This is a genomic window from Moorella mulderi DSM 14980, assembly GCF_001594015.1.
Classification (GTDB): domain Bacteria; phylum Bacillota; class DSM-521; order Neomoorellales; family Neomoorellaceae; genus Neomoorella; species Neomoorella mulderi.
In genome coordinates this window covers 1-57,671 of record NZ_LTBC01000002.1, presented here as the reverse complement: position 1 = coordinate 57,671, position 57,671 = coordinate 1, and the positions used below count along the sequence as shown (strand labels likewise).

Here is a 57,671-nt window from a genome sequence, read left to right as displayed (position 1 = left end):
CGCGAAGCAAAAAACTTATAAAAAGTACGTTTCAGGACAATCATTTCCCGCCAGAAGACAGTATAAAATTCCATCTCAATCACTCACCTTCCGCCCGGTTAACTCAATAAAAACGTCTTCCAGGTTAGTAGCGCGAATTAAAACATTGCCTGTTACTTTGCGGGCATAATCCAGGGCCTCCTCCCGGCAGGAGAAGAGTTTATACCCTGTTTCCGTACCCGCAAAGGACTCTACAGCCACTTCCCCTACTTTTTGCTTCAGCTCGCCGGGCGTACCCAGGGCAATGAGTTGCCCCCGGTCCATAATGCCTACCCGGTGGCAGAGCATCTCGGCTTCTTCAATGTAATGGGTGGTCAAAAGTACGGTCATGCCCTCGCTGTTCATCCGCCGGATTAAATCCCAGATTTTACGGCGGGTCTGGGGGTCCAGACCCACCGTAGGCTCGTCCAGAAAAAGGACGCGCGGCCGGTGCATCAGCGCCCGGGCGATCATCAGCCGGCGCTTCATCCCGCCGGAGAATTTACTCACCAGGTCATCCGCCCGCTCCTCCAGTTCCACATAAGCTAAGAGTTCATTAATCCTTTCTTGCCGCTCTTTAGCGGGCATCTTATGCAGGCGGCCATGCAGTTCCAGGTTTTCCCGGGCAGTAAGTTCCTGGTCCAGGTTCATCTGCTGGGGCACTACGCCAATTGCTTGTTTCACCTTACCTAAATCCCGCGTTACGTCGTAGCCGTTGATCAGTGCCCTGCCGCTGCTGGGCCTGGTTAGCATAGTCAGCATCCTCACAGTGGTAGTTTTGCCGGCACCATTGGGGCCGAGTAAACCAAAGATTTCCCCGCTTTTGATCTGGAGGTTCAGTCCGGCTACGGCCACAATACTGCCATAATGCTTGGCAAGTCCCTGGAGTTCAATCACTGCGCAAGTACCTCCCGGAGTTTCGCCTGATCGACATGCATCTCCTGGAACGGCTGGCGGCGCATGCGGTGGAGCAGGGCGAGGTTTACTATGGCGTAGACATCGCCGGGTATTACCTCGGTACGCCCGTCCAGGGCAGCCATAGTTCTGGCCGCCTTCATCATCACCAGGTCGGCCCGGTGGCCGTCTACTCCCATTTCAATGGCGATCTTCGCAATGAGATAAAGGATTTCCTCCGGCATTTCTACTTGCGGTAAAATCTCTATAGCCGTCAAAATTTGCCGGCGTAGCTTTTCCTGCTCCCCTTCCCACCGGGCAATAAACCCTTCCGGATCTTCTTCAAAGGCAACCCGGCGTTTAATGATTTCTACCCTTTCCCCGGGATCCAGGATGCCGGTGATATTTACGCAAAGGCCAAAGCGGTCTAAAAGCTGGGGTCTTAGTTCCCCTTCCTCCGGGTTCATGGTACCGACCAGGATGAAATTGGCCGGGTGGGTGAAGGATACGCCTTCCCGCTCGACAGTATTTACACCCATGGCTGCGGAATCCAGTAGCACATCCACCACATGGTCATCGAGAAGGTTTACTTCGTCTACATAAAGAATGCCCCGGTTGGCCTGGGCCAGGACACCGGGTTCAAAATGCTTTTCACCCTTTTTAATAGCCCTTTCAATGTCCAGCGTACCCACCACCCGGTCTTCGGTGGCGGAAACGGGCAAGTCTACTACCCGCATTCTCCGCCGGGTCCGCGGTAGTTCTTCACCGGCCTCTAGCCGGTGGCGACAACTTGAACACATGGTGGTAATATCCGCGGGATCACAGCTAAATGGACAATCAGCCACCACCTCTATCTCCGGTAGCAAAGCCGCCAGGGCCCGCACGGCGGTTGACTTGGCCGTTCCTTTTTCCCCGCGAATGAGAATCCCGGAAAGTTTAGGGTTGACGGCGTTTAAAAGCAAGCCTTTTTTCATTTCTTCCTGCCCTACAAGGGCGGCAAAGGGGTAAATAATAGTTTCGGGTTGCACGCACCTCATCTCCTGTCGTGAAAAATTTTTGTTTAAGGAACCCCCGGTTAGCAGATTTCTTTTAATTTCGCCACAGCGCCGGAACCTTGCATCTCCCGCACTACCTGGACCAGGGTGCCGGCTTTTAGCTCGTCTATCCGGTAATATTCTGCTCCTAAAGCAGCGGCCAGTTCCCGGGCCAGGCCAAAGGTAACCAGGCCGTCCTTTTCTACATCTACCACCAGAGTTTTGATTCTGGCATCGTTATGGATTATCTCCGCCACCCGTCGTGCCTCCAGGAGGGGCTTATCCTCCCCTATGCTCACATTGGCGCGGCCATCTGAAATAAGGATTAAAAGAGGGTCAAGGTTAGGGTCTTTATAAAAATGAGTTTTGATGATGTCATATGCCTTGAGCAGGCCGGCCGCAAGGGGAGTCCGCCCGCCGGTAGGTAGTTCCTGGAGCAGTTTGTATCCCATTTCCACGCTGTTGGTAGGCGGCAGCAGTACTTCGGCTGTCTTTCCTTTGAAGGCTACCAGGCCGATTTTATCCCGTTTCTGATAGGCATCCAGCAAGAGGGAAAGAATCGCCCCTTTAGTCTCTACCATCCGCTGCTGGGCTCCCATGGAACCGCTGGCATCCACCACAAAAAGCAGGAAATTGCCGATGCGTTTTTCCCGTACTTTGGAACGAAAATCTTCTTTTTCGATGGCTATGGCCATACCATTCTTTTCCCGGTAAACCTGATGAGGGGCCGCCGCCCTTAAGGTAGCGTCAAAGGCCAGGTCGTTATTTTGTAGCCAGGCAGTCGCCCGGACATACCTGCCTGCCCTGGTAGCCGTCCTGGTGCGCGAGCGACGGCCGGAGCCTTTGCGTAAAATGCGGTCCCGCCCGTGGGTAATACGCCGGACGGCAAAAGGCTGGCCCACAGCGAAAACCACGTCCTGGCCTTGAGGGGGCGCAGGAGAATTCTCTCCTTCTTCAGGCTCCCCCTTATGTTCCTCACCATGAGGTTCTTCCCCTGATTCCTGGCCGTCGTTTTCCCGGGGCTGTTCAGGTGGGGCTTCCGCCTGCTCCGGCGTTGATTCAGGATTTTCTTCTTGCTGTGGCGGTTCCTCCCGGGTTTCAGGCGGCTGGGATTGTTCTGGAGGCGGCGCCGGGGCTTCCCGCACCCGGTGGGGCAGGACCAGTTCTGCTGCCTCCTGTACGTCAGCCTCGGTCACTTCTTCCCGCCCTGCGAGGGCGGCGATGGTGCGCGCTGTTACCGTCATTATGATGTCAGCCCGGTGGCCGGCGGTACAAGTTTCTACGCATAACCGGGCTATTAATGCCAACAATTCTTCCCTGATAGTTACCCGGGGTAAGATTTGCCGGGCGGTAAGGATTTTTTCGCGTAAACGCTCTTCTTCTCCTGCCCACTGGGTGAGAAATCTTAAGGGGTCGGCTTCAAAGGCTCCCCGGCGTTTAATTATTTCTACCCGCTGGCCGGGGTCGTGTACACCTTCAATCTGCACGCAGAGGCCAAAACGGTCTAAAAGCTGGGGCCTTAACTCCCCTTCTTCCGGGTTCATAGTACCGACAAGGATGAATTCTGCCGGGTGGGTATAGGAAATTCCTTCCCTTTCGACGATGTTTACCCCCATGGCGGCTGCATCCAGGAGGACATCTACCAGGTGATCGTCCAGCAGGTTTACTTCGTCCACATAGATGATGCCCCGGTTGGCGCGGGCCAGTATTCCCGGTTCGAAGCGGGGCCGCCCGTGTTTGATGGCGTATTCGAAATCCAGGCTCCCCACCAGGCGGTCTTCGGTGGCAGATATGGGTAGATCAATGACCGGCACCCGTCGCCTGGCTCTGGGCAACCTTTCTCCCCGTCCCAGTTTTTCCCTGCAGTTAAGACATAGGCGGTTATAATCTTCAGGGTCACAATTATAAGGACAACCGGCGACTACTTCTATTTCCGGCAAAAGGGCTGCGAGGGCCCGCACAGCCGTAGATTTGGCCGTGCCCTTTTCTCCCCGGATGAGGATCCCGCCCAGGCGAGGATTAATGGCATTCAAGATTAACCCTTTCTGCATTTTCTCCTGGCCGATAATGGCGGTAAAGGGGTAGATAAATCTTTTATAAGTAAGCAATCAAAGCCCCCCTATCACCTTAAGGCTCGGGATAAGCCCATTTACCTTTATAAGGTGTTCCCACCCATTTCTCGAAATACTCTTTTAGCACTTGCTCGGGATTTAGATCCTGGAAAAGTTGAGGATAGAACCATTTAGCCATATAAAGGTTCTCCACAAACCTGCCGAGCCCGGAAATGTTCAAAAAGTAAACTTTTCCCTTTGAGACTGCTGCGGTTTTTCCAAGTACAGGGTTTTTTCCTATTTCATCTTTAAGTCGTATGGCATCTTGCAGATCATTTGTCGTATAACCCAGGATATCGCTGCTGTATACCATTACGATAGCTCCCGGATCCTTGCTTATTACCCATTCACTACTAACTTCTGGAGACTCTGGTAAATTGTTCAATTCTCCCGCAAGATTAATTCCTCCTGCCAATTTGATAATCTGGTCATAGGAAGAGCCTGGAGCGAAGGTCTTGTATATACCTTTTTTGAAATAATACGTCCACAAGCATAAAACCTTTATTTTTTCTTCGGGTTTTACTTTGGCCAGGCGTTCCGTAAGAAGAGACATATTCTTGTTCTTCCATTGCAAAAATTCCTCTGCCCGTTCTTTTTTGGAGAAAATTTGAGCCACTATCTGTAAATCTTGATCATATTTCTCTGCATAATAAAAATCTATGCCAATAACTTTAATCCCCAATGATTCTATTTTATCCCTTGTTTCTTTCGAGGGATATTTCCCGTAGGTAAGCACTGCTTCAGGTTTTAACTCAGCTATTTTTTCCACATTGGGTTCCGTCCATTTACCTACGCACGGTTTTTCTTTAAGTCCTAAAAAAGGGACGTTTTGTGCTGTATCGCTTACACCTACAATAACTTCATCAGGAACCTGCAGCAGGTGCATAGCCTCTGCAATAGTTGGCGTTAAAACGACTACTTTTTTAAGGGCTGGTCAAGATTGATAGTTCTCCCTGCGCTATCAGTGATCGTAATTTTTGTTTTTGTTGATGAGGTTATCTGGTACTTTGACCCGCATCCGGTAAAAAAAATAATCAAGAACAAACTTACTCCGAAAATTGCAATGAACTTCTTCATTATTATTTTCTTCCTCTCCTTTTCCAAAGTTGAGGTACCAGGTATTTACCACATTAAAGCTAGCCTGGCAGCCGGGCCCCTCTATACTGAACTTATTGTCCATCTTCTACAGGGTACCGGCCGCCAGGGTGGCTTCTCTGCCGGCCACCGGCCGCAGGGGAAAAACTTGCAAGCCGTATTTTCCATTGTTTACTACAGCCTCCACCCCGTAGACCGCAGCAACATTTTCCGCGGTTAGTACCTTCTGGGGTTTGCCGGCAGCAAAAATACAACCATCTTTGAGGAGAATAAGCTTTTCCGAAAACCTGGCTGCAAGATTGAGATCGTGCATTACTATCAGTATGGTGCGTCTGTACTGGTGGGCCAGGTTCTTAATTAACCCCAGTACCTCTAACTGGTGTCTGATGTCCAGGCTGGAAGTGGGCTCATCGAGGAGCAATATGTCTGGCTCCTGGGCCAGAGCCCGCGCCAGGAAAACCTTCTGCTTCTGCCCGCCGCTGAGCTGGTCGAGACAACGGCCGGCCATCGATTCGAGGCCCATATACCGGAGTATATCTCCCACAACGGCCAGATCCCTCTTGCTTACTCCCCACTTAAGGTGGGGTTTCCGGCCCATGAGCACCGTTTCCAGCACCGTGAACGGGAATACCTCTGCCGCGGCCTGCGGGACATATCCCAGCCTTTTCGCCAGTTCACTTCCATTTAAAGCCGCGATTTCCTTACCGTCCAGATAGATTACGCCCTGCCGGGGTTTCAGGATACGGGCGGCGCAGCGCAAAAGCGTAGACTTGCCCGACCCGTTGGGGCCGACAATGCTCACTACCTCACCATCCCCTACCTCCATGGTCAAACCATGGAGTACGGGGAAACTACCGTAAGAAAACGAAACATCTTTAACTACCAGCCGCATCTTCCTTTATACACCCCCTTGCGTGTCATTGTTTTTAACTTCACTGTTATACCCCCGGATACAAATTTTTAGGACCACCATTGTCTTTTCTTTTTAATTAGCAGGTAAATAAAGAACGGCGCGCCGATAAGGGAAGTAACAATCCCCACAGGGATCTCAGCCGGGGCCATAACAGTCCGGGCCAGGGTATCGGCCAGCAAGAGGATTATCCCCCCCGTCAGACAGGAACAGGGGATTAGGAACCGGTGATCATTACCAATAACAAGGCGACAAATATGGGGGGATACCAGGCCCACGAAACCGATAATCCCGGTAAAAGCGATGGTAGCCGAGGCGGCAAGGGTGGCCAGCATCAGGAGGACCAACCGCAGCCGGTTTACATTCACACCCAGGCTGGTGGCCACGTCTTCCCCTGCCACCAGGGCGTTGAGGTCCCAGGCGTAACGCAGGAAGGCGGCCGTACAGGCAAGCACCAGGGGCACAAGCAGGGCTACAGTGCTCCAGCTGGCGCCCCACAGGCCGCCCATCAGCCAGACTACCAGCTCCTTTAAGGCTTCATGTTGCGAGACGTACTTCAGAGCTGATACGCCGGCCGAAAAGAGATAGCCGATAGCCACGCCGCCCAGGAGCAGGGTTTCCGGGACGGCCCCTTTTAACCGGGCAATGGCATAGACGCAAAGCATGGTCAGGCAACCGAAGAAGAAGGCGTTGGTGATAATCAGATACCGGCCAACGATATTAAACGCTGTTCCCAGGATACCCGTCCCCAGGACAATAGCCATGGCTGCACCAAAAGCGGCGCCGCTGGAAAGTCCCAGGGTGTAAGGGCAGACCAGAGGATTGCGTAAGATACCCTGCATAACCACACCAGCACCGGCCAGGCTGATCCCGGTCAGAACCGCCAGGCAAATCCGGGGCAACCGCAGCTGCCATACCACCGTTGCGGCCAGTTCGTTGGCAGGAGCCAAATGCAGGCCGGGGATAATCTTAGCAAGTATAACCCGCCAGACATCCCCTACGCTTATCGCCGCCGCCCCCGTGACAGCGGCAACCATCCCTGTTACCACAAGGAAGAATGCCAGACCAACCAGCAAGGCTACCTTGCGGGCCGTGTGGTGCGAGTATATTGACTGGATTTCATCAAGGTCAGTGATACCACCCGCCAGTCTGGTTGCAGATAGACTCATATCCATGTAGCTCCTAACTTAGATATTGATACCCCCGGTGTTGATATCTCTTACAAGTTAAATTTCAACCCCCCAGCTTTGCCTTGATCTCCCGCATCTTGGCACCCCAGTCGGCTACCTCCTCGGCGGTGAGGATGTCGATGGCGCCGCCCTGGAAGTCGCCCCTGACGTCACCCATGCGTTCTTCCAGCCAGCCCTCGACCTCCAGGTAGTGCTCTTTTAATCCTGCCAGCACTTCAGGATCCGCATTCCAGAAGCCGCGCTGGTGGGCCTCCAGGAGGCGGCGGGCAATTTCTTCCAGGGCCCAGGGGTTGTGTTCCTCGAAAAACTTGCGATTTTCCTCGTCAAGCACAAAAGTCCTCGTAATATCGTCAAAGATCCAGTCATCTACCTCCCGGGTGGAGGCCTCCCAGCCATATACGCGCCCGATGCGCTTCGAGATGTCGCCGGCCCCCTTGTACCCGTGCCGTTTTTGCCCCTCGATCCACCTGGGGTTAAGAAGTTTGGTCCTGACCACCCGCCGGATCTCGTCGGCCAGGGTGCGCACCTCCACGTGCTCCGGTTCCCTGGTGTCGCCGTAGTAGGTCCGTACGTCCTTGCCGGAAGCCACCCGGGCGGCGGCGGTCATGCCGCCGTGGGTGCCGAATTAACAGCAGCAGCCAAAGAGGTCATACTCATCGCTTACCACTTTGTTGTAAGTAACATCTACTGTTTTCAGGTTTAACTGCAGTTGCTTGAAGGCTTCCTTACCATATATCCCTTTGCCGTAGGCGTAGCCATTCCAGTAAACGAAGACGTCGGCCAGGTCCTTTTCTTCCTTCCAGGCCGAAGCGTAAACGGCCAGGTTGACCCCCGCCTGGTAGGTTCCAGGTTTAGAAGCAAAGATTCTTAAAGTTGCATCGCGCCATGCCCCAGGATCAGAATGGTTATCCAGTTGCGCCAGGGTATGTTTGCGAATGAAGTTCATTTCCACCGGCTCATCAAGGGCTGCCACTGTTTGGATGGCCTCGTCTAAAAGTTCGATGCAGTTGGGGAAATTATCCCGCGTAATTCCCGAAACGCGTACCGTGAGATCGATGCGGGGGCGTTTGAGTTCTTCCAGCGGGATAACCTCGATACCCCCGACGCGACCGTTGGGGAGCCACCTGGGGCGGCAGCCTAAGAGGTAAAGCATCTGCCCCAGGCCCTCGCCGTCGGCCCACATGATGTCGTTACACATCCAGTAAATGGCGATATTCTCCGGGTAGCGCCCCTCTTCAGTGAGGTGTTTCTCCAGCACCTTTTCTGCCAGGCGTTTCCCTACTTCCCAGGCCGCCCTTGTCGGGACACGGTGGGGGTCCAGAGAGTAGAAATTGCGCCCGGTTGGTAACACGTCATCCCGGCCGCGGGTGATGAGCCCGGACGGGCCGGCGGGGATATAGCGGCCACTAAAACCGTCCAGGAGCGCTTCAATTTCGCGCGAGGCTTCCACGCGTTTATTGAGGTCCAGTACCCGGGGCAAGAGACTGTTCACTTCCTCAAGATATTCCGGGGCCAGGAGAGCCTCGCCAAGAATTGCCGCCGCATCGTCCGCCGTAACAGCCCGCCCCTGGAGGAAGATGCTGATAAAGGCTTTAGAAACCTTGTCAACCTTCTCCAGGAGCGCCCCGTAGGACTTGCCGTGTTTAATGGATACCCTTTCCTGATTATCAAGGAGTTCGGCCAGTTCAAGGCCCATCAGTTTGGCCACCGTCCGCCGGAGCGAAATGTCCTCCCCCGCGTCATGCCGCAGGATGGCGTTTAGGAACTCTACCCGGCGCTCGCCTTCCGGGATCTCGCCAAAGATGTGCTGGCCGTCCTGGATTTGGGTGTTGCGGATGACGGAAAGCACGGCATGCGCCTTTTCAATGATGAAGTCAAAGTTTTCGTGCCCTCCCTCAAGGGGGACCTGCTTATCCAGGTTGGTCTTTTTTATCTCCTCAATAATTAAGTGTTGTAAGGTATGCGCCCTGGCGGGGTCGGCGATCCTGGCCTTCTCGTATTCCTCCAGGTAACGGTCCAGTTCGGCCAGTTCGTCGTAGAGCCCGCCCTGGGTGAGTACAGTCTGCATGTGATCCACCAGCGCGGCATAGCTGCGCCGCTTGGCGATGGTACCCTCAGGTGGGTTGTCGGCGTTATAGATATACAGGTGAGGTAAGGTGCCAATGGCCAGGTCGGGATAACATTCCCCGGAGAGACCCACTCCCTTGCCGGGCAAGAATTCCAGGTTCCCGTGGGTACCCACGTGCACAATCATGTCCGCGCCGAATTCCCGCTCCAACCAGCGGTAAGTAGCCAGGTACTGGTGCGGGGGCGGGACGTCCGGGTCATGCAAGATCTTGCAAACCTGCCCGTCACAACGTGCCCCGGCACACCCGCGCTTGGGCTGGACGCAGACCACCGCATTGCCGTATTGCACACCGGTAATGACGATCTGACCCTGGTAAACCATGGCTGCCGGGATACCGTTTTTGGCCTCCCCCGGTGGGTTTCCCCAGGCCTCGGTCAGCCTCTCCTTAACGTGGGAAGAAAGGGTATCGAACCATTGCCGGTACTCTTCCACCGGCATCAGCTTCAACGCCCCGCCTTTAGAAACAATTTCGTCGGAAGTAGTCCAGCGGAACTCCGATATGGCTTTGCGCTCCATTATGGTGTCAATAAGCTCTTTCCCGCTGGCTGGAAACTCGACAGCATAACCTGCCTCGTGCATCTTTTTTAAGATACGAGCAACGCTTTCCAGGGTGTCCAGGTGCGCCCCGCTGCCTACCGTGGCTTCTACAGAAGCGCAAGGGTTATTGTGCAGGATGAAGGCCACGCGCCGCTCGCCCACTGGCTTTTGCTGCAGACGCACCCATTTTGCCACTCGGTCAGCGATGCGCTCAACGCGTTCTGGCACCGGCTGCCTGACCTCTAGCTCCCCCTCTTTGCGTGAGGCGCCTAAAAAGACCGGCTCGATAACACCTTCAAACTCCGGTAAAGCAACCGACCAGGCAATGTCCTGTCCCAGCCCCTGGGGATCGGCTACCCACTCTTCTACCGTTTTGTAGAAGGAAATGGCCGGCTGGAAGACCGGCACCCCGAGTTGCTTTAATAACTCCACACCGGAGGCGGCTACTCCCTCCCGGAGAAAGTCGTCTGTTTGCGCCCGGGCCGCCAAAAAGAATGAAAGAAGCTTTACTATGGCCGCAATCCGCGACCGCCCATCCGGGTCAAGGTAAAACTCCTGGACTACTTCACCTGAACCCTTAGTGCCCAACCCCTCGTCCTTAAGGGAATAACAGAAGGCCGGGATGACGCCGAGCCCCCTGACCTCCAGCGCCCGGATGAGGGCTTCCTCTACGGCCAGGGTCTTATTCACCCACTGGTTGCGGGCGAAAAGAAGCCCGATCAGCGGAACCTCGCGCCTGTACCAATTAAGATAATCTTCTACCCTGGTGAAGTAGGTAGGGGCGTCCGGATGGTAAATCCCTTCCCAGGGGTAAACCTCGGGTTCTTCCACTGCAAAGGGGGCGCCAAGGGCTACCGCCGCCACGTAGCGGAGCATGCGGGCAAAGTTCTCCTCCCCGCCCTGCACTATGTAGGAGTAGCTCCTGGCCACTACTTCCGCTGGTACGGTAGAAAGGGTCCATAGAGCCGGGTCGTGGGCCACGCAGACTACAGGCCGGTAAAGCTCGCGCACAGCCCCTTCCAGCTCATCCCAGATCGTCTCACCCGTAGAACGGTATAAAAAGACGAGATCGGCATTTGCCAGATCCGCCCGGGCGCTGTCCAGGTCTTCCTTGCCTTCCTGTAAATTGCGTGCGGAATATACCTTAACCGCAAGTTGTCCTGCTACCTTTGCCGCTGCTTTGCGCAGCGTTGTCGCGTGACTGTGCCACACTATCGCGGTAATCCTGTACACAATTCTCTCCCCCCAATAAATTGCCATCTGGCAAAAGAAAAAACCATGGAAAAAGCTCCACGCTTGCGCAGAACCTCCATGGTTCTCTTATGGCTTCATGCCAGGTTTTATATAAGATATACGTCTTAACATTTAAAATTCCTCCTCCTTCACCCATAACATGAATATTTTTCTCAACTCGCAGTCCCCCGGAAAGGCTATATCCACCCGGCCGCTATAAGCATAGGCACGGGCTAGACACCCCCCGCCGCAGAGGAGCCTCTCCGGGCAGTCCCGGCAGCCCTGCATCTTCTCAACATTGCGTCTCCACCACGCTCTCCTCACCATGGCCTCCTGGTGAGAAAAATCAGGGTCCAGGATGGAACCCAGATAAAAATCCGGCAACCCCCCCAGGGAGGCACAGGGGTAAACAGAGCCGTCGGGTAGCACCGCCAGGGATTGGCCGGTGGTGGCGTAACAGTAATACCGCCGTTCCCCGCTATGGGTCAGCAGGTATTTCAGCCTCTCCACCTCCCGGAATCTTATCAACGGCCCACCCTGGCGGGCTATTTCCCGCGCCCGTTCCAGGGCCGTCCTGACCTGACGGCGGAGCAAGTCCGGATCCGGACCTGTGCACTCACCTTCCGCACCCCTGCCCAGGGGACGAAACAAGTCCAGGGACAGGCCGTGAACGCTACCTAAATAAGCAGCCAGCTCAACCAGCCTGGGAAGCTGTTCTGTACTCGCGGCCGTTAAAACTACCGTCAGGCCTGCTTTGACCCGCTCTGCCGCCAGGTTTTGTAATCCCTGGATAGTCGCCAGGGTCGATCCCTTGCCGTCAGGAAAAGGACGCAAGGCATCGTTAACTTCAGGCATACCGTCAAGGCTTACACCCAGGGCCAGGCCCAGTTTTTTTATCTCCCGAACCATAGCTGGAGTAAGCAAAGTACCATTGGTTTGCAACTGGAAGGTCGCAGCCAGGTTACGTTCCTGCACATAGGCGACTACTTTTTTGATCAGGGGTAGGTTTAATAGCGGTTCACCGCCGGAGAACTGGATTTTAAAATGGCCGCTGCGGGCGGCTACATAGTCCACTGCCCGCCGGGCCACCTCCCAGGGCATATCTCTCTTGCTTTCGCCCCCGCGGGCATAACAGTAACGGCAATAAAGGTTACAGGCATCAGTTACGCGTAAAACAAGCAATTTAAGAGAATTTTCTCTATGTGCCGTCATGTTAAGACAACCTTCACTCCGTCCGGGCCTCTAATTCCCCTTCAATATCCAGGTACAGTTCCTTTAAGGCAGCAGCAGTTTCCGGCCGGGCCTGCCACATTCCCCTTTCGATGGCTTCTAAAAGCTGGGCCGTGATAGTCTGCAATGCCCAGGGGTTGACCTCCTTAAACCATTCCTGCATCCCCGGATCCAGAGCATACTTTTGCGCCAGGGCTTCATAGAGCCAGTCTTCCAGCACTTCCGCCGTAGCGTCCCAGCCAAAAGAATGCTCCACCAAAGCCGCCAGATCTCCAGCGCCCTTGTACCCATGGCGCTTCATGCTTTCAATCCACCTGGGGTTAAGCACCCGCGCCCGGAAGATATGCTGGGTCTCCTCCTCCAGGGTACGTACCCGTACCCGCCTCGGGTCGCTGCTGTCGCCGCTGAAGGAAAGGGGTAGTTCTCCTTTGATGGCCTTAACGGCCGCCACCATGCCGCCATGGTAGGAGTAAAAGTCATCACTGTCAAACATGTCTACTTCCCGGCTGTCCTCGTTCTTTACCGTTGCGGCCACCGTAGCGAGGCGGCGCCGGAAGGTGTCCTGTGCCTCCCTGCCATAAGTACGGCGGCTGTAGGCATAGCCACCCCAGGTAACGTAGACTTCCCCCAGGTCCTTAGCATCCTGCCAGTTCTTTGCCGTGATTAAATTGCTTACACCGGCGCCATAGGTACCAGGCCGGTCGCTAAAAATACGCCACCTGGCTTCCTCCCGGGCTTGTTCCTCCTCTACGCCGGCTGCTATCCGCGCAGTTACTTCGGCTTTTACATGGGCCGCCACAAAATTCATTGTCTCCGGTTCGTCCAGCCCGGCTACCATTTCCACCGCCCGGTCAAGCAGGTGGATGACATTCAGGAAGGCATCGCGAAACATCCCGGAAGCCCGGATAGTTACATCAACCCGCGGCCGCCCCAGCTCCTCAAGGGGTATCACCGCCAGTCCTTTAACGCGCCCGCTTTTTTCTTCCCATACCGGTCGTACCCCCAGCAGATACAAGGCCTGGGCGATATCCTCGCCCCCGGTACGCATATTGGTGGTGGCCCAGATCACCATCCCGACGTTTTCCGGATAGTCCCCTTTTTCCTGCTGATAGCGCTCAAGGAGAGCCCCTGTCAGTTTCTTGCCCACTTCCCAGGCCGCGCGGGTAGGTATGGCCTGGGGATCAATAGAGTAAAAGTTGTGACCTGTAGGCAGGATATCAGCCATACCCCGTGTAGGCGCACCCGAAGGACCGGGTGGAATGAAACCACCCGCCAGGGCCTTAATAGAGTTTCCGATTTCTTCTACCGTGGCTTCCAGGGCCGGTACCAGGTTGCCGGTAATATATTTACCCAGCCGGATAATTTCTTCATCCCGGCACCCCAGGATCTCTCCTGCAACTACGGGTATGGCTTCCTCGCTGAAGCCAGAGGCCGCCAGGGCTTGGATAAAGTCCCTGCTTAATTGTTCGATTTCGTCCATGATTTCAGCGTTAGTACGCCCCTGCACCGGGTCGAAGAACCCCGGCTCAGCCAGTAACTGGTCGTAATTGTATCCCTTCACCAGAGCCAGCCGTTCCCGCAAGGAGGGGAGATCATTATTGGGCAGGCGGGTTAAAGCCAGGAGCATTTCTACCAGGGCTTCCTCTCGAGGTGCCTGGCCCAGGATGTGGAGGCCATCCCGGATGAGGGTATCTTTTACCTCATACAGGTAAGAATGCAGCCGTTCCAGGAAGCCTTCCCAGTCTTTCTCAGCCTCCTCTTTCTCCAGGCCCAGGTCACGGTCCAGCTGGCTGGCCGCTGTTTTTTCCCAGATCAACTCGCGCAAAGCCGGCAGTTTCGTCTCATCCAGGGTCTTTGCCATGTGGTACTCTTTGACCAGGACTTCTATCCCGGCCAGCTCATCATAAGTATCGGCCCTGGTCATAACCGGAGGCAGGTGGGCAATGATCCCGGCATGGGTCCGCCTCTTGGCCTGGGTACCTTCCCCGGGATTGTTAATGATGTAAGGGTAAAGGTGGGGCAGGTCATTAATGGCCAGGTCCGGGAAGCAGGCCCCGGATAACCCTACCCCCTTGCCCGGAAGCCACTCCAGGGAACCGTGCTTGCCGATATGGAAAACCATATCCGCCTGGAAAACGTCCCGCAGCCAGCGGTAATAGGCGAGGTAGTGGTGGGGCGGGGCCAGGTCAGGGCTGTGGTAAATTGTGGCCGGGTCCTCAAGAAAGCCCCGGGGCGGCTGGATGCCGACAAAAACATTTCCCAGCAAGATGCCAGGGACGAGGAGCTGGCCCTGGTAATTAAATACTTCTCCCGGCGGCTCACCCCAATTGCATGTTAAATGCTCCCGGGCCTGGGGAGGAAAGGCCTCAAACCAGGCCCGGTAGGTATCCCCGTCTACCCGAGCGGCCGCCCGGCGATCCAGCTCCCGCGGGTCGAGCCAGCCGCGCTCGTTGGTCAGCCCGGACAGGACCCTCTCCATTAAAGCCGCCCCATCCGGCGGCAAATCCTCTACCCGGTAGCCGGCGGCCTGCATGGCCACCAGCAGGCGGTGGACGCTGGCCGGGGTATCCAGGCCGAAGGCACAGCCGATGCGGTCGTTGCGTGGCGGGTAATTATGGAGGATAATGGCCACCCTTTTCTCCTGGTTGGGTTTGTGCCTTAGCCGGGCCCAGCGCAGGGCCAGGGAGGCAACCTTGCTTACCCGTTCAGGAATAGGTACATACTGGCTTAAAACAGCACCGGTCGAGGGATCCTCCCCGGTTTCTTCCCGGGTGGCAATAGGTACGCTGATTAGATCCCCGTCAAATTCGGGTAAGGCTACACTCATGACCACATCCAGGGGTCCCAGACCCTGGGGGCTTTTTTGCCACTCGTCAAAGGGAGTCAGGGACACGATGGCTTTAATCAGGGGTACGCCCAGCCGCTGGTAAAGCCCTTTTTCTTCCACACGGCTGAAGGTGGGCGTGGCCATGGTCTGGGAGAACATCAGGGTATTAACCACCACATCTACCACCGGCCGGCCGTCCCGGCTAAAATAATTTTCCAGCACCCAGGCCAGACCCCGGCTGCCCAGTTCGTCGTTCCTGGTGGCGTAAAGGAACACCGGCAAGGCTATGCCGCCTTGTTTTTCTATCTGCCGGACAAGTTCATCAATGAACACTGTATTGCCTGCCACCCAGGCACTCTGGTAGAAAAGTATCCCCACTACCGGGCGACTTTCTTTGAGCTTCTCCTGTAAATAAAGTGCCGCCGCTTCCGGTGCCGGGCAGTCCGGGTGGTAGAAGCCTTCCCAGGGTAACGGGCGGGGCTCGGCTGCCGCCACCTCTATACCACCATAACGACCGGCGGCCCAGAGAAGAAGATTTTTCAGGTTATCTTCGCCGCCATAGGCAACGTACAGGCGCAGGCGGTGGTAATCTTGCGGCATCATATTGCTAAGGGACAAAAGCTGCTGGTTATCATCTCCCATCGAGGGCAACACAGCCAGGGGGATATTCTTTTTCCTGGCCAGCTCTACCAGGTCCTGGAGCCCCGGCAGGGAATCCGGCCCACCCATGAGGTGCACGATAATCAGATCAGCGCCACCGGCAAGTTGAGCAATTTCTCCCGCCGTTCGCCCGCCTTCTCCCCGCTTCGAGGAGGCCGCAACTTCAACTAGCCGGCCATAATCCTCCTGCACCCTCCGAGCAGCCCGGCTTAAACTACCCAGCTCACCTTCAATGGCCGTATAAAAGCAAATTTTTAAAGCCATAACCCTCTCCCCTCCAGCTTAAAGCTTTGCTCTCCCGTTAGCCGGACAAATGGGCAAAACCTGGACGCCCAGGTCGTCTTCGCGCACCCGGGCTTCGACATCATAGACAGCACGGATATTTTCCGGGGTGAGCACCTCCTGTGGGCTACCGGAAGCAAAGATGCGACCCTGATGCAAGAGTACCAGCTTTTGGGAAAAACGGGCTGCCAGGTTTAAATCATGCAGTACCATGAGTACTGTCATTTTCTTTTTCCAGGCCAGAAATTCAAGGATGCCCAGCACCTCCAACTGGTGGCGAATATCCAGGTTGGAGGTAGGTTCATCCAGCAAGATAACCCTGGGCTCCTGGGCCAGGGCGCGGGCGATCATTACTCTCTGTTTTTCGCCCCCGCTTAAATTGGCCAGGGTTTTTCCAGCCAGTGGTTCAAGTTGGAGAAAACGAAGAATTTCTTCTACCACCTGCCGGTCTCTTTGCCCAACAACCCAGGTTATATAAGGCCTGCGACCCAGTAACACAGCTTCATACACAGTTAGAGGAAATACCTTCGTCCCTTCCTGGGGAACATAGCCCAGAATCATTGCCAGGGCCCGGCCCGACAGGTTGGTTATATTGCGGCCATCCAGGTAGATTACGCCCTGTGCCGGCAGCAATATCCTGGCCAGGCACCGCAGGAAGGTGCTTTTTCCTGAACCGTTTGGTCCTATAATGGTAACTATTTCCCCCGGATCTATGGTCAGCGTTACCTCATTGAGGACTGGTTGACTATCGTAATTAAATGACAAACCATCCACGGCCAGTTTCATGACCACCAGCGCCTCCTTTCTCGGAACAGGAGGGAGAGAAAAAAGGGTACACCGATTAGAGAAGTAATCACTCCCACCGGGATTTCGATGGGGCTGGCCACCGTCCGGGCCAGGGTGTCGGCCCCCAGCAAAAGGAGAGCCCCCAGCAAACAGGAAGCCGGGATCAGGTAACGATAGTCGCTGCCGACCAGGAAGCGGCCCAGGTGGGGGGCCACCAGGCCAATGAAACCAATAATTCCGGTAAATGCCACCGTAGCGCTGGCCAGCATTGAGGCGCCGACAGCACCGTTACGCCGCAGCCGGCTAAGATTGACGCCCAGGTTGGCGGCCACTTCCTCCCCGGCTCCCAGGGCATTGAGGTCCCAGGAATAGCGCCAGAGAAAACCCAGGGCAGCAAGGCAAACAGGAAAAAGCAAAAATAAAGGTTGCCATTTAGCCCCGGCCAGTCCTCCCATAAGCCATAGAGTGAGTTCACGCAGTTCTTCATGGGAAGACAGGTACTTCAGTAAAGAAACGCCAGCGGAAAAGAGATAACCCAGGGCCACGCCGGCCAGGATGAGGGTCTCCGGGGCCAGGCCCCGAAGACTGGCTACCCCGTAGATGACAAACGTCGTTAACAGGCCAAAGGTAAAAGCACTGACCACGATGATATAACCTTTCGCCAGGGTGAAACCGGCGAGCTTTCCCAGGCCCAGGACCACGGCCAGGGCCGCCCCGAAGGAAGCGCCGGCGGAGATGCCCAGTATATAAGGATCGGCCAGGGGATTGCGCAAAATCCCCTGCATAACTACCCCTGCTCCGGCCAGGCTGCAGCCGGCCAGGGTGGCTAGCAGCACACGGGGCAGGCGGAGATTTAAGATCACTGTCCGGGCCAGCTTGTTCCCTGCCTCCTGGCCGGAGGAGGTTGTTACCGCCCCCTTGATAACCTGCCAGAGCTCCTGGAAGCTGATATTGGCGCTGCCAAGGCCAAGGGAAACTGCCAGGGCGGCCGCCAGAGCCAGGCTTAAAAAAATGATAGTTATAATTTTATGGCTTACCAACCGGGCGTAAAGATCGCCCCGCGCCTGACCTGCAGCTCTTTTTTCCGCCATACTGCCCATCATTAATGCCCCCTTAAGTGGGTAGAAGCTCATGCCGGGAGTTACACCCTGCACCAGAGCAACTTATTTGACATCCGGATAGACCCATGTACCCTTTAATTCTGTGTGGTAAAACTCCTGTAGCAACTGGCTGTGGACGGCTTCCGGGTCGAGGTCGGCAAAAACATCGGGGTGGAACCACTTGGCCCAGTAAAGGGAACCGATTACCGATCTGATCCCGGTACCAAGGCCCCAGCTCATGATATAGACCTTTTTCTGGCTAACCGCCGTTGTCTGCTTTAATGCCGCTCTGGCCAGGATTTCATCATAGAGGGCTTTCATTTTATCCGCGGCGTCCCGGCTGGCCATGCAGATAATTATTTGGGGATCTTGCCCGGCCAGCCATTCAGGAGTCAGCTCGGGATATTTAACCTTCTGGCCGGCGGCAATATTTTTACCGCCTGATAAGGCAATACGGTCGGCAGCAGGGGTTTTATCGCCGGCACTGTAGTAAGGTTTATTCCACTCGTAGTAAACCCGTGGCTTTTTATCTTCCGCTATCCGTGCTACCCGGTCCTTGATTAGTTGATAATACTTATCGCTAAAGGCAATTAACTTGGCCGCTATTTCCTCCTTTCCCGTCAGTTCACCCATTTGCTTAGTTACTAAGGCGGTTTCGTGGGGATAAGAAGTCGTATAGACCAGAACCGGCAGGCCGGCCTCTTCCAGCTTGGCCCGCAGGTCATCCTTTAACATGGTATCGGCAATGACTACATCCGGCGCGCTCTGGATGATGGCTTCCAGATTGGGAGCGAAAGATGACTTGGCCATGACCGGGATTTTCTCCAGGTCTGCTGGAAAAATCGAGTAACTATCACGCCCGATGATCTTATCAGCGCTGCCTAAAGCATAAAGGATTTCTGATACACCCGAAGTAATACAAACGATTTTATCCACCGGGCAGGAAATTTTTACTTCTTTACCGGTGCCGTCAACAAAAGTTTTAACCGTTTTCCTGGTATTACTATTTTGAGTGCCAGTTTTTTCGCTACTACACCCGGTTACAAAGATTATTACCAGCATTAGCAGGCATATTACCCTGGCGGCAAAACCATATTTTTTGCTCAACATTTTTGATAGCCTCCTCCTTGAGTTTTTTATGGTAGCCCACGTCAACGAGCAGGACTCCTGGCTCAGGTTCACCGGCACCGCATTATTGCCACCATCAAAAAACGGCCTGATCTAACACCTCCCAGCGAACTCCCCGGGTGGGTTAGAATAGGCCGTCCTTCTACCGCTCCCGGCGCATCGTGAACCCCCAGTCGTTTTTTCTTATTGGAAGTTCCTTGCCGGACCGGCTGGCTGCATTTAAGCTGGCCCCTCGGGACCAGACACCTACCCTTATAAAATTAAAAAACCCCTGCTCCAAAGAAAACAGGGGACATGCCGTTTCCCCATCCTGCGTAGGGAGCACCAGCTACTACGGCAAGCACCAGGTCTCCTGGCTCGGGTTCAACGCTCCCCCACGCCTTCCCAGTCCAGCACTCAGCCCCTTCAGTTGCACCGTCCCGGGTACTTCTTAAAGAAGATAACCCGTAGCGGTAGAGATCTTGCTGAGTGCTGGGCCAGTGGCCTGATGTGGGGTCACTCCCCCTTACAGTGGCGCGACCGCGCCGGATTTGCACCGGCTTCCCTTGATGCTAACCTGATTAATTTTATTATATACTTCATTCTACATTTACAACCAAAATCCTCCTTCCCAGCCAATTTTCTCGAAAAAACCATACTTTGAATTTGCTCGCCACTCAGTTCATGAAGATAACGGTGCAGGTATTCTTTGTTTAGCCCTACTAAAACGAATTAGTTCCGAGAGCCGTTCTCCTTCTTCATGGAAGACGTTAACAATATAACTCGATTTATCACCCGGATAAACAGCCTGCTCAAAGTACCGACGGGATCCCCTGCTTTCACCGCGGCCAAACAGGCTTCCCCACCGCCATATCCCTGCAGTAACCTTATCCCGGCCGCGATAACTGCTTCACCCGGGAGCAGCCCCCATTCATACTCGTCCCACAGGTGGATGAGGCTGGCGGCCAGGGCCACCAGGCCTGGCTCGCCCTGGATGTGTTGCAGTCGCGCTAGATAGCTGTCCCGGTCCAGTCCCAGGCCTTCCTCCCTGGCCTGCCGCCAGAAGTCTTCCACCCCGACGCCGTACCTGTCCAGGCGCGCCAGGAAGCTGCACTGGCGGCGGGGATTTAGACCGGTCTGCTTTTCCAGGGCTATTTTCACGGCTTCTTTCACCGTCACGCCGATTAATTCCCCTAGTTTTGCATGCTTGCCAGCATCAGTAAAATAATGGGGGCTCTGGATATTGGCGACGGCAATGATCTGGTCGGTACCCGACCCGGTGGCAATCCCCCGGGAATAACGGCTGGGCGCCATGAGCTCCTGCAAGGCGGCAGTTTTGGCCTCCGTAGCTGTAACTATGGAGCGCACCAGGGCGTGGGGAGGCAAGTTCCCGTTTATCAGAAGGATAATATTAATAGTACCGGGGACAAAGACCCATTGCCCGTCCATCTCGTAATAATTGGCCCTATCCCCGGCCCGCCCGCCATTGACGTCGATGCCCCCGGTAACAATGGCCGTCACTGCTAATTCCCGGAACCCGTTCGTTTTTATAGCAGCGTTTTCCATTCTGGCGGCTGTAAGCAACCCGGCGGTGTGACGGTACGGCAGGTCGAGCTTGCCGGCCAAATACTCCAGGTAACCTTCCACGCTGCCTCCTGGGAGGCTGGCAGGATCATGCTTATCAGGCGGCAGGTGATGATTAAATACCGCCTGCAGGTCTTGCCGGTACCCACCGTTAAGCCAGGCCGTGCTTACCACCCGGCGCGGCCCGGGAAAATAGACAATGAGGGTATCATCCCGCCGGTGAATTTTTTCCCCGCTTTTTAACTCATAAAGCAGCATTCTTATCCCCTTCTATTACCGGTAGTAACGTCACTTCCAGTTTACGGCGAAAACGCTGCAATATTTTTACGAAGCTAGGGCCAAAGAGTAAATAAAAAGCTGCATTGCCTGTGGCATGAAAGGTATCAAACCAGAAGCTGGCAGCATAGGTGGCTACAAAGGACTGCCAGTTCAGGGGGTGAACAAAGCCCGTCCAGGTCCACAGGTTCATTATGCAGCCAAAAAGGTATCCCCACAGAAAGCTAAATACCGTCATAACCTTCTTGCCCGCCCGGGGGAAGATAATCCCCATCACCCCTGCCGAGGTGCCGGCCAGCCCCCAGGCAAACATCTGCCAGGGCGTCCACGGGCCCTGGCCCAGGAAAAAGTTGGATACCAGGGCCGCCGTAGAACCGGCCATAAACCCGGCCCGCGGTCCGAAGACAAAGCCAGAAATGATTACCATAAAGGTGGCCGGCTGGATATTGGGTAAAGCAGCAAAAGGAACCCGGCCAACGGCGGCAATGGTACCCAGCATGGCGATTACGGCTACCTCCCGGGAAGAAACCCGTCCCTGTTCAAACCCCCAGTACAGCAAAACCAGGGCCATAATAATTATTACCGGAGCCAGCAAACCCCACCCCTGGCCCAAAAGAAGGGCGTTTATCTTGATACTGGCCAGCAACAAGCCCAGGATAAATACCAGGGCAAAGGGAAACAGCATTTTACGCCAAAACGCCACAAGCATAACCTCCCAAAACTTTGCAAGGGTACACACCATGTAGTGGGAAAGCCGTACTCGATAACTGGCCCGCCGGTACGGGCCGGGCGGCGGTCCCTCCGGATACCTCACCTTACTTCTGGAACTACCTGCCTGGCAGGCCATACGGGTTCCAGCCTGTCCAGGGCATCTCGCAGGGTCAGGACACCGTCAACATAGCCGCGGCACATTTTACCAATCTGGGTGGAATAAAAAACCGACTGGCCCAGGACCTGGTGCTTAGGTCCATCGGCAACGATCCGGCCGGCAAACAGCAGCAGCACCCGCGTGGCGTAGGCAGCAGCAAATTCAACATCGTGGGTCACCAATACCACACTTACTCCTTCCTTGCTTAAGTCCATCAACATTGCTCCCAGTTCGTCCTTTAAACGATAATCCATCCCCCGGGTAGGTTCGTCCAGTACCAGGAGCCGGGGCCGGGTTACCAGTATCGAGGCCAAGGCTACCCGCTGGCGCTCGCCGCTGCTTAAATCGCGGGGGTTTACCCGCCGGTATCGCTGTAAGCCGAGCTTCTCCAGGAGGTCATCAACCACACCGTCATCAGTAAGACCGAAATTTTTTAGGGTGAAAAGCAATTCCTCTTCCACGGTATCCTGGAAGAGATAATCATTGGGATTCTGGGAAAGGTAGGCAATCCTGCCGGCCCCGGGCCGGCTCTCGTTACTCAGGTCGCGGCCCATTACCAGCACCCGTCCCCGCCCCGGTTTTAAGAGGCCGGCCATGGTTTTCAGGAGGGTGGATTTACCGGCGCCGTTGGTACCCAGGATAGCCACCAGCTCACCGGCAGCAATTTGCAAGCTGATGTCCTGCAGGGCTTCTTTACCGTTGGGATAGGTAAACCATACCCTGCTCATGGTCAAAACCGGTTCTTCCGGATTTTCATTTACAACCGGCCTTAGAGGAGGAAACTTCCGGTAGTTAAAGTTTGACCGCAGTAACCGGCGTCCTTCCTTGACGGTAACGGGAATAGAGGGGAAACCTATCCGGGCAAAAAAACGGGCCACGGGAGGAATAAAAGGAATTTCCCTTGCTACCGCCCAGCGGGCTAGTTGTTCCGGGGTACCCTCATATTTGACCTGGCCGTCTTCCATGAGCACTACCCGGTCAGCAAGGTGGAAACACCTTTCCAGCCGCTGCTCGATTAAAATTATAGTTAGCCCCATTTCCTCATTTAACCGTTTAATGAGATTAAAAAATTCCTCGGCCGCTACCGGGTCCAGCTGGGAGGTAGGCTCGTCTAAAATTAGCACCTGCGGCTGCATGGCCAGGACGGCAGCCAGAGCCAGCTTTTGCTTCTGCCCGCCGGAAAGGTGCGCGGTAAATTCCTGTCTTACCTCTGCCAGGTCCAGAAAGCTCAGGACTTCGGCTACCCGCCGGGACATTTCTGCCTGGGGCAAGCCTAGGTTTTCCAGGCCGAAGGCGATCTCGGCCTCGACACTGGTCATAACCAGCTGTTTTTCCGGGTCCTGGAAGACTATCCCCACTTCCCGGGCCAGTTTTCGCCGGTCCATCTGGCCCATGTCCCGCCCTTGAAAATAAACCTTGCCCCCAAACCTGCCGCCATAAAAGTCCGGGATCAGTCCGGCCAGCGCCCGCGCTAAAGAAGACTTGCCCGATCCCGAACCGCCGGTTATAAGCAAAAACTCCCCTTCCTCGATACTCAAATTAATGCCTTTTAAGGCCGGTTTTTCCCTATCCGGGTAGTAATAGGTCAAATTTTCGCTTTGAAATAAGGGCACCGCTGCCACCCCCAGCTCAATACCACCGGAACGGATAAAGCGAGAATGATAATAATTAAAACTATGACGGTCATGGGGCCTTTAATCAAGTAGTCCAGCTCCGGGTAAAAACTGAAGGTGCTGCACCCTTTAGCCTGGCCATAAACGGCCACTGCTAAAGCCAGGAGGCTCCCGCCAAGGCAAAGGCTGTCCCGCGGCCGCCAGGTATCCCGCCGGTAACAGGAGCGCCGGCCGCTGCCAAAGGCCCGCGCCTGCATGGCCTCGGCTATTTCCAGGGAATCTTCCAGGGAAGACAGGAGCAGGATGTTCATCAGGGCAGCATATTTGGGTAGCCTTTCTTTTAACGTCCCGGCATGAAAATCAACGCCCCTTACCACCTGCACTTCCCGGATGTTTTCCATTTGCCTGATCATGGCCGGGAACATCCGGGTAGCCAGGGACAGCACCAGCGCCGACCGGGAGGCAAAACGCGCCAACAAACTTAAAACTTTATCCGGGTGAACTATAAGATTATAAAGGCAAAAGATGCTGATGATGGCTAAAAGCCGCACGCTCATGGCCGCGCCGTAACAAATGGCTTCCAGCGAGACGGTTAAGCGGCCGAAAACCGGCAGGCGCGGCCCCCACCAGATAATCGTCTCCCCGGCATGGACCACCAGGGGGTTGATGATAATCACAAGCAACATCATGCCCAGGCTTATTTTTAAGTAAGTTTCCCAGGCAGCCAGGCCATCTACGGCGGCAACGGCCAGGATAATAACCAGCAGCAGCCCCAGGAGGTAAAGGGGGTTGGTGAATAGCAGGGCCAGCACCATTAAAACGCCCGCGTAACTTAAGGCTGCCACCGGGTGCAGGCTTTGCAAAAAAAGCCCTTTGTCCTGATAAAAAAATTGATCGAACATTTTCAGTGAAGCACTCCAAAATGGTTTAGTTTGAATTTTTTATGCTCACCGTTTGGGAAGTTGCATCCCAGTCTACCTGGTAGCCAAAGGCTTCCGCTACAAACCGGGCCGGGAGATAGGTGCGGCCATCCCTCAGCAGGGGAGCGACGCCGGTGCTCCTGGCCTGGCTATTGACGTAGCCGGTTTCTTCGCCAATAACCATGGTTACTGTAACGCCGTCCTTGCTCAGTTTAACAGCCGCAGTTTTCTCATCCCAGCTAATGCCGTCACTCGCTACGTCCAGAGCATAAGCCAGGTAACGCACGGGTACATACGTCCGGCCGTTGTCAATGAAAGGAGCTGCATCCATCGCCTTTACTTCTTCTTTTTCCCCGGCAAAAATTGTATAGCTCCTGGCGCCAACAATAAAACGTGCTTTATAACGGGTAGCAGCAGGCGGCGTGGCTAATCGAGCATAAAACGGCTGACCAAAATAGATGCTCGCCAGGGCCATTAAGGCCTGGCTGGTAGCCATTTCATTACTTCCCGTCCCCCTGAGGTGTTCAAAGGAACCGTCAGGCAACTGGAAGCGGAGCAGGGCAGTTAAAACATCTCCTCCTGCTTTGTTAAAATTGCCTTGCAGTGGATCAATGCCAACTACAATCAGCCCTTCAATGACCATGGAGCAGCTTTCTGGATTTTCCGCCCCCCAGGACTCAAAACTGCCATTTTCTTTTTGGGCCTTTTCCAGGTAAGCCACTGCCTTTTGGACAACCGGACTATCTTTTTTCTCACCTAAAGCCCCCAGGGCCATTAACGCCATACCGGTAGAATCCACATCGGGCGTTTCTTTATCTGTAGCGTCCCAATAAAAGGAACCGTCGGCGTGCTGCCTGGCCACCAGCCAGCTTAGGGCCTTGCTCTTATCGGGAATATCAGCGCCGGCAGCATGCAAGGCCAGTACTGCCCAGATGTGGGCATTAACTAGCTGTTCACCGCCATGAGCTATATTGTCAGCAAACTTACCACTGGCAAGCTGGGCATCCTGGATCTTTTTTATAAGGTTCTGGCCCTGGTAATTATAGGGATTCCCTCCAGCGGCCAGAACGGCCAGGACCAGGGTGGCATAATCATTCATTTCACCGGATGCGGTAGCAGCAGCCAGCATTTTTTCACAGGCCTGGCCGGCCAGCGTACCTTTTAAATCCCTTCCTGACGCTGCCAGGGCAATATAGCTCCAGGGAGATAAAATACCCCTGGCCTTCTCTCTTGTTAACAAATAATCGGCAGCGTTATTTAATGATTTTCCGGCGCTATCCCTCCCGGTAAGGGCCCAGGCTGGCGTGACAGCGCCAGCGATAAGTAAGAATAAAATTAAAAAAGCCAGTGCCAAACCTGAAATCTTCTGCTTTAACATGCCTGTGCACCCCTTTCCTGATAAATTAAGGTGAGGCCGCCTTCAACCCTTCCCAGGTGGGCCCGGTACTGTTCAGGGTTTCGCTATACCACCAGATAATCTTATCACCTGACCGGATCCCTTTCTCGCTGGCCGCCACCATGGGGATCTCCTCGTTAACCTTATACATCCATCCGGCCATACCTTTATTGTCTTGCCCGGCTATACTCCGGACAAAATTGCCGTATACAGGACTGATGCTGTATTTCAGGCCGGTGGCATCCAGGGCCCCGAGGGCCGTCAATCCCCATTTGTTGTTTTTATCAACCGTCACCGTAGCAGGACCATAAAGGAGTTGCCCTTTAATGCCAACTACGGCAATATCCACCCGGCACCCGGAGGCGGCAGGAGAAGCCTGGTTATGACTGCCGTTGCCGTCTTTCTTAGCTGCTGGTAGAGGGGGGCCGCTGCCGGCATCAATCTGGCTGCCAGCACTCTGCGCCGGCTGTGTCGCCTGGGGAGCACCGGCAGGTCCAGCGGTTTTCCCCCCGCCGGTTATAGCGCTGTCACCTGACTTCTCCCCCGCCGTTTTTTCCGGAGGCTTGAAGGTTTCAGGCGCTTTTTGATTGCCGGCACTTTCCGGAAAGCCGCCGGCAACAGCATTCTCCGCTGGTAAGGGAGCCCCGGTGGGTGGTGTCAGGACATTATCAGCCCCGCGTGGCCCGGTATAGAAATTAGAGATTGCCGGCCCTATTAAGGCCAGTAAGACTATCAGGGCCGCTACCAGGTAAATAAATTTTTTTTGCATTTACTATTCCTCGCTATGCCTGTATTATCAGTCCCGTCAAGGCCACCTTCTCTGGGCCCGTAAGATCTCCAGCAGCGATGGGGAGCACCGCTGGACACGCCGGCGCTCCCCATCGTTTTAATCCTTCTTTTTTCATTTACTCTGCTACTAGCATCCGGTAGATCATCACCGCGCATTCTGCCCGGCTGGCCGTATCTCCCGGCCGGAACGTACCATCTTCAAAGCCTTTAACTAGCCCGTGGGCGGCAGCTACAGCTACGCTTTTTCTGGCCCAGGCAGAGACTTTGTCGTTATCTTTAAAGGCCAGCTTTTCCTCGCTGGCGGGCAGGTTCATGGCCCGGACCAGCATAGCCACCAATTCTTCGCGGGTAATGACGTTTTCAGGGCGGAAGGTGCCGTCCTCATAGCCTTTGACCAGGCCGTTGCCGGCGGCGGCAGTTACTGCCCCGGCGTACCAGGCGTCACCTTTTACGTCCTTAAAGGGGTTCTTCGTTCCTTCTTTCACCTCCAGGCCCAGGGCCTTGACCAGGAGGCTTGCAAATTTCGCTCTGGTCACTGGCCGGCCCGGCTCGAAGTGGCTGCTGTCCACCCCAGCCACAATGCCAGCCCCGGCCAGAGTTTCAATGGTATCCTTCGCCCAACCAAACGAATTATTAGTTACATCCTCAAAAGATTTCCTGGCTTCCTTTGCAAACACGGCATAGTCGGAGAAGTGGTTTATCCGGGCCAGGATTAAGCCTTTAGACATGTCGACCACGGCCGGTATAGCTACCCACTGGCCTTTTGTCTTATCGTACCAGGCCAGGGCCAGGTTTTCCGTAGATAAGCAAGGCTGTTATTAATGGCCGCCTGGATCTGCTGGTCGCTGGCAGCGCCAGGCAAATAGGTCAACGTTCGGATGGCCTGGCAGGTGGTCATAAAGTCCGGGTAGTAAGTACCCCCATAGGTTCCTCCCCAGGAACCGTAAGTAGCAGAAGCTACACTTTGCTGGCATAAAAGATAATTCCTGGCATAAACCTCGGTGATGACGCTTATCTGCCCGGCCGCTCCTAAGGCTTCGTAGGCTGGTATATCGCTGTAAATATCATCATCAAAGGAGCCAGTGGGCCTTTGCCTGGCTTTTAAAACACCGGCCAGTTGCGCTACCAGCTCCCCCCTGCCCCACTGGCCTACCGCCAGCATTTGCTGGGCGATAACTTTTGCCGGGACGGTAGACGCATCATTTAAGGTTTCATAAACAGAATTGATTACCGAATCTTTGAGCGACGTATTATTATATACCCATGTTGTTAGGTCTTCTCCAGCCTGGGTAAGCACGTAGGCCGTGTAGCCGTCAATCTTTTCCCCGGCCTAGTAGCGGTCGTTAATCCACCCTGCCTTTCATAAATTTAGCCAGTGAATCAAGAGGGTCTTAACGGGTGTCACACCTTTACGACGTGCTCCATGACCGGGCACCCGTCTGCCTGCAAAAATGAAAAATCGGCCTGATCTAACACCTCCCAGCAATACTCCCCGGGTGGGTTAGAATAGGCCGTCCATCTACCGTTCCCGGCGCATCGTGAACATCCAGTTGTTGTCCCTTGTTGGAAGCTCCTTGCCGGGCCGGCTGGCAGCATTTAAGCTGACCCCTCGGGGCCAGGCGCCTACCCTAATAAAATTAAAACCCCTGCTCCAAAGAAATCAGGGGTTATGCCGTTTCCCCATCCTGCGTAGGGAGCACCAGCTGCGATGGCAAGCGCCAGGTCTCCTGGCTCGGGTTCACTGTCCCCCACGCCTTCCCGGGTTTAAACCCAGTGGCCTGATGTGGGGTCACTCCCCCTTACAGTGGCGCGACCGCGCCGGATTTGCACCGGCTTCCCTTGATGCTTGCGCGGTTATTTGTTTTTCTTTAGTATGATCATTCTACAAATACTACCAGAATCCTCCCAGCAAGAACTTTTTTTACCTGCAAGTTATGGTTATTTTTTAGCAGATAACGTCCAGCTTACTATTTTCCTATCCTTCCCATCTGTACCATCAAGCTATCCCACATGGCTTTGACGGCATTTGCTGCCGCCCCCTGGGAACAGGCCGTCAACGGTACGGCATTGACCAGGGCCCTGGCCACGTCGGCATCGAAAGGTATTTTGCCGGCTATGGTAAGGCCCTGCTCATAACAATAAGCCTCAATTTCCCGGCTTTTCTCCGGGGCCAGGTCATATTTGTTAATACAAACGGCCACCGGCACTTTAAAATGACCGGCCAGTTTAACCACCCGCTCCAGGTCGTGCCAGCCGGCTACCGTCGGTTCCGTCACCACCAGGGCCAGGGTTACCCCGGTAAGGGAGGATATGACCGGGCAGCCGATGCCGGGCGGGCCGTCGGTAATGATCAGCCGGGCCTTATTTTCCTCCGCCAGCCGCCGCGCTTCCTGGCGTACCTTAGTCACCAGCTTGCCGGAATTATCCTCGGCCAGGCCGAGCTGGGCATGCACCAGGGGGCCGTAAGGGGTTTCCGAAATGTACCAGTACCCGGCCAGGTTGGGTTTCATGGTAATGGCCCCTGCCGGGCAGGTAAGGGTGCAGACCCCGCAACCTTCACATGATAGAGAATCCACTTGAAAAATAGAGCCCCTGGAGCCGTAAGTACTATTTTCTTCTCCTGCTACGGGTGCTGCCTTCGTGATAGCGCCAAACCGGCAAACTTCCATACACCGGCCGCATTTTGTGCAGCGCCCGGCATCAATAACCGCTTTATGGGAACCATAAAATTCATTGACGCTCTCCACCTCTGGCCGCAGGAGCAGGTGCAGGTCGGCGGCATCGACATCGCAGTCGGCCAGGACTTTATCCTCCGCCAGGGCAGCCAGGGCGGCTGCGATAGATGTTTTACCTGTCCCACCTTTGCCGCTAATTACCAGCAGCTCTTGCACGCTGTGACACCAGCCTCTCTATCTCCTGCCAGAGGCCGACAAAGGCCGGCACCCAGTCGGGATATTCTTCCACCAGGCATTTTCCCCTGGCATAGGTGGCAGCATATCTTTTGTCAAAAGGGATTTTCAGGAGGACCGGGATTCTCTCCTGGCGGCAATAACGCTCCACCCGCAGGTCACCCAGGGTGGAACGGTTGATAACCACCGCAAAGGGAATACCCAGTTCCCGCACCATGCCGACGGCGAGCTTGAGATCGTTCAGGCCGAAGGGGGTGGGCTCCGTGACCAGCAGGCAAAAATCGCTGTCCTTCACGGCGGCTACCACCGGGCAAGAAGTACCAGGCGGGGCGTCGATGAGGGTGAGCCCTTCCTTGCGGGCGAGCCTTTTGACTGCTCTAATCACCGGGGGTGCCAGGGGCACGCCCACGTCAATCCTGCCGTGGGCAAAATCAATCCTGCCGGCCTGGCCCCTAGCCACCACCCCGATACGGTAAGGTTTTTCTGTAATCGCCCCCTGGGGACACGCAAAAGCGCAGCCGCCGCAGCCATGGCACATTTCCGGAAAGGTCATGACCTTGCCCCCAGCGACGGCCAGGGCGTGAAAAGCGCATACCTCGCTGCACTTGCCGCAGCCGTTACATTTGGTATTGTCCACTTCCGGGACCGGCAGGGTCACTTCCTCTTCTTCCTGAAACACCGGATGCAGGAAGAGATGGGCATTGGGCTCTTCTACATCGCAGTCCAGGACCTGGACCGGCATTTTCTTTGCCAGGGCCAGGGCCAGGTTGGTCACAATGGTCGTTTTCCCCGTGCCCCCTTTGCCGCTGGCCACAGTGACAAGCATTCCCTTCACCACACTTTAATCAAGACTGATAGCTTCATTCGGGCACTCATCAACGCAGGCGCCGCACTCCAGGCACTCGTCGGCATTAATAGTCGCTACTTCTTCAACGGTAATGGCTTCTACCGGGCAAACCTCGACGCAGCTGCCACAACCGGTACACTTATCCTCGTCAACCCTGGCTGCCATGTTATCGCGCTCCTTTCCCAAAATTTTAACCCCGGCAGCCTTCGTGCCCCTCATGGTCATGGCTGCAGGTACTGCCGGTACTCTTGAGATTACCGCTCAGGTAAGCATTCACTGCCGCTTCTACCGGGCCGGAAGCACCGCTTATTACCTCAATGCCCCGCTCACCAAACAATTCCACGGCGCGCGCGCCGATGCCGCCGACAATAACGCAGTTAACGCCCAAATTTGCCAGATAACCTGGTAAAAAACCTGGCTGATGCCCGGGATTGGCAATGACTTCTTTACTGCTTATCTTCCCATCTTCCACAGTAAACAGGCTGTACTGGGAACAATGGCCAAAATGCTCGGCCACCATTTTCCCCTCGGTTGCTACGGCGATCTTCACCATCTATTACCTCCTCGACCCATACCAAAATGAGAACCTACTGTAGCCTGGGATAAAGGCGTGGCCCCTCCGGCCTGCCACTGCTGCAATGCCGCCTGGACCGTCGGCGCTGTAGTTGAGTAAACCTTAACCCCGGCGCCCTGTAAAACCCGCAGGGCATTGGGCCCGACATTTCCGGTGAGGACAACCTCTACACCCCTGTTGACCAAGGCCTGGGCTGTAGCCACTCCCGCCCCGCCACCGGCGGCCAGGTTATCGTTGGCTACGGCCTCAAAGGTACTTTTTTCCGTATCGGCAATAACAAAATACTGGCAGCGGCCGAAGCGAGGATCCATCGCTGCCGCTGGATCTTTCCCCTGGGCCGTAATAGCCACTTTCATAAATTTCGCCTCCCTTTCTATAACGGGCATTTGTCCAATAGCATTATATAGTTATTTTGACCTTATGTCAATAAAATATTAAACAAAAAGAGCCGGGAAGTAAATTTATGACCCGGCCCCGCATTTTGGGTTTACCTACAGGTCCTCATTTTCCGGATCGCGGGCCTCATCTTGCCGCTTTTCCTGCTGTAAAGCCTTCAGCTGTTCTTTGACCGCTTTTAGCTGGCCTTCCAGCATGGCTGCCTGCTGCTTTAAAAGTTCCACATCAGGCGCCGCGCCCTGGGGCGGGACGGCACCGGGAAAGGGTGCACCCCACCAGCCTGCGGGCAACCAGCCATAAGCTGGCGGGAAAAAACCCCAGGCCCACCTGCGGCCCAAACCCAGCCCGCGGCCGCGACCCAGACCCAGCCCCCGTCCAAAGCCGAAAGCAGGATTCATAAAGCCCGGTACGGGGAAACCGTTACAATACCCGGCGCCGCGGCCGGTGCGGGGTCCCAGCCCCCAGGGACCAGTCCTGTCACCACGTGGCATCTTCCTTCTCCCTCCTTTCGGTCTTATGTTCATTATTAGTATAAACCTATTATGGCCATTTGTCAATAATAAAATGCAAAGGTACGCCCAGGTTAGCAACCATTTTAAAAAAACCCAGGAGGTCATCTCCAGGGTTCGATGTAGCTGATTTTTTAAATCCAGATTGCTGGTAGGTTCATCTAAGAGAAGGACCCGCGGTTCCTGGGCTAAGGCGCGGGCCATGATCACCTTTTGCAGTTCGCCGCCGCTTAGTTCGCCGAGGTAGCGTAAAGAACCTGTTGGCTATAAAATAGAGGAGGGCAGCACTGGTCACCGCGGCCATGATTTCCAGCTCCCGCCAGGAAGCCCAGCCGATATCACCAAAGGTCCAGAAAACCATGGCCGCCACCTGCACGTCACTGGCAAAATTTGCTATAAAAAGGTTACTTTACTCCCCAGCCGCGGCTATAATTTTCAGCACAAGGAATGCAGGCATACCGCCCCTCCTTTACCCTGGCCCGGACTTCTGCTACCGGCTCCCCGCAAAAAGCGCAGGTCACGGAATTAAAAAGACGGGCTTTCGCCGGCATGGCCAGTTCTACATGCTCTGCTTTAAATATTTCCTCCTCCGGCGCCTCCAGGATATGTTGCAAACGCTGTTCCTGGTAACGGCCGTAGAGCTCCTTTTCCGCCGGCGTGGCCTGGCCGCTAAAAACCCTCTCCCGCAAGTTCCGGTAACTCTCGTCGTCCTGCCATACTCCACTTTTTAAGGCTACCCGGACGGCAGCACCAGTCTTCCTATCCCCAATAGTAAATACATGCTTGCCGTAGTCCCGGTAAAGGAGATTACCTTTACCCAGGGTGCAACCTGTAAGCACCTGGATGGCATCCACGCCGCAGGCATCGGTTTCCACAATGGACACCAGCTCTTCATCGCCTGCCCGCCCGGCAGCCAGCTCCCGCAGGGCGATTTTTGCTGCCCGGTAGCCAATGGCCAGGCCCGGGCAACTGTGCCCGTGAAAGGCCACGGCCCTTTCCCATTCCGTTGGGGAAAAATCCATTTTTACCTGCTCCTTCCTTAATTAAAATATAAAAAAATAACCACTTCAGGTACCCCTTCAGGGGTTCTAGCACCCTCCGTGGTTACATCAACAACCTTCATGGTTGCTTTTACTTTTTTCGCTATACAAGCCCAGATTCCTGCTGGTTAATTATAAAAGTCCTGAAACATAAGTTCAGTTCGCGGCTGTTACAGTGAAATAAAAATGGCCCCGGAGGTTACCTCCAGGACCAGGGCGGTATTTACCGCCCGGAGTATTTTAACGAAAGGGAGCACGGAGGCGGCTCATTTATTGACGGCAGGCGGGACAATAACCAAAGCAAACCGTCGATGAGCTGATAACCTCAAAACCCTCTTTTTCTATGTTCTTGTCTACCACGGGCCTTTTATCAAATTCATAAATACGTCCACATTTGAGGCAGACAAAATGATTATGAGGAACTTTTTGGGTCTCATACCGGGCCGTCCCATTCAAAGAGGGGACTTTTTGAATAAGGCCCATCTGGACAAAGAGATCCAGCGAACGGTAGACAGTGGCTATCCCTACCGTCGGGCAATGCCGGCGCGCCGCCTGGTAAATAGCCTCCGCCGTCGGGTGTTCCTGTGATAATTCCAGGAAAGCCTTAAGTACCGCCTGGCGCTGGGGCGTTAAACGCCGTTCGCTTTCTTGAAACTTCCCCAGGTCCAAAACTGTCCCGGCAGGCATTTCCTAACCACCGGCCTTCATTCTGGTTTGATAGTTACGGATGGCTTCATGAAGGGCGCTGGCGCCCAGGTTAGAACAGTGCAGCTTGATTTCCGGTAAACCACCGATGGCTGCCGCCACATCAGCATCCGTGATCTGCAGGCCTTCCTCCAGGGTTTTCCCTTTAGCCATTTCCGTAAGGATACTGCTGGTAGCTATAGCTGCCGGGCACCCGTACACCTGAAACTTAACGTCAACCAGGCGGTTATCCTGAACTTTGATATAGACACACAGGTAATCGCCGCAGCCAGGATCGCCTATAGTGCCTATACCATCCGCATCTTTAATGCTGCCTACATTGCGTGGGTTTAAAAAATGATCGAGAAGTAGTTCACCGTACATTATCTCTTGCCCCCTGAAAATCCAGCTGCAGCTAAAGTATTAATCTTCCATATGTTAATGAGCATTTGTTCATTAATATTATATCCGTATTATGACCCCATGTCAATAAATATTAAAGGCTGGCGTATCCCCAGTTTTGATCCTACGCCTGCTTTGGCTTAGCTCACGAAAGTGTCCCTTTTCGGCTTATGTGGACCACGCAAAAAGAGACGCTGCGAAAAATTTCCTTTGCCTGCAGGTATATGGAGGTAAATGTTGAATTTCTATCACCAATTTCGAAATGCGATTGATAAAAAGTAGGGTAACCGCCGCAGCGGAGGCTGGCCGCTCTACCCTCGCAGCAGCAGGGGACCCGGCTACCGCTAAAGACTTTGAGGAGAGATATGGGGATGTCCTTAAAAACCAAAGTACTCCTTGTTTTCTGCGCCGTCTTTGCCCTTCTTGCCCTTATTTTTTTTGCGGTTTCTCATGTTATAGCAGGGAATATTGCAGGTAAGCTGGAAAACGAAAGTATCCGAGAGAATATGGAGCGGGCCCTGCAGGCCCTGGAAAGGGAAATAGCGGCGCTGGATAAATCTGCCGCAGACTGGGCTACCTGGGACGACACGTATAGCTTCGTGGAGGACAGGAACCGGGAATATATAGAAAAAAACCTGGTCGATAACGTGTTTGAAATTTTGAGGCTTAATTATGCAGTTTTCCTAAATACCAGGGGAGAAATAGTATACGCCAGAGGATACGACCCTGAAGCAGGCGAAGAAATACCCTTACCTCCCGGCATTGTTTTTACAGCCCATAACCAAACAGGCGGCCTTAAGGGGGTGGTGGTGACGCCACAAGGGCCGGTGCTGGTTGCCGCCAGGCCCGTTTTAAAAAGTGATGGCAGCGGCCCCGCCCGGGGGACGCTTATCTTCGCCCGCACCTTAAGGGACAAGGATTTAAAAGAGCTCTCGGAAATCACCCGCCTCCCCCTCTCCCTTCACCCGCCGGAGGCCATAGACTTCCGCGAGCTCAAGCCAGCGGGAACCCTTAAAAACGGAGAACCCTTTTACGTAAAAATTGTTTTCCCGGAGGAGAGCGCCGGCTTTGCCGTCATTAAGGATTTGCAGGGTGAAAGCGCCTTAATCCTTCAGGCGAACTCCTACCGGCGCGCCGCTCAGGCGTTCCTGTCCGCAAGACAAGCCTTCAGCCTCTTTCTTGCGCTGGCGGCGGCTTTATGCTGCCTTCTTGCCTTGTTCTGGCTGGACCGGGCGGTTCTCTCCCGCCTGGCCCGGCTTACCGCCGCAGTTATTGGCATCGGCCGCTCTTCCTCCTCTGCCCCCGGAATACCCCTTCTGGAGGGAAAGGATGAGCTTGCCCTTCTTTCCTCTGAAATCAGCAAAATGCTGGAAAGGCTTGAGGAATACCAACGGGAACTAGGCGAGAAGGAAAAGAAATACTCTTCTCTGGTAGATAACGCCACTGAAACCATCATCGTGGTTCAGGACGGCGTGGTGACCTTTGTCAACCGGGCAACACTGGCCCACACGGGCTACACGGCAGGAGAGCTTCTATCCAGACCTTTCTTGAACTTCATTCATCCCGAAGACAGGGAAAGTGCCGTACAGCACTACCGGGAATTGCTGGAGAAAAAAAGCCCTCTGTATGCCTGCTCTTTCAGGATATTTGCCAAGGACGGGAGCGTCAAATGGATGGAAACCAACTCCGTGGTAATCGAGTGGGAAGGGCAGGCCGCTACCCTGCATTTTTTGACCGATATCACCCCGCGTAAAATCCTGGAAGAAGAGCTGCAGAGGTTAATGGCCGAAAAATCTCTGATTCTTGACAGCCTTACCGAGATGGTCGCGTTTTTGGACCGGGACATGCACGTCATCTGGGCCAACCGGACTGCCTGCCAATCCGTGGGCAAGAACCCCGAGGAGCTATTCGGAGCCAAATGTCACGAAATATGGCAAGGGAAGAACGCTCCCTGCCCCGGCTGCCCGGTGGTCCAGGCTATGGAAACCGGCCAGGTATGCACAGGTGAGGTAGCCTCCCCGGACGGTCGCTTCTGGAGCATTACCGCCACGCCGGTGAAGGATAAAGAGGGAAAGGTCATAGGGGCGGTGGAGGCAACCCTGGATATCACCGAGCGCAAGCGCTACGAGGAACAGTTAAGGTTCTTAAGCCTGCACGATTCTTTAACGGGCCTCTACAACCGGGCTTTCTTTCAGGAAGAGCTCAGGCGCTTGTCTGGCAGCCGGGAATATCCCATAACCATCCTGGTGGCGGATCTGGACGGCCTAAAACTGGTCAACGATACCCTGGGCCACGCTAAAGGCGATGAACTGTTACAGGCCTGCGCCGGTGTTCTAAAAACCTCCCTGCGCCGCTCAGATATTGTGGCTCGCATTGGGGGGGATGAATTCGCCGCCATCCTGCCCAAAACAGGCGAAAAAACTGGAGAGGTCCTTGCCCAGCGGATCCGCTCGGCCATCGAGGCCTCCAATAAAGAACATCCCGAGCTGCCCCTGCACTTCTCCCTAGGGGTGGCCACCTGCCAGAACGCAGCGGAATCCCTGGAAGAAACCTTCAAGAAGGCCGACGACCTCATGTACCGCAACAAGCTCCAAAACCGGGCCAGCGCGCGAAACCAGATCGTTGGCGCCCTGCTGGCAGCCCTAAAGGAAAAGGATTACATTACTGCAGGGCACGCTGAAAGGCTGCAGGAAATGTGCCTGAATACCGAGTTGGGAGGGTAACTTTGCTTTTTTTTGGCAGGAGAAAAAGCTTTTCTGTCGAATAAACTTTCGAAGAAAAAAGATGCGGCGGCCGAGGTGTCCTAAGATGTTTAAAGAAACTTTTCCAGGCATAATATATGCTTTGCTTCTCCAGGATTTTCCCGAAAGCCTGGTTGAAACGATGGCGGTCTTTAGCCTTTTAAACCTGCGGATAAAAGATAGAAAGATTCTTGCCATTGCCCTGTTGCAGACCCTCACCAACCTGGTGCGCCTTCTGCCCATCGCCTTTGGCGTGCATTCGGTAATTTTGATCTTATCCTTAGCTGCCTATACCCGGCTTTTCACCCGCGCTCAACTGTCCAAAATATTTTTGGCCGTCCTGCTATGCTTTGCTCTCATAGCCACCACCGAGCTAATTTACGCGCAACCTCTTTTAAACCTTACCGGGTTAGAATATGAGGAAGTCTTCGCCAATCCTTTTTTGAGAGCAGCCTTTGCACTTCCCTACACAGTACTATTGTTGGTCCTGGCTTTAGTCAAGAATTATTATAACCAGAAGAGGGGATTGATTTGTTAAGGTTTAACCTGACCCGGCCGGCTGCAGCCTACTTGAAGGAGAAGCTCAATTTAACCCCGGATGAGGAAGAGATCGCCCTATATGGACTGCAAGTTATTATCTATCCCCTTATAAGCTTGCTGTCCATCAGCCTGGTAGGCTGGGTTTTAGGCTGCCTGTATACCACCCTGGCCGCTACCTTAACGGCAGCTTTCCTGCGCCTGTGGTCCGGCGGGGCCCACAGCCGGTCGCCCCTAACCTGCACCCTGCTGGGGGCGGTAGTTTCCCCGGCCCTGGGAAAATTGTCTCTAGTGTTGGCGCCTCTTTTGAACTCTTTTCACCTTTTTATAATAGTTATCCTGGGTTCGCTTTTATCCTTAGCCTTCATATGGCGCCTGGCCCCGGTAGATTCTCCGGCCAAACCCCTTCTTTCCCCGGAATACCGTAAGAGATTGCGGCGTTTATCCATCACCAGCGTATTTTTTATCGCCGCCGTACAAATTGCCCTGCTGGCTGCGGCCGGGGCCCAGGCCGTAGTCCTGGCCCTGAGCCTGGGTTTATGGTGGCAGACCTTTACTTTGACCAGGGCGGGACACCGGTTTGCCACTCTCATAGACGAAATAATCTCATTGTGAAAAAGGAGGTGAAAGAGGATGAAGCGTTTACTTTACCGCCTTTTGCCTGCCGCATTCAGCGTCTTGGCCTTCGCCGCTGCTATTGGGGTCAAGCCGACTTGTTCAGTCTGTTTCTATCAGCCCGAGGTGCCCAGGTCCCTCCGCAAGTAAAGCATTTTGGTACCGGGAAGCCCCGCCCTTCCCGGTACCAATTTTTTGGGAATAATGGAGGCTCTCGGGTCCAGGCAAGTGAAGGGGAGAAGACGGCTCAGCTTTAATTCTGGCAAGGGAGAAGCGTCGATGCGCAAGTGGGAGCAAAAGAGGGCGCAGGAGATATCCGAGTATATTTTAGTTACTCATATCGTCAGCCTTTTGATTTTTTTAATGATCGTTTTCAGCTTTTATAATCTACCGTTAGGTTTACATTTTCCTTTGTATTTGCTATTTATGTTTATTATATTCACTGCAACAATTATAGCGTATACTGCCGGCAAGCTCCTCCCCAGGATAACTACTCTGGAACAGCCGCAGATAGATGAGATTTTGCTGCTGGCCGTCATTTTCCCTTTGGCCTTTATCTTTCTCTGGTACAGCCATAATTTTTTCGGGGCCAAGGTTTTGATTTTGGTTCCCTCCATAATCGCCTCCACCAGCCTGGGCAAGTTGGGGGGGACAACAGCCGCTGTGCTGACCAGCGCCCTCCTTTTTTTCCTGGATTACCGGCTGCATAACTATTTGCCTCCTGAAATTTTCCAAACAAACTCCATCATCACCGGCGTTAATCTCCTGCTCACCTGGCTGGTGGGCGGGCTGATGGAAGTAGAAAGGAAAACCCGGCAGGAGTTGCTCCAGCTGGCCGATTACGATCAATTAACCGGACTGTACAACCACCGCTACCTGCAGGAAAAGCTGGCCCTAACCTTGCAAAAAGCAGCAGCGGAAAATCTTCCTGTATCCTTTGCCTTATTAGACATCGATCAATTTAAGTACTTTAACACGGTTTACGGTTACCAGAAGGGAGATGAAATTTTAGCTAACATCGGGCAACTATTGGGGGAGGAAATCAAAGAGCCGTGTTATGCAGCCCGCTACGGCAGCGATGAATTCGCCCTGGTTTTTCCCGGGAAAGAAAAAAGTGAGGCTACCAGGGTGACTTCACTTATAAAAGAAAAAATAGTAAGCCGGGCCACCGTTTCCTTGCTGGATAGTGAAAGGACGCCGCCTTTTAAGGCCTTTACCATTGTTACAGGATTAGCGAGCTACCCGGCTGATGCTGACGGGGTTTCGTCCCTGGTGAGGGCGGCAGAAAATGATCTATACAGAACCAAGTACTCGCGAGGTGACGCTTACCTTTATTATTCTATAATCAGCGAGATAACCCACTTAAAAGTCAAGGAAGCTTTCCCTACCCTCCAGACCCTAGTGGCGCTGATAAATATCAAAGACCGCTACACCTTCGGTCATTCCGAGAGGGTTATGTCTTATTCTTTGGCCCTAGCGAAAAAATTATCCCTCTCTGAGGAAGAAAAAGATACCTTGCGCTACGGTGCCTATTTACACGACCTGGGTAAGATCGAAGTTGAGAGCGCTATCCTAAATAAAACAGGTTCTTTAACCGAAAGAGAATGGGAGATCATGAAGATGCATACAATATTAGGAAGCGAAATAGTCAAACCTTTACTATTTTTCCAAGATATATCACCGATTATTCGCTCCCATCATGAAAACTACGATGGCTCTGGTTATCCGGATGGTTTAAAGGGAGAGGAAATCCCGCTCCCGGCGCGCATTGTGCGCCTGGCCGACAGCTTCGATGCCATGACTACCGATCGCCCCTACAAGAAGGCGCTGACCTTTTCGCAAGCCAGCCAAGAATTGCAGAAGTATGCTGGTAAGCACTATGACCCGTTGCTCGTAGACCTCTTTCTGGAAGCGGTGAAAGAAGCATATGAAAAGCGGAATACCTATCTGTAGAAGGGATGCTTCTATACCTTTCCGCCTCCTGCCCGATCCTGGCTCCTGGGCCATACCTTCCCCGGAAGCGCTTTTTTTGGTGCTTACTGAAGAAAACTACCAAAAGTATTACCATGGAGCCCCCAAGGGAGCAGACTTCATCCAAAATGTTTATCTCCTCGCCTGCTGGGGGATAAAACCCAATCCCGGTTATAAGATCTCAATTTCGCAAATAGCCCAACATGATTGGGAAGTTATTATAAAAATAAAGTTTATCGAGCCGGAACCCCTAAAATTTTATCCTCAGGTTGTCACTCACCCTCTAATGGTCGCTGAGGTAGCTAAAGCTGCTTTATCTCCCCGCGGGCTGCTAACGTTTATCTTTGTGGCAGAAAAGGGGTTGGAACTAGCCCGCCTCGAAAATAATGTTTCACCGTAAAGCCTTATAGGCGTTAGCCCGTCCTATAGGCGGATCAAAGCCCTCTGCGGGATCCGCCCCTGTCTCGATCCTCTTCCTTACCTCTGCATTGCTCAAGCCAGGATACTTGGCCCAGACTAAAGCTGCTATTCCGGCTACGTGCGGGCTGGCCATAGAGGTCCCTGACAGGTAGTCGTAGCCCAGGGCTATGCCATAATTGTGAATATAGTTGTCGTGGTTGGGGGTGGTAGAAAAGATGTTTAAACCCGGCGCGGCAATGTCCACCCATGGCCCATAATTAGAAAAGAACGCGCGGCTGTCGTTTTCGTCTGTAGCTCCTACTGCGATGCAATTAGTATAAAAAGCGGGATAAAAGGGAGCTGAGGAATTGTCATTTCCAGCTGCGGCAACCAGGACCACTCCCTGGCTCCAGGCATAATTGATAGCTTTTTCTAATACCTTAGAAGGCCTGTTGCTACCAGCGCTAATATTGATGACCTTGGCCCCATTTTTTGTGGCCCATATTATACCCTTAGCCAACCAGCTATAGTAACCGCTCCCGTCATCGCCCAATACTTTAACGTTCATGAGGCTGCACTTAAAGCCGACACCTGCCACCCCTTTGCCGTTGTTGGTGGCTGCTGCAGCAATTCCCGCCACGTGAGTACCATGACCGAATTTATCATCTACCGTCTTGCTAGGGGTAAAATCAACGTTGGCCACAATTTGGGTTCTCAGGTCTTCGTGATCCTGGTCAATCCCGGAATCTAGAATGGCGATTTTTACTTCCCGGCTCCCCTTGGTCACCTTCCAAGCATCCGGTGCCTGAATCTTGGCCATCCCCCACTGTTTCTCAAAATAGGGATCATCAGGAATGAAAACAGCGCGGGCTATGTAGTCTGGCTCGGCAAATTCCACATGGGGATTGCGGCTGTAATTGGCTACTTTCTCCCGGGCTTTTCCCTTTGCTACTTTAACTACTTCAATTCCTATCTCAGGGATAGCGTCAATTACCTGGGCATCATTTTGAACATGTACCCTCTCCTTAACGGCTTGAGGGATGCCGGGTTTAAATTTAACGAGAATTTGCTCCGAAGCGGGCGTGTCATCCTGGCCGGGAATTAAAATGGGGTTGGTAGCTGCGAAACTACTAGTAGAAGCAAATAGTAATGTTAAAATTATACCTGCTAAAGATAAAATCAACCACCTTAACAACTTTTGCAAAGCCTAACCTCTCCTTCCCCGCTAGATTTCTTAGATATTTTTTATTAAGTTAGGGGGTCTGTCAAGATTTTTATTTACGACAGGGAAGCTATTGCTCAGCAGCACCGCGCCAGTAGTTAACCTCCCGCAGGAGCGATACCACCCCGGGCTGCCGGGTGAACTCCTCCAGGTTGTAGCGGGCTTTACGCCGCCAGTTGGGGTAGCCGGTGCCTGTCCCTGGGATATTCTGGGGCTCCGTCTCCAGCCACAGGTCTTCCAGGTTGACCAGGAGCAAACGCGCCGGGCTGGCGGCCAGGTATTCCAGGCACCCCTGCAGGAGACTCCCGGTGGCTGTCGTAGCCACCTGCAAAAAGCCGCGGTTATAAAGGAAGACCGGTAAGGCCGCCCGCTGGCGGCCGCTCTTTTGCCTTTCCCGCCAGAAGGCGGCAAAGGGCGGCATATCATGGGTGTTCAGGCTGGCCAGGCTTCGAGGAGGTACCGGTCCCAGGGCCCGGTCCGGATTTCCTGTGTACTCCGTGGCCAGGACATACATGCGGTTGATATTATGCCTGGTCATGGCCCGGCGCACGTAACCGGGCACCGTTCCCAAGTCTTCGCCCACCAGGATAGCCCTGTGGCGCCGGGACTCCAGGGCCAGGATGGCATAAAATTCCCCGGCGTGGTAGTGCACATAAACCCCCTCCGTGGCTGCCAGGCCCCGTGGTATCCAATAGAGGCGGTGCAAACCCATGACGTGGTCCAGGCGCAGGATACCGGCGTGGCGCAGGTGATGGCGCAGGCAGGCGATGTAATAGCGGTAACCGTCTTCCCGTATCCCCTCCGGGTGCAGGGGAGGAAACTCCCAGTCCTGCCCCTCGCGGAAAAAGGTATCCGGCGGGGCGCCGCTGCTGGCCGCCAGGGCGAAATCCCGGCGATGGCGCCAGACATCATAGCCCTCACGGTGGACCCCCAGGGGCAGGTCCAGGTATAAGCCCGGGCCGGAGCGCCGGGCGCGAGCCGCCAGGGCCTGTACCTGCCGGTGGGCCTGCCACTGGACGTACAGGTGGTATTGCATGGCTTCCGGGTCGTAATCGCCTTCTTTAAGGCAGCCCTCCCGCATCCGGGAGGGCCACTCCGGCCAGGTGGCGTGCTGCTTTTCGACGGCGGCCCGGAAACGGGCGTAGTCCCGGGCTGCCGGGTTGCCTGCCAGCCAGGCTTCCATCTCCGCCCGGCCGCCGGTGTTGCCAGTAAAAAAAATGCGGGCACAGAGGGCCAACAGGCGTCTTTTCAGGGCCATCCCCCGGCGATAGTCGACAAGGGGCGCAGCCCGCAAAGAGGCTATCTCCTCCTGGACCGCCGCCGAGTTTAGCAAGTCCCGCACTTCCTGGCACTGCTGTACCTCTTCCAGGCGGGAAATATCCAGGTAAAACTCGTTCCAGAAGAGGCGGCTGACCGGCTGGTAAGGGCTGGGGTCAAAGGGCTCATCCAGGAAAGCCGCCAGTAAGGGTAAAGTGCCGGTAAAGCTGCCCCCCAGGTTGTTGACCCAGAGGGATAGGACCTCCAGGTCGCCGAAATCCCCGGCCCCCAGGCTCCGGCATGAATGAAGGGCATAGAGGGGCAAAAAACAGCCCCAGAGGTGTTCCCCCTGGCCTGCTGCCCGGTACCAGGCCCGGGAGGGGGCGGCAATAATCAATACCTCCCTGGTAAGGCCCGGCAGGCGCAAATGGAGGTGGTGGTAACCCCAGGGCAGCCTGGCGGGAAGGGTGAGCTGCCTGGCTTCAAAGGCTACCCCTTCCACCTCGGTAACCCGGATAAGAGGCAGGCGGGCCGGGTCGCTTACCAGCTGCCACAACCGGCCGTCTTCCAGGCGCAGCCTGCACTCCAGGGGCCCGGCTGCCCTCCGGACGGGCAGGCGCAGTTCCAGGCGTGGCAGCCGGCCGGACCAGGCTACAGCTACCGGCTCACAGAAACGTCGCCAGTATTGCAGCCGCCGCTCCCGCAGGGCGCCGGGAACGTCAGCCAGGCCCGCCACCGGCGCCCCCAGGGCCCGCAGCACCGCCAGTAACGACTCCGGCCCGGCTGCCCGGAGTTTACCCTCCACGTCGCGATAGGCAGGCTCCACGCCATACAACCGGCATAGCCGGTACAAAAGACGCAACTCTTTTACTAACGAAGACATAGCCCTCTCGGTTGCCTTATTGATTAATTATCTCCTGGCCATGGCGGCGACAATGTCGGCCCGGCTAATAATGCCCACTAGGCGGCCGTTACTGTAGACAGGTACCCGTTTGATTTTCTTTTCATGTAAAACAGCGGCCACCTCTTCTACTGGCATCTCGGCGTCAACGCCGATGACTTCCCGGCTCATAATGTCCCGCACCCGGTTACCATTCTTTAAACCGATCAAATCCCCTTCCGTGACCATTCCCACCACGCGATTGCCGTCATCGCATACCGGTACCCCGCTGATTTTGTGCTCCGCCAGCAACCTGGTCAACTCGTAAATCCGGGCCGAGGCGTTGATCACGATTACATCCGTCGTCATAATATCCCTGGCCAGCATAATATATTCCCCCCTTTCCCTGGAAATATATTTTCATCCCCACAGGATCAGGCCAGTCTGAAAAGGATGGGCCAGATCAACATGGCAGGGTAACACCCGCACGTTATAGCCCTGGCGCCCGGCCCGGCGGCAGGAAATCACCCCGCTGTATAAATACCTGCCTTCACCAGTTTCCTGAACTAGATTCATTGTTTCCTTTTCTCCAGCTATAATTTCACCCCCAGCATCCAGCGACCCGTGGTAGATTTCTACACTTACATCCGAAGGCTGCAAAGCTCCCAAAAAAATCCAGGCACGGACGGTTAGAATGCTCCCAACGGCCAGATCCCTCCCCCCGTCATCCTCTACCCTTTCCACTCGCACCTGGGGCCAACCTGCATGCACCCTGCTCTTCCAGGCGGCCAGGTTCCTGGCCCTCTCCTGCCTCCCGGCCTCCAGGCGCTGGTAAAGCCCGGCCGCCGGGACATAAAACTGCCGGCTGTATTCCCGGACCATGCGGTGGGTATTAAAAACAGGCCCGTAGGTCTGGATGGACTTCTTCATCCTTTCCACCCAAGCTGCAGGTAACCCTTCCCCATCGCGAGCGTAAAACAAGGGGATAATCTCCTTTTCCAGCAAGTCATAAAGCTGTTCTGCTTCCAGGGCATCCTGGTAAGCCACATCGCCGTAAACCTCGCCCCGGCCGATGGCCCACCCCGCTGCCGGGGTCCAGGCTTCATCCCACCAGCCGTCCAGGGTACTGACATGGAGGGCACCGTTGAGAACCGCCTTCATGCCGCTGGTACTGCTGGCTTCCAGGGGCCGGCGCGGGTTGCCCAACCAGACGTCGACCCCCCGGACCAGGTATCGGGCCATCTCCAGATCATAATCCTCCAGGAAGACTACCCGGGAACGGAATTCCTCACGGCCGGCATAGGCTACAATTTGCTGGATCAGTTTTTTCCCTTCTTCATCACCGGGATGGGCTTTACCGGCAAAAATGACCTGGACCGGCCGCTGCGGGTCGCCGAAAAGCCGGGCCAGGCGTTCAGGGTCGCTGAAGAGAAGGGCCGGCCGCTTGTAAGCAGCAAAACGGCGGGCAAAGCCAATGGTCAGGGCGCGGGGATGCAGGACCTCACCGGCGCCGGCAATCTCCAGCAAACCACCCCCCCTGGCTTCCAGTTGCGCCGCCAGCTTCTTCCTGACAAAAGCCACCAGTTCTTCCCGCTGCTCTTCGTGGGCCTGCCACAGCTCCCGCGCCGGTATGTGCTCAACCCCGGCCCAGTTGGCGGCTTCCGCCGGGTCTTCCCGCCAGCCGGGGCCAAGGTAGCGGTCGTAAAGGGCGGCCATCCTGCTCCCTACCCAGCTGAGGGTATGAACGCCGTTGGTAATAGCCCCGATGGGTATCTCCCCTTCCGGGACTTCCGGCCAGACTGATTGCCACATCTTCCGGGCCGTCCGGCCGTGGAGGCGGCTGACGCCGTTGGCCCAGACCGACAGGCGCAGGGCCAGGACGGCCATATTGAAGGGCTCCTGCTGGTTATTGGGATCCTGGCGGCCCAGGGCCAGGAATTCCTGGCGGGAGAGGCCCAGGGACTGGTAATAATCGGTGAAATACTTGTCCATCAAGTAGGGTGGAAACAGGTCGATACCGGCTGCCACTGGAGTATGGGTAGTAAAGATGTGACCGCTGGCGGCCAGTTCCCTGGCCGCGGCAAAATCCAGGCCGTGCTTTTCTTGTAACCGGCGGATGCGCTCCAGGGCCAGGAAGGCCGAATGGCCTTCGTTTAAATGGCAGATGGTTGCTTCGATACCCAGGGCCGCCAACGCCCGTACCCCGCCAATACCCAGGAGGATTTCCTGCTGGATGCGCTTTTCCAGGTCGCCGCCGTAGAGCCGGTCGGTAATACTACGGTCGCTTTCCCAGTTGTCCTGGCAATCGGCATCCAGAAAGTAGAGGTTCAGGCGGCCAACTTTGGCCCGCCAGACCTGCGCCTTAACCTCCCGGTCCGGGAAGGCTACCTGGATGATAAGAGGACTGCCGTCGGCCCGGCGTTCCAGTTCCAGGGGCAGGTCGTAAAAATTATAACGCGGGTAAACCTCCTGCTGCCAGCCCTGGCGGTCGAGGCGCTGGCGGAAGTAGCCCTCCCGGTACAGGAGGCCGACGCCTACCAGGGGCAGGCCCAGGTCGCTGGCCGACTTCATATAATCTCCGGCCAGGAGGCCCAGCCCCCCGGCATAGATAGGCAGGGCGGCACTCAAGCCAAACTCAGCTGAGAAATAGGCAATAACCGGGTTGCCGGTAAGGTTGTGCTCCTGGCTCCAGCTAAACCGGCGCCCCAAATAGGCCTGGTACTGCTGCCAGATCCGGTCAAGCTCGGCTGTATAACCGGGATCCCCGGCGCAGGCCATTAGCCGTTCCTCCGGCAGGAGGCGTAAGAAGAGGACCGGGTTGTGTCCAGTCTCATCCCACAGGTCAGGATCGAGGCGGCGGAAAAGGGAGGCTGTTTCCAGGTCCCGGGGCCAGTAGAGGTTGAAGGCCATCTCCTGGAGAGGCCTTAACTTCTCCGGTAACCGTAATTGCACATAAAACAAATGGGCTGGATGCATCCTTATCTCTCCCAAAATAAAGTAAAGAAACAAAGTGTTACGCTGTATTAGGCAAGGAGCAGGATATGGCTCTTCCTTTCGATTGTGGATTTAACTGGCATCCAGCGAGCGTTCCCGGAGGAGCTCCCGGTATAGGCTCAGGGTCTGCCTGGCTACCGCGGACCAGGTATAGTCCCGTTCAACCCTGACCCGGGCCTGCCGGCTAAGTTCCCTGGCCCGTTCGGGGTCCTGGAAGATGGTAACCAGGGAGCGCTGTAGGTCTTCAACATCGCCGGGATTAAAGCACAGGCCGGTTACACCATCCTCAACAACCTCGGCCAGCCCCCCGGTGCGGGAAACAATCACCGGTACCCCGGCAGCCATTGCTTCCAGGGCTACGATACCAAAGGGTTCATACAGGCTCGGGAAAACTGCTACACGGGCTTGCGCCAGGAGCTGGTTGCGGATGGCTTCCGAGACAAAGCCGGTGAAATCGACCTGCCCGGCCACCCCCAGGCGGGCGGCCAGGGCCTTTAACTCCCCGGCGTAGGGACCAGCACCGGCAATGATCAACCTGGCCTGCGGATAATGGCCGCGCAGCCCGGCCAGGGCTTCTAGGAGGACCTGGACTCCTTTCTCGATAACCAGGCGACCGATGAACAGGATGTTGTGCCCCTGCCGGGCGTTGGCGACAACTTCTATAGGCCTGACTCCATTGGGAATCACCATTACCCGGGCCCTGGGCCGGAAAAGCTCTCGGATTTCCTCTTCCATATATCGGCTGCAGCAGATTACCCGGTCGGCCCTGGCCACCAGCCCGGCCTCAATCTGGTGAATAGTTCGCTGGATGCGGTTATGCAGGCCCCTGTTACGGCCGTATTCAGTGGCATGGATGGTAGCTACCAGAGGGACGCCGCAAGCTTCCTGCAGCTCCCGGGCCGCCCAGGCCACAAGCCAGTCATGAGCATGCAGGAGCAAGGGGGTTCCCGGCAAGCTAACTATTAAATCGCGGCCGTAGTCGGCCAAGGCCAAGTTGAACTGCAGGACCCAGGAGAGGAAATCAATTTCCACCTCCGGCTGCTGGTATGTAGGTAGGTAGTGGATGTATACTCCTTCTTGAACTGTCGTTAACGCTTCCCGGCCTGGTACCCGGGTGAGGACGTGGACCTTAACCCCCATTTGGGCCAGGGCTCCCGCCAGATCACGAACGTGGATACCCAGGCCACCAACATGATGAGGGGGAAACTCCCAGCTCAGCATAAGGATTACCGGCCCTTCCCTGCCTGGCGGGTCATTTACCGATAGCCCGCGCCCTTCCGGGCGATAAAGACGGAAATCCAGGCGCGGGAAAAGGTTGTCTTTATCTTCCAGACGGCGTAAGGAACCCTCCTCAAGTTTGTTGTCTTGATAATCCCGGCAGATCTTAAAGAAATTGCCCAGATGCTCCTCCAGGCGACGGCGGGCATAGGCTGCTGTTGTCTGGCTGGTGAGGATAAAGGGCCAGTCGCTGCTCTGGGCCAGAAGCAACTCCCTGGCCGCCTGGTTTAAGGCCCGTTCCTGCAATGGCGTAGGTTGAGCACAAGTAGCAGCCAGGTTGACCATGGTTTTTTCAGCCCGGTGAAGGTGAGAATAAAGCCAGTCATTGGCAGGATTTAACCAGACACGGTTGTAACCTCCTTCTCCCCAGCTGGAAAGCCCCAGGGCCACCTCCTGGCGGGGCGGGTATTGCTCCAGGTAAGCAGCCAGGGTGGTCAACCCGGTCTGGTAATCCGGCCCGGCCGCTAGGCGCAGGATTTCTTCCAGCCACACTGGTCCTTCAAACCACCAGTGGCCGAAGAGTTCGGCGTCGTAGGGCGCAACAACTACAGGTTTATCAGGTATTATTCCGGCCCAGTAGGCTAGCTGCCGGTCCCGGTTGGCCAGAAAATCGCGGGCATGCTCCCGGGCCCGTTCCCGGGCAGCCTGGAAGTCATAGGGCTCCTTGCATTCGGTCTTACCAGTAATGCGGTAATATTTTAAGCCGGTATCACCCCGGATGCCTCCGATAAGGTAAGGTTCCAGGTAACTAAAGTCCAGGTCGTAGCCAATATCGCGGTAGAACTCCCGGTACAGGGGATCACCGGGATAGCCCTCCGTCCGGCTCCAGACCTGGTGGGAAGTCTCCCAGTCCCGGCCAAAAACGGCCACTCCGCCGGTGAGTTTAACCGGTACATAAACGGCCGTTGCCACCCCGGGAACGGCATTTAACAAACCGTGGCCGGCGACAATAAAGTATTTAATCCCTTCGGCCTGCAGGATATTTTCGAGGCCTGGCGTGTAACCGCACTCAGGCAGCCACATCCCCGCCGGCCGGCGGCCAAAGATATCGGTAAAAAGATCTAAGGCTACCCGCACCTGCACCCGCCAGGATTCCCTGGTCAGCATCAGGGGCAGGTAACCGTGGGTGGCGCAGGTAGTTATAATTTCCAGGTAGCCCTGCTCCTGTAATCTTTTTAAGGGTGCCAGCAAATTACCCTGGTAAGTTTCTTTAAAAGCCCGGTCAATGGCACTGACGCGCTCATAATAAAAATTAGCGAGGGGGGAGAAAACAGGATCATATTTCGTCCGCTCCACTTCCCGGGCGGCCAGTCTTTTAAGGTTATCCAGGTAGCGACCATAACGCTCTAGGAGGCGCGGGTCAATTAACATGCTGATTAAAGTCGGGGACAGGGACAAGGTGAGTTTAAAGTTTATTCCCTCTCGAGCCAAGCGTTCCCAGCTCAAGATGAGGGGAAGGTAAGATTCCGTCATGGCCTCGCAAAGCCATTTTTCTTCCAGGCTTATATATGCCTCAAGGTTATTTACATAGGGCAAGTGGGCATGAAGAAGAAGGGCCAGGTAACCGGCAGGATAGCCCTCCCGCGTAGCCATTTTAGAAGCCCCCTCTCCTATATTCTTGGGGTCTATCTTTTCTGAAAGTTTTTCAAAGCTCTATGGGTTACTGTGTCATAAATTAACCTCATCAGGACCAGCTAAAAATGCTGTCAGATGACCCCTTCTCTGGAGAGGTTGTCCAACCATTCTCCGGGGTAAGCCCTTGGCTCACAAATTTGGAGGTGGAAAACTCTTTACCGGCTAATTGCGTTTCAGGTACAGGGGTACGGGCAAAGAGGACAAATTCACCCGCCTGGCTTATGGCGCCAAGCTCGACGTAGTAACCGGTATGGGCCTCGAGATTGTAAAAATAGCATCCACCAGGTTGAAGGGTAGTTAAGGTTAGTTCTTGCTCTGGCAGGAGGGCATCAAGGCGGCGCAGGCGTAAGGCTAACTTCATTTCCGGCTTTACTATACTGAAAAAATCCTTTAAGGTCTGTATTCTCTCAGGGGTAAAGTCCCAATAAACGTAGACGGTATGTAAGTCCTGCGGTAAACAAACCAGTGCATTTTGACGGAAGCCGTCCGCAAATTCAAGCACCCCTTTCACCCCTATTAATACATTTTCGTTATCTTCTTATTTTATATGGTACCATATTTTTCTTGGCCCGTCAAACTCCTTGAGCCTTGCGATAGTGTCAAGCCACTGTAGGATTTTTTTCAAAATAAGCTCCACCATCTGGTCCGAGACCTTGCCTTTGTTACCACTACACTGTTTAGGGTAAACGGGTATTTTAAGCTGCATGTATTAAGGCTCGCAGTGCCCTAGTCAGTGGGCTTTGTGGCCCGTTTAATATGGGCATGTTATGGAGCATCTCCGCTGCATTGCGGCTCATTTTTTTCCTGGCCTGCTGCAATTTATCTGCGTCTAGATGAAGGACTTTTTCCACTTTCGGCTGCTGGGCTAGATACATTTCCTGAATGTTTACTCCATTGGCTTTGGCCGCCCGTAGCCCCGCCATCTGTTCGGCTCCCGCTTTGCTCCATGCCCCGGGTCGGCTGCTCAGCCTGGCCGATAGTATATGGCTGACGTGCCCTTCTGCGCTACATCCCAGTAATTCTTCCCGGTAGCGTTTTTGGGCTTCTATCCCGTCCCACTGGTTTTCTATATACCGCTTGGCCCTGCTTATCGCTTTCTGTCGTTTGGGATGGGCCTTCTCTGCTTCGCTGAGCACCGCTAGCACGCCTTCCAGCTTCCCGTCTTCTATATGCTTCCAGATGGCTGCCTGCCTTTTGGGGTAGGGTCCTACCGCCGCCATTATGTATTTGCTGAGATGAAATTGGTCGAGGACAAATACGGATTTGGGTATTATTTCTATGCCGCTCCGAATCCATGGCGCTCCGTCCCCGCTAATATAGATCCGCTCTACCTGGTCCAGGTCATAGCGGTTATCTATATAATCCAATACGTCATACCACTGGTCCTCAATGGTGTTATATGGCCCACTGAAGTAACGGGCCTCCTGGAGCTGTTTCCTGCCTTTACAGACTTCTTTTACCCCTTCGTGGACATAAATCAGGGGTATCGCCATTCGTCCTTTTTTATCCTGCCGGGCTACGTGGTCTTCGTCTGCTTCGATGTATAAAAATCTTACTGTTCTTTTTACTTGGGAGGTTTCTCCTTCACTCCATTTTGGTATGACTAGCTTTCCTACGGCATTCTTTACTGTCTGGCCGCTAACACTTTCTCCCCAACCATACTCCTGTGGTCCTTTGCCACTGCGGTGATAGGATTGTTCGGCCGCCATGTCTGTTAATATGGCTTTGGCTGGCTCTTCAATTCGCATATGGGGACTATAGCCCGCATAGGTATCGGCCAGGTGGGCATAGGTCTGGCTTTCTTTGTTATAGAAGTAAGTGCGCTGGTAGACCATTTCACCAAAGACCGTTATTACTCTTTTTTCTTCCTTGCGCCGTTCCACAACCCACCCCGGACGCGCTTCCCGATGCTCTACCAGGTATTCATCCTGGCCTTCTATTACCATCTTCATGATGTCGTTCCCTAATGAATTCAATGCTTCTTTTACCTGCACTTCCAGCTCTGGATACGTAGTCTTACCTTCCAATGCGTCCAATACCTTTTCGCCAACCAGCAGGAATTTCTCCCATAAATGTTGAATTAATTTTTCCATAAGACCTCACCTCTTGGAGTCGTTTTGCCTTATTGGCATAAGGCTCCGTCTTTCGCCAGACGGTGAGGTCTTATTTCGTTACCTTGGCCTTTTCTTCCTTCTTGCTGGAGGCCCATCCTACGGTAATTTTACACTAACGAGCCTTGCCTTGCATTTCCAGCAACGGCCCGCTGTAGACTAAATCAGGCTTAAGGACCGGGCCTTGCTTTTTACTGTATTTTCGTGCATAATAAATCTAACGGTTTACCGGCCACCCGCTCGATGAAATACTATGGCAGGAGGTAAATCTAGCCTTGCTCCATCACCGTACTGCCCCGCGTTTTTGTCAGCCCCTGGCACCTACTAAACTCCTCCTGCGCTTGAAAACCCGCCGCCGGGAAAAACAGCACTGCCAGGTGGTTTACGAAGACCGGGGCCTGCAAACCGCTCCCATGCATGTTTACGCCCGGACCCCCCGTTACCTCTATTACCAGGCAGAAATAGAGCTTTCCCGGCCCTGGGAGTGCCGTTATTTTTTCAGGCAAGAGGTAGAAGGTGCGGGACCGGTATACTTTTTCGCCGGCATTGACGGGCAGGGTGTCCGGCCTTTCACTTACCGCTGGACGGCAGCGGATATCTTCACCGTCCCGGATTGGATTTACGACGCCGTCTCCTACCAGATATTTCCCGACCGCTTTTACAACGGCAACCCGGCCAATGACCCTCCCGGGACCCGGCCCTGGGGTGAAGCCCCCACCAGGGAAAACTTTTTCGGCGGCGACCTGGAAGGCATCCAGGCCAAAATACCTTATTTAAAATTTTTGGGGGTCAACGCCCTCTGGCTGAACCCCATCTTTGCTTCTCCTTCCAACCATCGCTATAATACCAGCGATTACCTGGCCGTTGATCCCGTCCTGGGGGATACGGCTACCCTCTGCCGCCTAGTGGAGTCTCTCCACGCTAACGGCATGCACCTGATCCTGGATGGAGTTTTTAATCATACGGGTACGGAGTTCTTTGCCTTTAAGGATGTAGTCGCTCGCGGGGCCAGTTCTCCCTATAAAGACTGGTACTATTTTCATGGTTTTCCAGTAAAAAGCGAGCCTAGGCCCAATTATACCTGCTGGTGGGATATTCCCAGCCTGCCCAAGCTGAAAGCCAGCAACCCCGAGGTACGCAATTACCTGCTCCACGTCGCCACCTACTGGCTGCGGGAGGCCGGCACTGACGGGTGGCGCCTGGATGTACCCAACGAGATCGAACCTGCCTTCTGGCGGGAATTCCGGCGGCAGGTAAAAGAAACCAACCCCCAGGCCTATATTGTCGGCGAAATCTGGCACGACGCCCGCTTCTGGCTCCAGAATCACCTTTTTGACGGCGTCATGAATTATCTCTTTCGCGACCTGGTCCTTGACTATTTTGCCAGGCGGCGTTTTCCCATTTCCACCCTGGACTATCTCCTGGGACTTATCCGCCTGCGCTACCCGGAGGCGGCCAACTTTGCCCTGTTAAACCTCGTGGGCAGCCATGACACGGCGCGGGTGATTACCGCTTTCCAGGAAGGCCTGGCCGGGCTCCCCGGCCATACCGGCAGCTATGCCGAAGCCATCACCCACCTGCGGCCGGCTCTAATCCTGCAGTTCACTTATCCCGGCGCCCCCCTGATTTACTACGGGGATGAGGTAGGAATGACCGGCGGCCCGGACCCCGACTGCCGCCGGACCATGCCCTGGGACCCCCGCGCCTGGAATCAGGACCTGCTCAACTTTTACCGGCGCTTAATTGCCCTGCGGCAGCGGTTGTTACCTTTAAGGCGCGGTTATTTCCAGCCCCTGTTTACCGACGACGGGGCTGAAGTTTACGCCTATGCCCGGCGGCTGGCCGGGGAAAAGGTGATCGTGATTTTAAATGCCGGCGATTTAACCCAGAGCATCAACCTGGCAGTAGGAGAAATGGAAATTGCCGGCGGTACGACCTGGCAGGACGGTTTGAGCGGCCGCTGCTTTGAAGTGCAGGGGGGCAAGATCAGCCTCCCCCTGGAAGCCAATGCGGGTGCCATTCTTGTGTCATGCTGACTATTTCTTCCCATCCCGGCACCTTTCACACAACCCGTAAACTTCGAAGCAGTGTTCCGTTGGAAGAAACCCTTTCCTGCCCAGCTCTTTGGCCAGGCTTTCCATAGGGCAAAAATCCACAGGAATAGAAGCCCCGCAGCCCTTGCATACCGCGTGATGGTGGTGGCCTTCCTCCCGCCGCAGTTCATATAAATCAGCGGTATCCGAGGGGACGCGGCACAAGAGTCCCTTGCCCAGCAGTACATCAAGGTTACGGTATACCGTGGAAAAATTTGTCCCCGGGAGGATCTTGATAACCTCTTGAAACAACTCCTGGGCGCTCAGGAACGAGCGCGTATTTTTAAGTACCGTGAGGATGGCCATGCGCTGGGGGGTTATCTTGAGGTCTTTTTGCTTTAACATTTCTTCTATTTCCACCTGTTAATTGCTCCTTTCGCTACCATGACTGCTACCAGGATGGTCGAGGCAATGAGAACAATAGTTCCTCCTGGAGCCAGGTCAAAAACAAACGAGGCATAAAGGCCAGTGATGACCGCCAGGAGGGCCACACCGATGGCTATCCCAAAAGCCGCCTTGAAACTGCGGGCAATTTGCAGGCTGACTGCCGGCGGGATAACCATCAGGGCTGATACTAAGAGCGTCCCTACTACCCGTACCGCCAGGGCCACAGTAAGGGCCGTGAGCAAGGTAAAATATATGTTTACGGCGGCTACTGGTATCCCTGCCAGGCGGGCCGCCTCTTCGTCGAAGGTAATGGCAAAAAGCTCGCGATAAAGAAAAGCTATAGAGATAAGAATAAATATACCGGCACCGGTAATAACCGCCACGTCGGCCGGGGATACGGCCACCAGGCTGCCGAATAAATAAGAAAAAAGATCGGCATTAAAAGCTTTTTTCAGGCTGATCATTACCACCGCCAGGGCCATGGCGCTAGACATGACTACCGCCAAGGCTACTTCAGCATATCGGGGGAAAGCCCGGCGGATGAACTCAATCAGCAGGGCGGCGCCGGCGGCGGCCAGCAGCGCGCCATAAAAGGGGTAAAAACCTAAAAGCATGCCGCCGGCCACGCCGGCCAGGCTGGCATGGGACAGGCTATCTCCCACCAGGGACAGGCGTCTTAAAACTATAAAAACACCCAGGGTGGCGGCGAGAACAGCGGTAATCAGCCCGGCTATGAACGCCCGCTGCATGAAATCGAAGCTAAAGATAAACATGGTTCTCCCCTATCCGGTAACCCAGCACCTCGGCAATGTGGTCCTGGTCCACTTCGCTGAGCTTTTCGTGGATATAAACGCCACGGTCACGCACGCAGCCTATCTTTTGCGCCCTGGAAAAAGCAGCTCCTATATCATGGGTAACGATAATTACCGTCAGACCCTTTTCGCGGTTTAAATGCGCCAGGAGCCTGTAAAATTCCTCCCGGGAAGAAACGTCTATGCCGGTAGTAGGTTCATCAAGAAACAGGGCCGCCGGCCTTTTTACCAGGGCTCGCGCCAGGAAGACCTTCTGGCGCTGGCCTCCGGAAAGTTCCCCGATCAGGCGGCCGGCCAGCTCCTTTATGCCTGCCAGTTCCAGCGCCTCATCAACCATTCTTTTTCTTGTGCTCCCTTCAAACAACCCCTTTAAGCCGCTGTAATATCCCGAAGCCACCACCTCAGCCACGGTTGCGGGAAAGGACGTGTTGATATGGCTGGCATTTTGGGAAATGTAACCTATCCTGTGCCAATCCCGGAAGCGCCTGATATCCTGGCCAAAAAGCCTTACTTCCCCAACTTTTGGTCGTAAGAGTCCCACCATTATCTTGAGCAAGGTGGATTTAGCAGCACCGTTGGGGCCAATAAGAGCCAAAAATTCCCCTGCCTCTACCGCCAGGTTGACTCTCTCGAGAACAGGGCTACCGTTGTAGGCAAAGGTAACATCCACCAACCGGACTACTTCCCGTTTATTGTACGGATAGGCCATGCTGTCACCAACTTCCTGAAGATGAGGCCTGTTAACGCTACTCGAGGGCTTTCTTCAGTGAGGCCAAATTTTTAGCCATTATGGAGAAGTAGTCCTCGCCAGCTTTTATCTCTTCCGGGGTGAGCCCGCCCAGGGGATTTAAGATCAGGGTCCCGGCTCCTGTTTCCCGGGCCAGGGTTTCGGACAGTTTGGGGCTGGCCAGGGTTTCAAAAAAGATATACTTTACACCTTTGCTCCGGCAAAGAGTAATAAGCTCTGCCATCTGCTGCACCGAGGGCTCTTCCTGGGGGGAAAGCCCGCTGATGGGTATTTGCTTTAGGCCATATCGTTTAGCCAGATAGCCAAATGCCGCATGGGAGGTTACAAAATCTTTCCTGGCCACGCCAGCCAGGGTTTCCCGGTACTGCTGGTCTAGCACGGCAAATTTTTGTTCCAGCTCATGCAGGTTTTTTTCATAATACCCTTTATTGTCCCCGTCGACCGTTACTACCGCTTCAAATATACGCCGGGAAATCTCCCCGGCAAGGACAGGGTCCAACCATATATGCGGGTCATTATTTTCTATAAGGCCCTTACCCGCTTCCAGGGTCATAACCCCTTTCGCTTTGAGCTGGCCCTCTATTTTCTTGGCCCAGGGGTCCATAGGTTCACCTAAAAAAATAAATAATTTACCAGTGTAAATTGAAGCAACCTGCTGGGGTGATGGTTCATACCCATGGGGTTCTACGCCTACCGGTTGTAAATTCTCTACTATGGCTCTATCGCCGGCAATTTTTTTGGTGAAATCATAAAGCGGGTAGAAGGTAGTATAAATTTTTATCGGGCCGGCTACGCTACTTGACGGGCTGGGCTGGTCCTTCGCCGCCTGGCAGCCGGAGGTAAAAAAGATAAGGCTTAAAATCAGTAAAACCAGGCCCACACTGCCATATCCCCGCGAAAACTTCACAATTCCCGGCCTCCTTATGCAATTGATTTGCATTTGCATTATTATTATATAGCTTTCCCTCAAAATAATGTCAAGTAAAAACTCCCGTGCAGGTAACTGAATCACGCTTTTTTATTCCTGCCACAATGGCAATCTTTTATTCACGACAGGTAGGACAATAGCTAAAGAAGATCACTGACGCACTGATAACCTCAAAACCATCTTTATTTATCAGCTCATGGTTCACAATGGTGACATCCAGTTAGAGCAGTGTCCCCTAACTTGCCTCCGTATATTTTGGGGTTAGTTGTCCATTATAAAGGTGACAAAGATATCTTGGATAGGAGGGAAACAATTATGAGCTGTTCCAGTCTGAGGCACAGATTTGAAGAAGAAAGAGTGAGAGGGATCAGTTTTCAACGGGCTATGGATATATACAGGGAAGTAGAGGGATCGGTAGCGGCCCATAAAGTAGAACTAGAAGAATTGCGGCGTACCAACGCCGACCCTTCCAGGATAAACCATCTACAGGAACATATTAACGATGGTGAAAAACTCCTTCAGGAGATAAAATCACTCCACCTGCATTAAAGAAAGGGGGGCCTACTCCCCCTTATTTTTTTGACATCCCTGGGAAGGCATACCCGTTTCCGGTATACCCTGTGGACCCAGTGGTCCAGTCCGCGATCACTCAGTTAAAATATAACCAAAGGGAGTTCGGCTCACTCACGGCGAAATCTTACCGAGGGAGAAATGAGAGCAATCATTATTCCCCCAATCTTTATCCCCTCTAAATTAATGCCCTGGACGGTAATATTTTCGGCAAAATCACCCGGTGGCAACAAGCACCGCGACCAACACCGGAGAAACGGCTGCCAGTGATAAGGGCCACAAAAATCTTACAAGCGATGACTGCTTAATTTCTTTTGAAAATAGTGGCTTGCATAGACCGCACCCAAAGGATTATGCGCTAAAACACGATCTTTAGCCGCCAAAACTGTCACCGGAGCCTCGGAGTACTTGATAAACAAGGTATCGTGCCCTACACACAGGCAGACAATCACGTTCAAATCGGTCCCGGCCGCATTTAAAAGCTTGGCCTGGCCTATGGGATTGCACATGGGTTCATAAGAACCAGGGTGCACTTTTTCTTCGT

General features: G+C 54.4%; 48 protein-coding genes, 3 pseudogenes and 2 riboswitches (1 of these 53 running past the window's edge). Of the genes and pseudogenes, 8 read left to right on the top strand and 43 right to left on the bottom strand.

The genetic code is table 11. From position 1 onward, the window contains the following. The 31 genes and pseudogenes from MOMUL_RS03495 to MOMUL_RS03345 all read right to left on the bottom strand — a co-directional run. Positions 1-74, bottom strand: the beginning of a protein-coding gene (locus MOMUL_RS03495; protein WP_062281602.1) for an ABC transporter permease. 658 nt of this gene lie to the left of the window's left edge; only the first 74 of its 732 coding nucleotides appear in the window; its start codon is at positions 72-74; the stop codon falls past the left edge of the window. Position 75: 1 nt separating this feature from the next. Continuing rightward, positions 76-915 carry an ABC transporter ATP-binding protein gene (locus tag MOMUL_RS03490; RefSeq protein ID WP_062281599.1) on the bottom strand — a complete coding sequence of 280 codons (840 nt, stop codon included), beginning with the start codon at positions 913-915 and terminating at the stop codon, positions 76-78. After that, the gene (locus tag MOMUL_RS03485) at positions 912-1,940 is read right to left on the bottom strand and encodes a magnesium chelatase ATPase subunit I (protein WP_236712966.1); all 1,029 of its coding nucleotides are present in this window, start codon (positions 1,938-1,940) and stop codon (positions 912-914) included. Before MOMUL_RS03485 ends, MOMUL_RS03490 begins: the two co-directional genes overlap by 4 nt. Positions 1,941-1,987: 47 nt before the next feature. Then, positions 1,988-3,997 (bottom strand): putative cobaltochelatase, encoded by a 2,010-nt coding sequence (locus tag MOMUL_RS03480; protein ID WP_062282382.1) that lies wholly within the window; start codon positions 3,995-3,997, stop codon positions 1,988-1,990. Positions 3,998-4,073: 76 nt separating this feature from the next. Beyond that, positions 4,074-4,964 (bottom strand): annotated as a pseudogene (locus MOMUL_RS03475) (ABC transporter substrate-binding protein); the annotation flags it as partial. Positions 4,965-5,240: 276 nt separating this feature from the next. Next, a complete protein-coding gene (locus MOMUL_RS03465) occupies positions 5,241-6,044 on the bottom strand; it encodes an ABC transporter ATP-binding protein (protein ID WP_062281589.1) in 804 nt (267 codons plus the stop codon). Between the two features lie 68 nt (positions 6,045-6,112). Beyond that, the gene (locus MOMUL_RS03460) at positions 6,113-7,231 is read right to left on the bottom strand and encodes a FecCD family ABC transporter permease (protein ID WP_062281587.1); all 1,119 of its coding nucleotides are present in this window, start codon (positions 7,229-7,231) and stop codon (positions 6,113-6,115) included. A gap of 64 nt (positions 7,232-7,295) precedes the next feature. After that, positions 7,296-11,177: pseudogene (gene cobN, locus MOMUL_RS03455) on the bottom strand (cobaltochelatase subunit CobN). 105 nt (positions 11,178-11,282) lie between these two features. Further along, positions 11,283-12,362 carry a radical SAM/SPASM domain-containing protein gene (locus tag MOMUL_RS03450; RefSeq protein ID WP_084785437.1) on the bottom strand — a complete coding sequence of 360 codons (1,080 nt, stop codon included), beginning with the start codon at positions 12,360-12,362 and terminating at the stop codon, positions 11,283-11,285. A gap of 13 nt (positions 12,363-12,375) precedes the next feature. After that, the gene (cobN, locus tag MOMUL_RS03445) at positions 12,376-16,131 is read right to left on the bottom strand and encodes a cobaltochelatase subunit CobN (RefSeq protein WP_062281582.1); all 3,756 of its coding nucleotides are present in this window, start codon (positions 16,129-16,131) and stop codon (positions 12,376-12,378) included. A gap of 18 nt (positions 16,132-16,149) precedes the next feature. Further along, positions 16,150-16,935: an ABC transporter ATP-binding protein gene (locus MOMUL_RS03440; protein WP_062281579.1), complete on the bottom strand. Its 786-nt coding sequence runs from the start codon at positions 16,933-16,935 to the stop codon at positions 16,150-16,152. After that, positions 16,932-18,038, bottom strand: coding sequence for a FecCD family ABC transporter permease (locus tag MOMUL_RS03435; protein WP_201786453.1), 1,107 nt, complete (start codon positions 18,036-18,038; stop codon positions 16,932-16,934). The genes MOMUL_RS03440 and MOMUL_RS03435 overlap by 4 nt, the downstream gene beginning before the upstream one ends. A gap of 60 nt (positions 18,039-18,098) precedes the next feature. After that, complete coding sequence (locus MOMUL_RS03430) at positions 18,099-19,145, bottom strand: ABC transporter substrate-binding protein (protein WP_062281577.1); 1,047 nt, start codon at positions 19,143-19,145, stop codon at positions 18,099-18,101. A 363-nt stretch (positions 19,146-19,508) separates the two neighbouring features. Further along, positions 19,509-19,709: riboswitch (cobalamin riboswitch) on the bottom strand. Between the two features lie 165 nt (positions 19,710-19,874). Beyond that, positions 19,875-20,984: an adenosylcobinamide amidohydrolase gene (locus MOMUL_RS03425; protein WP_062281574.1), complete on the bottom strand. Its 1,110-nt coding sequence runs from the start codon at positions 20,982-20,984 to the stop codon at positions 19,875-19,877. Then, the gene (locus tag MOMUL_RS03420; protein ID WP_062281570.1) at positions 20,971-21,711 is read right to left on the bottom strand and encodes an ECF transporter S component; all 741 of its coding nucleotides are present in this window, start codon (positions 21,709-21,711) and stop codon (positions 20,971-20,973) included. The genes MOMUL_RS03425 and MOMUL_RS03420 overlap by 14 nt, the downstream gene beginning before the upstream one ends. 101 nt (positions 21,712-21,812) lie before the next feature. Next, entirely contained in the window at positions 21,813-23,483 is a 1,671-nt protein-coding gene (locus tag MOMUL_RS03415) for an ABC transporter ATP-binding protein (RefSeq protein WP_062281567.1), read from the bottom strand. Next, positions 23,456-24,385, bottom strand: a complete 930-nt coding sequence (locus MOMUL_RS03410) for an energy-coupling factor transporter transmembrane component T (protein WP_062281564.1) — start codon at positions 24,383-24,385, stop codon at positions 23,456-23,458. Before MOMUL_RS03410 ends, MOMUL_RS03415 begins: the two co-directional genes overlap by 28 nt. A 25-nt stretch (positions 24,386-24,410) precedes the next feature. Further along, positions 24,411-25,781: a stalk domain-containing protein gene (locus MOMUL_RS03405; protein WP_062281561.1), complete on the bottom strand. Its 1,371-nt coding sequence runs from the start codon at positions 25,779-25,781 to the stop codon at positions 24,411-24,413. Between the two features lie 25 nt (positions 25,782-25,806). Next, positions 25,807-26,568 carry a DUF4430 domain-containing protein gene (locus MOMUL_RS03400; RefSeq protein ID WP_062281559.1) on the bottom strand — a complete coding sequence of 254 codons (762 nt, stop codon included), beginning with the start codon at positions 26,566-26,568 and terminating at the stop codon, positions 25,807-25,809. A 136-nt stretch (positions 26,569-26,704) separates the two neighbouring features. Then, complete coding sequence (locus tag MOMUL_RS16845; RefSeq protein ID WP_062281556.1) at positions 26,705-27,316, bottom strand: S-layer homology domain-containing protein; 612 nt, start codon at positions 27,314-27,316, stop codon at positions 26,705-26,707. A gap of 20 nt (positions 27,317-27,336) precedes the next feature. After that, on the bottom strand, positions 27,337-27,885 hold the full coding sequence (locus tag MOMUL_RS16840) for a hypothetical protein (protein WP_062281553.1): 549 nt from the start codon (positions 27,883-27,885) through the stop codon (positions 27,337-27,339). A 423-nt stretch (positions 27,886-28,308) separates the two neighbouring features. Next, positions 28,309-28,428: riboswitch (cobalamin riboswitch) on the bottom strand. Between the two features lie 127 nt (positions 28,429-28,555). Then, the gene (locus tag MOMUL_RS03385) at positions 28,556-29,479 is read right to left on the bottom strand and encodes an ATP-binding protein (RefSeq protein WP_062281550.1); all 924 of its coding nucleotides are present in this window, start codon (positions 29,477-29,479) and stop codon (positions 28,556-28,558) included. Next, positions 29,457-30,323 carry an ATP-binding protein gene (locus MOMUL_RS03380; protein ID WP_062282376.1) on the bottom strand — a complete coding sequence of 289 codons (867 nt, stop codon included), beginning with the start codon at positions 30,321-30,323 and terminating at the stop codon, positions 29,457-29,459. The genes MOMUL_RS03385 and MOMUL_RS03380 overlap by 23 nt, the downstream gene beginning before the upstream one ends. Positions 30,324-30,338: 15 nt before the next feature. After that, positions 30,339-30,563: a ferredoxin family protein gene (locus tag MOMUL_RS03375; protein WP_236712965.1), complete on the bottom strand. Its 225-nt coding sequence runs from the start codon at positions 30,561-30,563 to the stop codon at positions 30,339-30,341. Further along, complete coding sequence (locus MOMUL_RS03370) at positions 30,535-30,897, bottom strand: NifB/NifX family molybdenum-iron cluster-binding protein (RefSeq protein ID WP_062281545.1); 363 nt, start codon at positions 30,895-30,897, stop codon at positions 30,535-30,537. Before MOMUL_RS03370 ends, MOMUL_RS03375 begins: the two co-directional genes overlap by 29 nt. Further along, positions 30,891-31,274 carry a NifB/NifX family molybdenum-iron cluster-binding protein gene (locus tag MOMUL_RS03365; RefSeq protein WP_062281542.1) on the bottom strand — a complete coding sequence of 128 codons (384 nt, stop codon included), beginning with the start codon at positions 31,272-31,274 and terminating at the stop codon, positions 30,891-30,893. Before MOMUL_RS03365 ends, MOMUL_RS03370 begins: the two co-directional genes overlap by 7 nt. Positions 31,275-31,409: 135 nt before the next feature. After that, positions 31,410-31,805, bottom strand: coding sequence for a DUF5320 domain-containing protein (locus MOMUL_RS16070; RefSeq protein ID WP_062281539.1), 396 nt, complete (start codon positions 31,803-31,805; stop codon positions 31,410-31,412). A 141-nt stretch (positions 31,806-31,946) separates the two neighbouring features. Continuing rightward, positions 31,947-32,078, bottom strand: a pseudogene (locus MOMUL_RS17215) (ATP-binding cassette domain-containing protein); the annotation flags it as partial. Positions 32,079-32,227: 149 nt separating this feature from the next. Further along, on the bottom strand, positions 32,228-32,845 hold the full coding sequence (locus MOMUL_RS03355) for an FmdE family protein (protein WP_062281537.1): 618 nt from the start codon (positions 32,843-32,845) through the stop codon (positions 32,228-32,230). 288 nt (positions 32,846-33,133) lie between these two features. Continuing rightward, positions 33,134-33,550, bottom strand: a complete 417-nt coding sequence (locus MOMUL_RS03350) for a Fur family transcriptional regulator (protein WP_062281534.1) — start codon at positions 33,548-33,550, stop codon at positions 33,134-33,136. A 3-nt stretch (positions 33,551-33,553) separates the two neighbouring features. Next, the gene (locus MOMUL_RS03345; RefSeq protein WP_062281531.1) at positions 33,554-33,931 is read right to left on the bottom strand and encodes an iron-sulfur cluster assembly scaffold protein; all 378 of its coding nucleotides are present in this window, start codon (positions 33,929-33,931) and stop codon (positions 33,554-33,556) included. A gap of 389 nt (positions 33,932-34,320) precedes the next feature. On the opposite strand from MOMUL_RS03345, the gene MOMUL_RS03340 reads away from it, so the two are divergent. The 6 genes from MOMUL_RS03340 (at position 34,321) to MOMUL_RS03320 (ending at position 40,213) form a co-directional block, all read left to right on the top strand. Next, positions 34,321-36,672 (top strand): diguanylate cyclase, encoded by a 2,352-nt coding sequence (locus MOMUL_RS03340; RefSeq protein ID WP_062281528.1) that lies wholly within the window; start codon positions 34,321-34,323, stop codon positions 36,670-36,672. Positions 36,673-36,757: 85 nt separating this feature from the next. After that, positions 36,758-37,228: a hypothetical protein gene (locus tag MOMUL_RS03335; RefSeq protein ID WP_062281525.1), complete on the top strand. Its 471-nt coding sequence runs from the start codon at positions 36,758-36,760 to the stop codon at positions 37,226-37,228. Continuing rightward, a complete protein-coding gene (locus tag MOMUL_RS03330) occupies positions 37,222-37,842 on the top strand; it encodes an accessory gene regulator ArgB-like protein (RefSeq protein ID WP_062281523.1) in 621 nt (206 codons plus the stop codon). The genes MOMUL_RS03335 and MOMUL_RS03330 overlap by 7 nt, the downstream gene beginning before the upstream one ends. 18 nt (positions 37,843-37,860) lie before the next feature. Beyond that, entirely contained in the window at positions 37,861-37,992 is a 132-nt protein-coding gene (locus MOMUL_RS17780) for a cyclic lactone autoinducer peptide (RefSeq protein ID WP_084785433.1), read from the top strand. Between the two features lie 129 nt (positions 37,993-38,121). Next, positions 38,122-39,795 carry a bifunctional diguanylate cyclase/phosphohydrolase gene (locus MOMUL_RS03325; RefSeq protein WP_062281520.1) on the top strand — a complete coding sequence of 558 codons (1,674 nt, stop codon included), beginning with the start codon at positions 38,122-38,124 and terminating at the stop codon, positions 39,793-39,795. Positions 39,796-39,874: 79 nt separating this feature from the next. Then, positions 39,875-40,213, top strand: a complete 339-nt coding sequence (locus MOMUL_RS03320) for a protease complex subunit PrcB family protein (protein WP_236712986.1) — start codon at positions 39,875-39,877, stop codon at positions 40,211-40,213. Here the strand turns inward: MOMUL_RS03320 and MOMUL_RS03315 are convergent. The 7 genes from MOMUL_RS03315 to MOMUL_RS03285 all read right to left on the bottom strand — a co-directional run bounded on the left by MOMUL_RS03315 (position 40,205) and on the right by MOMUL_RS03285 (position 51,571). Next, positions 40,205-41,416, bottom strand: coding sequence for a S8 family peptidase (locus tag MOMUL_RS03315; protein WP_153018226.1), 1,212 nt, complete (start codon positions 41,414-41,416; stop codon positions 40,205-40,207). The genes MOMUL_RS03320 and MOMUL_RS03315 overlap by 9 nt on opposite strands. An 88-nt stretch (positions 41,417-41,504) precedes the next feature. Continuing rightward, positions 41,505-43,517 (bottom strand): 4-alpha-glucanotransferase, encoded by a 2,013-nt coding sequence (gene malQ, locus MOMUL_RS03310; RefSeq protein WP_236712964.1) that lies wholly within the window; start codon positions 43,515-43,517, stop codon positions 41,505-41,507. An 84-nt stretch (positions 43,518-43,601) separates the two neighbouring features. Then, complete coding sequence (locus MOMUL_RS03305) at positions 43,602-43,958, bottom strand: CBS domain-containing protein (RefSeq protein ID WP_062281509.1); 357 nt, start codon at positions 43,956-43,958, stop codon at positions 43,602-43,604. A gap of 33 nt (positions 43,959-43,991) precedes the next feature. Next, positions 43,992-46,547: an alpha-glucan family phosphorylase gene (gene glgP / locus MOMUL_RS03300; RefSeq protein ID WP_062281505.1), complete on the bottom strand. Its 2,556-nt coding sequence runs from the start codon at positions 46,545-46,547 to the stop codon at positions 43,992-43,994. A gap of 90 nt (positions 46,548-46,637) precedes the next feature. Further along, positions 46,638-49,436 carry a 1,4-alpha-glucan branching protein domain-containing protein gene (locus MOMUL_RS03295; RefSeq protein WP_062281502.1) on the bottom strand — a complete coding sequence of 933 codons (2,799 nt, stop codon included), beginning with the start codon at positions 49,434-49,436 and terminating at the stop codon, positions 46,638-46,640. A gap of 91 nt (positions 49,437-49,527) precedes the next feature. Next, the gene (locus MOMUL_RS03290) at positions 49,528-49,980 is read right to left on the bottom strand and encodes a DUF4912 domain-containing protein (protein WP_062281499.1); all 453 of its coding nucleotides are present in this window, start codon (positions 49,978-49,980) and stop codon (positions 49,528-49,530) included. A 193-nt stretch (positions 49,981-50,173) separates the two neighbouring features. Continuing rightward, on the bottom strand, positions 50,174-51,571 hold the full coding sequence (locus tag MOMUL_RS03285) for an ISLre2 family transposase (RefSeq protein WP_062281497.1): 1,398 nt from the start codon (positions 51,569-51,571) through the stop codon (positions 50,174-50,176). 293 nt (positions 51,572-51,864) lie between these two features. On the opposite strand from MOMUL_RS03285, the gene MOMUL_RS03280 reads away from it, so the two are divergent. Continuing rightward, a complete protein-coding gene (locus MOMUL_RS03280; protein WP_062281494.1) occupies positions 51,865-53,625 on the top strand; it encodes an alpha amylase N-terminal ig-like domain-containing protein in 1,761 nt (586 codons plus the stop codon). Here the strand turns inward: MOMUL_RS03280 and MOMUL_RS03275 are convergent, their stop codons facing one another. The 4 genes from MOMUL_RS03275 to MOMUL_RS03260 are packed head-to-tail and all read right to left on the bottom strand — an operon-like array spanning position 53,626 to position 56,536. Beyond that, complete coding sequence (locus MOMUL_RS03275; RefSeq protein WP_062281491.1) at positions 53,626-54,042, bottom strand: Fur family transcriptional regulator; 417 nt, start codon at positions 54,040-54,042, stop codon at positions 53,626-53,628. It lies immediately after the preceding gene. Beyond that, positions 54,033-54,842, bottom strand: a complete 810-nt coding sequence (locus MOMUL_RS03270; protein ID WP_062281489.1) for a metal ABC transporter permease — start codon at positions 54,840-54,842, stop codon at positions 54,033-54,035. Before MOMUL_RS03270 ends, MOMUL_RS03275 begins: the two co-directional genes overlap by 10 nt. Further along, a complete protein-coding gene (locus MOMUL_RS03265) occupies positions 54,829-55,590 on the bottom strand; it encodes a metal ABC transporter ATP-binding protein (RefSeq protein ID WP_062281487.1) in 762 nt (253 codons plus the stop codon). The genes MOMUL_RS03270 and MOMUL_RS03265 overlap by 14 nt, the downstream gene beginning before the upstream one ends. A gap of 37 nt (positions 55,591-55,627) precedes the next feature. After that, a complete protein-coding gene (locus tag MOMUL_RS03260) occupies positions 55,628-56,536 on the bottom strand; it encodes a metal ABC transporter solute-binding protein, Zn/Mn family (protein ID WP_062281484.1) in 909 nt (302 codons plus the stop codon). 336 nt (positions 56,537-56,872) lie between these two features. On the opposite strand from MOMUL_RS03260, the gene MOMUL_RS03255 reads away from it, so the two are divergent. Continuing rightward, positions 56,873-57,106, top strand: a complete 234-nt coding sequence (locus MOMUL_RS03255) for a hypothetical protein (RefSeq protein WP_054935627.1) — start codon at positions 56,873-56,875, stop codon at positions 57,104-57,106. A gap of 308 nt (positions 57,107-57,414) precedes the next feature. On the opposite strand, the gene MOMUL_RS03250 is transcribed toward MOMUL_RS03255, so the two are convergent. Continuing rightward, on the bottom strand, positions 57,415-57,671 hold a 257-nt coding region (locus MOMUL_RS03250; protein ID WP_153018225.1), incomplete at its 5' end, for a DUF1847 domain-containing protein.

Bases quoted from the DNA above. Each gene is read 5' to 3' on its own strand.
- MOMUL_RS03480 (WP_062282382.1), bottom strand. From the start codon at position 3,997: ATGCAGAAAGGGTTAATCTTGAATGCCATTAATCCTCGCCTGGGCGGG.
- MOMUL_RS03465 (WP_062281589.1), bottom strand. From the start codon at position 6,044: ATGCGGCTGGTAGTTAAAGATGTTTCGTTTTCTTACGGTAGTTTCCCC.
- MOMUL_RS03460 (WP_062281587.1), bottom strand. From the start codon at position 7,231: ATGAGTCTATCTGCAACCAGACTGGCGGGTGGTATCACTGACCTTGAT.
- MOMUL_RS03450 (WP_084785437.1), bottom strand. From the start codon at position 12,362: ATGACGGCACATAGAGAAAATTCTCTTAAATTGCTTGTTTTACGCGTA.
- cobN (WP_062281582.1), bottom strand. From the start codon at position 16,131: ATGGCTTTAAAAATTTGCTTTTATACGGCCATTGAAGGTGAGCTGGGT.
- MOMUL_RS03440 (WP_062281579.1), bottom strand. From the start codon at position 16,935: ATGAAACTGGCCGTGGATGGTTTGTCATTTAATTACGATAGTCAACCA.
- MOMUL_RS03435 (WP_201786453.1), bottom strand. From the start codon at position 18,038: ATGATGGGCAGTATGGCGGAAAAAAGAGCTGCAGGTCAGGCGCGGGGC.
- MOMUL_RS03430 (WP_062281577.1), bottom strand. From the start codon at position 19,145: ATGTTGAGCAAAAAATATGGTTTTGCCGCCAGGGTAATATGCCTGCTA.
- MOMUL_RS03425 (WP_062281574.1), bottom strand. From the start codon at position 20,984: ATGCTGCTTTATGAGTTAAAAAGCGGGGAAAAAATTCACCGGCGGGAT.
- MOMUL_RS03420 (WP_062281570.1), bottom strand. From the start codon at position 21,711: ATGCTTGTGGCGTTTTGGCGTAAAATGCTGTTTCCCTTTGCCCTGGTA.
- MOMUL_RS03410 (WP_062281564.1), bottom strand. From the start codon at position 24,385: ATGTTCGATCAATTTTTTTATCAGGACAAAGGGCTTTTTTTGCAAAGC.
- MOMUL_RS03405 (WP_062281561.1), bottom strand. From the start codon at position 25,781: ATGTTAAAGCAGAAGATTTCAGGTTTGGCACTGGCTTTTTTAATTTTA.
- MOMUL_RS03400 (WP_062281559.1), bottom strand. From the start codon at position 26,568: ATGCAAAAAAAATTTATTTACCTGGTAGCGGCCCTGATAGTCTTACTG.
- MOMUL_RS16845 (WP_062281556.1), bottom strand. From the start codon at position 27,316: ATGTCTAAAGGCTTAATCCTGGCCCGGATAAACCACTTCTCCGACTAT.
- MOMUL_RS03380 (WP_062282376.1), bottom strand. From the start codon at position 30,323: ATGCTTGTCACTGTGGCCAGCGGCAAAGGGGGCACGGGGAAAACGACC.
- MOMUL_RS03375 (WP_236712965.1), bottom strand. From the start codon at position 30,563: ATGAGGGGCACGAAGGCTGCCGGGGTTAAAATTTTGGGAAAGGAGCGC.
- MOMUL_RS03370 (WP_062281545.1), bottom strand. From the start codon at position 30,897: ATGGTGAAGATCGCCGTAGCAACCGAGGGGAAAATGGTGGCCGAGCAT.
- MOMUL_RS03365 (WP_062281542.1), bottom strand. From the start codon at position 31,274: ATGAAAGTGGCTATTACGGCCCAGGGGAAAGATCCAGCGGCAGCGATG.
- MOMUL_RS16070 (WP_062281539.1), bottom strand. From the start codon at position 31,805: ATGCCACGTGGTGACAGGACTGGTCCCTGGGGGCTGGGACCCCGCACC.
- MOMUL_RS03355 (WP_062281537.1), bottom strand. From the start codon at position 32,845: ATGGATTTTTCCCCAACGGAATGGGAAAGGGCCGTGGCCTTTCACGGG.
- MOMUL_RS03350 (WP_062281534.1), bottom strand. From the start codon at position 33,550: ATGCCTGCCGGGACAGTTTTGGACCTGGGGAAGTTTCAAGAAAGCGAA.
- MOMUL_RS03345 (WP_062281531.1), bottom strand. From the start codon at position 33,931: ATGTACGGTGAACTACTTCTCGATCATTTTTTAAACCCACGCAATGTA.
- MOMUL_RS03340 (WP_062281528.1), top strand. From the start codon at position 34,321: ATGTCCTTAAAAACCAAAGTACTCCTTGTTTTCTGCGCCGTCTTTGCC.
- MOMUL_RS03335 (WP_062281525.1), top strand. From the start codon at position 36,758: ATGTTTAAAGAAACTTTTCCAGGCATAATATATGCTTTGCTTCTCCAG.
- MOMUL_RS17780 (WP_084785433.1), top strand. From the start codon at position 37,861: ATGAAGCGTTTACTTTACCGCCTTTTGCCTGCCGCATTCAGCGTCTTG.
- MOMUL_RS03325 (WP_062281520.1), top strand. From the start codon at position 38,122: ATGCGCAAGTGGGAGCAAAAGAGGGCGCAGGAGATATCCGAGTATATT.
- MOMUL_RS03305 (WP_062281509.1), bottom strand. From the start codon at position 43,958: ATGCTGGCCAGGGATATTATGACGACGGATGTAATCGTGATCAACGCC.
- glgP (WP_062281505.1), bottom strand. From the start codon at position 46,547: ATGCATCCAGCCCATTTGTTTTATGTGCAATTACGGTTACCGGAGAAG.
- MOMUL_RS03295 (WP_062281502.1), bottom strand. From the start codon at position 49,436: ATGGCTACGCGGGAGGGCTATCCTGCCGGTTACCTGGCCCTTCTTCTT.
- MOMUL_RS03285 (WP_062281497.1), bottom strand. From the start codon at position 51,571: ATGGAAAAATTAATTCAACATTTATGGGAGAAATTCCTGCTGGTTGGC.
- MOMUL_RS03270 (WP_062281489.1), bottom strand. From the start codon at position 54,842: ATGTTTATCTTTAGCTTCGATTTCATGCAGCGGGCGTTCATAGCCGGG.
- MOMUL_RS03265 (WP_062281487.1), bottom strand. From the start codon at position 55,590: ATGGCCTATCCGTACAATAAACGGGAAGTAGTCCGGTTGGTGGATGTT.
- MOMUL_RS03255 (WP_054935627.1), top strand. From the start codon at position 56,873: ATGAGCTGTTCCAGTCTGAGGCACAGATTTGAAGAAGAAAGAGTGAGA.